Here is a 57671-nt window from a genome sequence, read left to right as displayed (position 1 = left end):
AGTCGGTAATGCATTATGTTATGGGTAAAAGATATCCCTATATCTTTCATTCTGGAATATGCGGTCTGACGTAGAAAAATCTGCCGGTCGTATACGTGGCGAAACGTAAGTTAAGGAGAGAGTGTGAAGCGAGGTATGATGAGGCTAAACGCGCTGGCGCTGGTTGCCGTGATGGGGCTTGGCGGGATGTCGATGGCCGCGCAGGCTGCGGAATTGCCGGATGGCCCGCACGTCGTGACGTCAGGAACATCCAGCGTTGATGCGACGCCGGATATTGCGCGTTTGGCGATTGAGGTCAATGTGTCATCGAAAGACGCGGCGGAAGCGAAAAAGCAGGTTGATGCTCGTGTTGCACAATACATTGATTTTCTTTATAAAAATGGCATTGAGAAAAAAGATATCGACGCCGCGAATTTACGTACGCAACCAGAATATGACTATCTGAAAACCGGCGGTTCGGTGTTGAAAGGCTATCGGGCGGTGCGTCAGGTGGAAGTGACGCTGCGTCAATTAGACAAACTGAATGAACTGCTGGATGGTGCGCTGAAATCGGGTCTGAATGAGATTCGCTCGGTGGAATTAGGCGTTGCCAACCCGGATGTCTACCGTGATGAAGCGCGCAAGAAAGCCATTGAACAAGCGACGCAACAGGCTGAGGCGTTGGCGCAGGGCTTTAAGGCAACGCTGGGGCCGATTTACAGCATTCGCTACCATGTCGCCAACTATCAGCCGATGCCTATCGCGCGGATGTTTAAAACGGCAGATGCAGCGACGCAAAACGAAGTGGCGCAAACCTACGAACAACAAACGATCCACTTCGACGATCAGGTTGATGTGGTATTTGAATTACAGCGCGCGCCGTGATGGCCGACTGAATGTGGTGATGATGTCAACGGGCCAGTCTGAACAGGCCCGTTGGCGTTATGACTGTCTCAATACCTGATGACCGTGTGTGAGCAGGGCATCCGTCACTTTCCTCATCATCCGGCTTTCCGGCGCGAATCGGTGCCAGTAGAGCATGCGACGCTGAAATAATCCCGGCGTTAAATCGATGAGCTCGTGATTAGCGAGCTCTTTCTCGATTTGTAAGTGTGGGATCATACAGCAGGTGGTGCCCTGACGCGCCAATTGCACAAAAGCTTCCGATGAATTCACAATGTGGCAAGGAACGCTGCCGGGGGATAAATCAAAATTCTGCTGTAAAAAAGCCTGATGCATATCATCCAGATGGTCGAACGCGACGGCAGGGGCGCGTAGCAGCGCCGAGCGGGTCACGCCATTGGGAAAGTAACGATCGGCGAAGGTAGGAGACGCCACAAACAGATAGTCCAGCGCGCCCAGCTTATCGACCAGACAACTGGGTAGCGGCTGAGGCTGAATACTCACCGCGCCGACCACTTCGCCCCGGCGCAGCCTCTCCTGCGTGCGTGTTTCATCTTCAACCTGTAAATTGAGACGAATAGGCGAATCCGCCAGTACCGGCTTTAGCGCCGGCAGCAGCCAGGTCGCCAGACTGTCGGCGTTGACCGCCAGCGATAGCAGCAGCGGAATGTCGCTGTTCGTTTCATTCCCTAACCATTCTTCTTCCAGCAATTCCACCTGATGAAGCAGCGCCAGCAGTTTCTGCCCTTGCTCCGTCGGACGAGGCGGGATCGTTCTGACGAGCAGCGGCTGGCCAAACAGATTTTCCAACTGTTTGATGCGCTGAGAAACGGCTGATTGAGTAATACATAACTTTTGGGCGGCGCGCTCAAAACCACGTTCACGGATGACGGCATCCAGAGCCTGAAGCGTGCGATAGTCCGGGCGTTTCATAAAAGTCAAAATCCCCTGAATGAGTCTGTTTTGTTTTCACTATGCCACATTTTTCGGGTTTATCTTGAAGAAATCTTATTCTGCGATGGTGCGCGGTTCCTTTTACTGGCGCGGGTGAAATTACGATTCAGAATGGCGAGACCGCTATCATACGGAGGACATTGAGTGAATTCGCACGATTTTTCCGGCGTGCCTGTTCTATAATACGCACACGTTTTCGTATCTCGATTTTACAGGCTTAAAGCAGACTATGACGCAAGATGAACTGAAAAAAGCAGTGGGATGGGCGGCGCTTGATTACGTTCGCCCGGACACCATTGTCGGCGTGGGTACCGGCTCGACGGCCGCCCACTTTATTGATGCATTGGGTTCAATAAAACACCAAATCAAAGGCGCGGTTTCCAGTTCGGACGCCTCAACGGAGAAACTGAAAAGCCTGGGTATCCCGGTTTTTGACGCCAACGAGGTTGATTCTCTGGATGTTTATGTGGACGGTGCGGATGAAATTAACGGGCATATGCAGATGATCAAAGGTGGAGGCGCGGCGCTGACCCGAGAGAAGATCATTTCGGCCATCTCGCGTCAGTTTATCTGTATTGTTGATGCCTCGAAGCTGGTCGATGTTCTGGGCAAATTTCCGCTGCCGGTTGAGGTGATCCCGATGGCGCGGGCTTATGTCGCCCGGGAATTGGTGAAGCTGGGCGGACAGCCGGTCTATCGTCAGGGCGTGGTGACGGATAACGGTAACGTCATTCTCGATGTGCACAACCTGAACATTATGGATGCGGTGGCGATTGAAAACCATATTAACGGTATTGCGGGCGTCGTGACCGTTGGGCTGTTCGCCAACCGCGGGGCTGATGTCGCGTTAGTCGGCACGGCTGATGGCGTAAAAACCATTGTTAAATGAGTGCATCTTCATTCCGGCGCGGTGACGCCGCGTCAAAAATTTTTTAGCTAAAAAACCATTTAGTTAACGGCTCATTTTTGGTACTTAATATCACATTTTCTTATTTTGTTTGTCGTCGATATGGCGATGTTCCTCTTTGGCAATATTTTTTGCCATAAATTAGTCGAGCTTCCCAGTGGGCTAATTGCGGCGAAGCAATCGTTTGTATTGCTGACGGCGTAATTTTTGTTATGTTGGCAAGAACTGTCTAGCACACTTTCGCATTTGAAGTCTGAAAATAAGGTCGGGAAATGGCAAAGGTATCATTGGAAAAAGATAAGATTAAATTTCTGTTAGTGGAAGGCGTACACCAGAGCGCGTTGGATAACCTGCGTGCAGCCGGTTACACCAATATCGAGTTCCACAAAGGCGCGCTGGATCCAGACGCGTTGAAAGCGTCTATCCGCGATGCGCATTTTGTGGGCATTCGCTCGCGTACCCATCTGACGGAAGAGATTTTTGCCGCGGCGGAAAAACTGATTGCCGTCGGCTGTTTCTGCATCGGGACGAATCAGGTTGAGCTGGCGTCGGCGACAAAACGTGGTATTCCGGTCTTTAATGCGCCTTTTTCCAATACCCGATCCGTGGCAGAAATGGTGATCGGCGAAATGTTGCTGATGCTGCGCGGTATCCCGGCGGCGAACGCCAAAGCTCACCTCGGCATTTGGCATAAACAGGCTGTCGGCTCGTTTGAGGCTCGCGGTAAAAAGCTGGGGATCATCGGTTACGGTCACATCGGTACGCAATTGGGTATTCTGGCTGAAAGCCTGGGTATGCACGTTTATTTCTATGATATTGAGAGCAAATTACCGTTGGGTAATGCCCAGCAGGTACGCCATCTGTCTGATTTGCTGAATATGAGCGATGTGGTGAGCCTGCACGTGCCGGAAAACGAGAGCACGCAGAATATGATTGGCACGGAAGAACTGGCGCTGATGAAACCGGGCTCTATTCTGATTAACGCCGCGCGTGGCACGGTGGTTGATATTCCCGCGTTATGTGACGCGTTGAGCCGCAAGCATCTGTCCGGGGCCGCCATCGACGTATTCCCACAGGAGCCGGCGACGAACACCGATCCGTTCCTTTCGCCGCTCTGCGAGTTTGACAACGTATTGCTCACGCCGCATATCGGCGGTTCCACGCAGGAAGCGCAGGAAAACATCGGTGATGAAGTGGCTGGAAAACTGGCTAAGTATTCAGACAACGGCTCTACGTTGTCTGCGGTAAACTTCCCGGAAGTTTCCCTGCCTGTTCATAGCGCACGCGCCAGTCGGCTGCTGCACATTCACGAAAATCGTCCGGGGATCATTACTCAGATTAACCAGATCTTTGCTGAACAGGGCATTAATATTGCCGCACAGTATTTGCAAACAACCCCTGAAATTGGCTACGTGGTGATTGACGTCGAAACCGACGGCGCGCAAACGGCACTGCAACTGATGAAAGCGATTCCCGGCACCATTCGTGCCCGTCTGTTGTTTTGATGTGGGATCATCAGCCAGCCCCGAAAGGGGCTGGCTGCGCCGTCAGAGCGCGATAACGACCTTGCCGCGCATATGTCCTTCCAGCACCTTATCATGAGCCTGTTTCAGCGTTTCCACCGTTAACCCGTGCAGCGTCGCGCTGGCGGTTCCCTGAAGTTTTCCTGCATCAACCAACTGTGCGATTTCGTGCAGAATGTCTCCCTGTACCGCGATGTCCGGTGTGGTGAACATGCTGCGGGTAAACATGAATTCCCAGTGCAGCGCTGCGCTTTTGAGTTTCAGCGCCGTTTGGTCAAGCGGTTTTTTGTTTTCCACGATGGTACAGATTTGCCCCAGCGGCGCGATCAGTTTGCTGATGGACTCCCAGTGCCCGTCGGTGTCGTTGAGGCAGAAAATATAATCGACCTGTCTGATGCCTTCTTTTTCCAGTTCCTCCACCAGATTGCGGTAATCCACAACCCGATGCGCGCCGCGCTGGCGGCACCATTCAGCCGACTCCGGCTGAGAGGCGGTCGCGATGATGTGAACCGGGCTGCGCAAGGCCGCTAATGAGATGGCGAGGGAACCAACGCCGCCTGCGCCGCCGATAATCAGTAACGTTTTTTCCTCACTGGCATGCTGTATTTTCAGATGTTCGAACAGGCCTTCCCATGCCGTCAATGCCGTCAACGGCAGCGCGGCGGCGGCGGCCCAATCTAAAGACACGGGTTTGCGTGCGACGATGCGTGAGTCAATCAACTGGTGTGTACTGTTGCTGCCGGCGCGCGTGATGTCGCCGGCGTACCAGACTTCATCGCCGACCTGAATGTTGTTAACGGCGCGGCCCGTTTTCAGCACGATGCCACTGGCATCCCAGCCGAGAATACGCGGCTGTTGCAACCCATTCTGACGCAGCCCGGCGTGGACCTTGGTATCGACCGGATTAACGGAAATGGCTTTCACCTCAACGAGCAGATCGTATTCGCCCGGTTCAGGGATGTCCTGTGAAATGGCGATGAAGTTCTCTGGAGAATGTGGGTCAACAGCGATGGCATGAGCGTTCATGGTTTGTTCCTTACTATTTCAGAATGCAGTTTTGTAAATAAGACACGGTTCCAGTGAATAGAACAAAGTGTAGAACACCGGGATAGGGCTGATAAGATGGACAATAAATAATTCAGTGTTCGTCTGAGGTGAACAATTATGTTTAAACAATGGCAGGATATGGCGCTGTTTGCGCTGGTGGCCGAGTGTGGCAGTTTCACACAGGCGGCGCGAAAAGCCGGGCTGGCAAAGTCCAGTCTGAGCCTGCGCATCAGCCAGCTTGAACAGCGGATCGGCCTGCGCTTGCTTAATCGCACCACGCGTCAGCTGAACCTGACGTTTGCCGGCGAGCGTTATCTGATCCACTGTCGCGAAATGCTGCAAGCCAGCGAGCGAGCCGATCTGGCCGTGCAGCATCTGCGCGACAGCCCCAGTGGACGGCTGCGCATCACCAGCCCAGCGGGATTGGGTGCCACGTTGCTGGCGCGACTGACCGCCGAGTTTCAGCAGCGTTTTCCAGCAGTATCGTTGGACGTTTTGATTTCAGACGACAGGGTCGATCTGGTTCAGGAGGGGTTTGATGTCGCTTTTCGTACCGGCAAACCTGACGACTCTTCGCTCGTTGGACGTGCGCTAGGGCTGACTCCCCGCTATTTGTTAGCCTCGCCGGATTATCTGGCCCGATACCCGGCGTTATGCCATCCTCAGCAGTTACAACAACACCGCTGTATTGCCCATCATGCCTGGACGGAGTGGCTACTACATCGCGGCTCGGCGCTGTACCGTTGGCTACTGCCCGAAGCGCACATCACCGATAATCTGCTTTATGCCCGCGAGTGCGCCATCGCGGGGGCAGGGATTACGCTATTGCCGGATTTTCTCTGTCAGGATGAGATGGTTTCTGGCGCATTGGTCCGGGTCTTACCGGAATGGCAAGCTGAAGCCAATGAGCTTTATCTGGTGTATCCCAGCCGCAAGCTCAATTCTCCCGCGCTGGCATGCTTCATCGATTTTGTTTTGCAGCATCTGGCGTCGAATAAAGATTCAACCCGTCTGAATAGGGAGAACGACGCTGGTGCTGCGCGCCATTAATTTCATTTATTTTTATTCTCGTTAAATTTTATTGAAACGTGATTTCTATCAGATTATTTTAAGTGTGTCTTGGATTGAACGTGCCGATAACCTTCTGGGTTCTTTTTGGCTTTTTATGAAAGAGATGTTCTGCGTGGCGCGGTTGTCACGTTGATATCGGGGCTCTGTCAACCGACAAGGACAGGGATAGTGTTATACCAGTGATGGTGAAAATAGGAATTCAATCGATGTTTGTTCATGAACGGAAACTTGGTTATATCCATAACATAAATCTTATTCCGTTATTTATTACTCTTTTTTCAGTTATCCTGATTTTATTCGCGCTTTCTATTGGTACCGCCAGTTATTTTTTAAAACAAAGTAATGATTCTCTCGATCGGGCTAACCAACTGTCTGATATTCGTGCTGGCATTAGCAGCAGCCTTGACCAACTACGGGTGGTCAGACTGCTGCTCATTCAGGCTGGCGCGGCGAGCCGTATTAACGATCGTGAGGTGTTCAACGCCGCTTACACGGAGGCGGCTACCCGCATCAACAGTTCACAAAAGCGTCTCGATGAATATCTCGCTCGCGCAGACAGGCGGGAGAGCGAAAATGCGCTGGATGAAGACATCCTCAAGGCTTATGTCAACTACCGCGATAACGCGATTCTTACCATGCAAAAAGCCGCGAAGGACGGTGGGTTTGAAGACATTATTACACTGGAAAACTCGCTGGCGCGCACGCTGGATGAAGCGTTCAGCATCCCTGTACGTAAGAAAGTCAGTGAATTGACAAAAGCCGCGCAGGCTATCAATCAGTGGGCGGAGGAGAACGCTAAGCTGGGTAACGGGATGATGGCGGGCTCGTTTGTCTTATCAATGATTATGGCATTGATGGCTTATATTATGGTGCGCAATGTCATTATCTCGCCCACCAACCAACTGGTTGAACGTATCCAGAAGATTGCGACGGGGGATCTGACGCCGCCCCCTATGCCGATGGGGCGCAATGAGATCGGTATTCTGGGCGCGAATATCCAGAATATGCAGGCAGAACTCACCAATACGGTCAGCATCGTGCGGGAAGGGGCGGACTCGATCTATCAGGGGGCGTCAGAAATTGCGGCGGGTAACGTCGATCTCTCTTCGCGCACCGAGCAACAGGCGAGTGCGCTGGAGGAAACGGCGGCGAGCATGGAACAACTAACCGCGACGGTGAAACAAAATTCAGACAATGCCCATCACGCCAGCCAGTTGGCGAAAAATGCCTCTGGTAAAGCCGAGAAAGGCGGGCAGATTGTGAAAAACGTGGTGGAGACTATGCGGGATATTTCCACCAGTTCACAACGCATTTCTGAGATCACCACCGTCATCAACAGCATTGCTTTCCAGACCAATATCCTGGCGCTTAACGCGGCGGTTGAAGCGGCGCGGGCAGGGGAGCAAGGGCGTGGTTTCGCCGTTGTCGCGGGCGAAGTTCGCAATCTGGCGCAGCGTAGTGCGCAGGCGGCGAAAGAGATCGAAACGCTGATTGGTGAATCCGGCAGGCTGGTCGATACCGGAGCAGGGCTGGTGTCACAGGCGGGGCTCACCATGGATGAAATTGTGCGGGCGGTGATTAGCGTCACCGACATTATGGGGGAAATTGACTCGGCCTCTGACGAACAGAGCCGGGGGATCGGGCAGGTGGGTCAGGCGGTATCCGAAATGGATAGCGCAACGCAGCAAAATGCGGCGCTGGTGCAGGAAGCCTCGGCAGCGGCTGTGTCACTTGAAGAGCAGGCGGCGCGTTTGACGCAGGCGGTCGCGGTATTTAAGTTGTCCGGCGCGGTTGAGCAACGAAATGTACAGCAGCGGAAAGTCATGCCGCAACCGTGTTTGGCCCCCGTGATGGCAGTTGCCGCCGTCGGCGGTAAAGGGCGCGACAATCAGAATTGGGAAACCTTCTGATTGCACTGACAAGCGTTATCGGAAAGAAAAATGGCCCGCGTTGCGGGCCATGCGTTGACAGGATGCGGCGATCGCTTATTTCGCGATCCTTTTGTATTTGATACGGTGCGGTTCCAGCGCTTCAGCACCCAGAGTGCGTTTCTTGTACTCTTCGTATTCGGTGAAGTTACCTTCGAAGAATTCCACTTTGCCTTCATCCTGATAATCCAGAATGTGCGTGGCGATGCGGTCAAGGAACCAGCGGTCATGCGAGATCACCATGGCGCAGCCTGGGAATTCCAACAGGGCGTTTTCCAGCGCGCGCAGGGTTTCAATATCCAAATCGTTGGTGGGTTCATCAAGCAGCAGCACGTTGCCGCCTACCTGTAACAGTTTTGCCAGATGCAGACGGCCACGTTCACCGCCGGATAGTTCACCAACGCGTTTGCCTTGATCAACCCCTTTGAAGTTGAAACGGCCAACGTAGGCGCGGCTCGGCATTTCAGTGTTGCCGATACGCATGATGTCCTGCCCGCCAGAGACTTCTTCCCAGACGGTTTTACTGTTGTCCATCGCGTCGCGGAACTGATCGACCGACGCCAGTTTTACGGTTTCTCCCAGCGCTATCGTCCCGCTATCTGGCTGTTCCTGACCGGATATCATACGGAACAGCGTCGATTTACCGGCGCCGTTCGGGCCGATAATGCCGACAATCGCTCCTTTGGGGATGGAGAAAGAGAGGCTGTCAATTAACTGGCGCTCGCCGTAGGCTTTACTGAGGTTGGTGACCTCCAGCACTTTATCCCCAAGGCGAGGTCCAGGCGGAATAAACAGCTCGTTGGTTTCGTTACGTTTCTGGTATTCCGTATTGTTCAGCTCTTCAAAGCGCGCCAGACGTGCCTTGCCTTTGGACTGACGGCCTTTAGTGCCCTGACGCACCCATTCCAGCTCTTTCTCAATGGACTTGCGGCGCGCGGCCTCCTGAGAGGCTTCCTGCGCCAGACGCTGATCTTTTTGCTCCAGCCAGGACGAGTAGTTGCCTTCCCAGGGAATACCTTCACCACGGTCCAGTTCCAGAATCCAGCCCGCGACGTTATCGAGGAAATACCGGTCGTGGGTGATCGCCACAACGGTTCCTTCGAAGTCGTGCAGGAAGCGTTCCAGCCAGGCTACCGATTCGGCGTCCAGGTGGTTGGTCGGCTCGTCGAGCAGTAGCATGTCGGGTTTTTCCAGCAGCAGGCGGCACAGCGCCACGCGGCGACGCTCACCCCCGGACAGGTTGGCGATCTTCGCGTCCCACTCAGGCAGACGCAGGGCATCCGCTGCGCGCTCCAACTGGTTATTGAGGTTGTGGCCGTCGTGCGCCTGAATGATCTCTTCCAGCTTACCTTGCTCTGCGGCCAGTTTATCAAAGTCCGCATCTGGGTCGGCATACAGCGCATAAACTTCATCAAGGCGCTTGAGCGCCGTCACGACGTCGGAAACCGCTTCTTCCACCGATTCACGCACGGTGTGTTCAGGATTTAATTGCGGCTCCTGCGGTAAATAGCCGATTTTGATGCCAGGCTGCGGGCGAGCTTCGCCTTCAATGTCCGTATCAATGCCAGCCATAATACGCAGCAGCGTCGATTTACCGGCTCCGTTCAGCCCCAGTACGCCGATCTTGGCTCCGGGGAAAAAACTGAGGGAGATGTTTTTCAGAATGTGACGCTTCGGCGGAACGACCTTACCGACGCGGTGCATGGTATAAACATATTGAGCCACGTTGCGACTTCGCCTCTCTCTTATTTGGTGTGATTTGCCACACTTGGGGGACCCTATGCAGCATTGTACTGTCAAGGAACCCCCTTGGCAGCGATAGACTATCCCGATCGCTGAGTGTAACGGGTTTCAGTCTGCGATCCCAGCTATCCGGCGATCCGCCGTCGCCAATCTGAGACGTCTGTCTGGCTGATGAATTCAGAATCGGTTTACGGATCCGCGTATCGTTGTTTGCCATGATATGCCACACTGGATCTTGCTAGTATAAAGGTATCGATACGATGAAGGATACCGATAGCAGGTTCGATAACGGATAGAGGTGCAGGCGATGAAAGCGGGTCATTGGTGGTACGCCGTTGCGGCGATATGTCTGGTCGGGGCTTCTGGCCACGTACTGGCGGATTCTCTGGATGAACAGCGCCAGCGTTATCAACAGGTCAGACAGGCGTGGGACAACAACCAGATGGACACGGTGGCGCAGCTAATGCCGACGCTACGCGGCTACCCGCTTTATCCTTATCTTGAATACCGCTCGCTCACGCAGGATCTGAGTCAGGTCAGCGCGACGCAGGTGAAGCGGTTTATTGAGACGCACCCGACCTTGCCCCCTGCCCGTAATCTTGCCAACAGTTTCGTCAATGAACTCGCCCGTCGTCAGGACTGGCGCGGATTGCTGGCATTTAGCCCGCAGCCGCCGAAGCCGGTCAGCGCCCGCTGTAACTTCTATTATGCTCAGTGGGCCACCGGGCAGCGTCAGGGCGTGTGGGAGGCGACTCGCGATATCTGGCTGACCGGGCGTTCGCTTCCCGCCGTGTGCGATAAGCTCTTTTCCGTCTGGCAGCAGGCGGGCGAGCAAACGCCGCTGACGACGCTGGAACGCGTTCGTCTGGCGATGGACGAAGGCAGCGGCAGTCTGGTGAGTTACCTGATAAAGCAATTGCCTGACGAGTATAAAACGATGGGCGATGCGCTGCTCAAATTACAGCGCGATCCGAACTCGCTGGAGAGCTTTGCCCGTACCGTTGGGCCAACGGATTTCACGCGTAAAATCACGCTATCGGCCTTTACCCGTGTGGCGCGTCAGGATGCCGACAATGCCCGCTCGATGCTGCCGGTTATCGTCCGCTTGCAGAAAATGAGTGCGGCGGAACGCCAGAGCATGGAAGAAACTATCGCCTGGCGTTTGATGGGCAATGACGCCACGCCAGAGCAGGCGCGGTGGCGGGACAGCGTGGTACAGCGGAGCGCGTCGACTACGTTACTGGAACGTCGGGTGCGTATGGCGCTGGGAACGGGCGATCGTCAGGGGCTGATAAGCTGGATGGCGCGTTTGCCGACGGAGACATTGCAAAAAGATGAATGGCGCTACTGGCGCGCGATCGTCCTGCTGGATCAAGGCAAACGTCAGGAAGGCGAGACATTATTACGTGGCCTGATGCAGGCGCGCGGGTTTTACCCGATGGTGGCGGCGCAGCGTCTTCATGAGCGTTACCCGATGACCATTATGACGGCGGTGAAGCCGGACCCTTCTTTATCTCAGCTACCGGAAGTCGCCCGCGTGCGGGAACTGATGTTTTGGCAGATGGATAATCTGGCGCGCAGCGAGTGGGTCGGTCTGGTGGCCAATCACAGCAGGCCACAGCAGGAAGCGCTGGCTCGCTATGCGTTTGAACAGCGCTGGGCTGATTTGAGCGTTCAGGCCACGATTGTTGCAAAGCTATGGGATCATCTGGAGGAGCGCTTCCCGCTGGCCTGGAACGATGTATTTCGTCGTGAAACTCAGGGCAAAGGGATTAGCCAGAGCTATGCGATGGCGATAGCCCGTCAGGAGAGCGCCTGGAACCCGAAAGCGCGCTCGCCTGTCGGCGCATCGGGGCTCATGCAGTTGATGCCGGCCACGGCGCAACATACCGCCAAAATGAGCGATATCACGTTCTACACGAACAGCAGCCAACTGTTCGACCCTGAGACCAATATTCTGCTGGGAACACGCTATCTGGAGTCGGTGTATCAGACATTCGGTCATAACCGCATTTTGTCTTCCGCGGCATACAATGCCGGGCCGTCGCGTGTGAACGCCTGGTTGAAAAACAGCGCTGGGCGTATCGATGTCATCGCGTTTGTCGAAAGTATCCCGTTTTCGGAAACGCGCGGTTATGTAAAAAATGTGCTGGCTTATGATGTTTTCTACCGTTATTTCCTGCATCAACCAGCGAATGTGCTGACGGAGGGGGAATGGCAGCGGCGTTATTAAGCCCCCTATTGCGATCGTTTCCAAAATGTATGTTATCATGTCGTACTAGTTAAATAGTATGGTAGCCCGTTATGACTCCACTATCGCTGAATGACCCGGCACTCTCTGAACAAGACAATGCGCATTGGCTACGCTTTGTGGCGTTATTGCAGCAGTCTATCGAACAAGATCTCCAGTTGCCGCTGCTGCAACTGCTGCTGACGCCGGATGAGCGCGCCGCATTGGGGACGCGGGTCAAAATTGTGCAGGAGCTGATGCGGGGGGAAATGAGCCAGCGTGAGCTGAAAAGTGAACTGGGTGCGGGGATCGCCACGATTACTCGCGGTTCAAACAGTTTGAAAGCCGCGCCCCCCGCCTTGAAAAGCTGGCTGGAAGCGCAGTTGCTGTCAGCAGATAAATCGTCGAATAACGGCTCCTAGTCGTTACGATTTGGCGGCCTGAACAGGAATCTGGTAGATAGGGTTGTGGAACGGCACCAACGCCAGCAGCAGCGCCTGATGGTACACGCTGGTGCGTGACAATTTGCCGTCGGTAAAGACGCCGATGGCCCCGCCCTTGTGTTTAATATTCTGAATGCCCGTCAGACGCTCCATTTCATCACCTAACTCCCGCCCCTCGCGGATGCCATGTAATATACTGGCTGGTAGAACCAGACTGGCGGAGCGCGATTCGCCGCGCAGGTTGGTGTTTTCGATGACCATCCAGGCGAAGGTCATACTTTCTTCAATGCCGGCTTCTACACCGACCCAAAAATCGGCTTCTGGTCGTACCTGACGAGCCATCATAACGCGGTTTCTGGCGCCGGTTCGGGTTTCGGTCGAGCCGAGAGGCTGACGCGGGACGCCGCTGTCGACGTCAACGCCCTCAATGCGACAGTTTTCTGCGCCGAAGACGTCGTTAAATGCCAGAGTAATAGCCTTAATTTTTGCCGGGTTGGTAGTTGCAGCCACAACGTGATACATAACAGTTTCGTACCTTTAGTTAATTTGACGCAGTATAACGGAAAATAACCATGTTACAGGTATATCTTGTTCGCCACGGCGAAACCGAGTGGAATGTGTCTCGACGTATTCAAGGTCAATCGGACAGTGCGCTGACGCCAAGAGGCGAGCAGCAGGCGCAGCAGGTTGCTCAACGAATCAGGACGTTAGGGATCACGCATATTCTTACCAGCGATCTTGGCCGGACATGCCAGACAACGGAAATCATCGCTAAATCTTGTGATGATTGCCAGATAATCCTGGAGCCTCGGTTGCGTGAACTGAATATGGGTGTATTGGAAGCACGCGATCTGGATGCGTTAACCGCAGAAGAAGAGGGGTGGCGCAGACAGCTGGTTGATGGTACGCCAGATGGTCGCATCCCGGAAGGCGAATCGATGGAGGAGGTGGCCGCGCGCATGCATCGGGTGCTGGATCGTTGTCTGGAATTGCCCGCGGGAAGTCGGCCGCTTTTGGTCAGTCACGGTATGGCGCTGGGGTGCCTGCTCAGTACAGTCCTGGGATTACCGGCATCGGCAGAGCGTCGCCTGCGCCTGCGCAACTGCTCCTTGTCGCGCATCGACTATCAGCAAAGTCCGTGGCTGGCGCCAGGCTGGGTGGTCGAAACAGCCGGGGATATCGCTCATTTGGATATCCCGGCACTGGATGAGCTACAGCGCTGATAAAAGTTCAGTGTGCTGGATGGGGATAAGATATTCGCAGCGGATGATTTCTGGGATCTCTTCATCGGGTTCGCGTTTGGTGTAAAAACGCTCGGCGTCAAAGCCTTTTCGGCGTGTGAGTTGGAAGGTCGGCAGACAGGTATCGTACAGCGTAATGATAAAATCCTGTAGTTCGTCTGTCGGCCCTTCAAAGACGAACAGCGCATAGTCGCCGCCCGGGAGCGTAATCGGTTCACCCGTATGGACATCGTCAGGCAGATACTTCGGTTCCAGTGCGGTGGTGTAGAGCACTTCCTGTTCGTCGTCTTTTTCTTTACTCGGCTGTGAATGATGTAATCCATAAAGGACGGGCGGAATGGTGCGGGTTTCCCCTAAAAACTGGCGCCAGTAGTGGACGCGAATTTCCGATCGGAAGTTACAGATTTGCTCAAGGCGGCAGTTATAGGTCTGCGTTATCCCGAGAAGTTTGGTTTCCGGGAGTGTGACAAATTGTGGCTGCGGCAGGGTAAATTCACCGAGCCGGATCGGCGGATGAATGCCGCGCGTATTCCAGTTATCGGAGCGACGATAAGAGGCGGGCGTTTGGGCAAACTGTTTTTTGAACGCGCGGGTAAAGGTTTGTTGTGAATCAAAACGGTACTGAAGGGCAATGTCGAGGATAGGGCGACTGGTCAGGCAAAGTGCAACCGCCGCTTTTGTTAGTCGTCGTGCACGAATATACGAACCAATGGCGTGGCCTGTTACATCTTTGAACATTCTTTGGAGATGCCACTTGGAATAACCTGCTTTTGCCGCCACATGATCAAGGGATAGCGGCTGATCGAGATGGCTTTCCAGCCAGTTAAGCAAATCACGAATGATACCGGCTTGATCCATAGTCTTCCTCATCAAACACATTGAACGCGAACTTATTGAGATTCCGCATCATAGCAATATTTTCACTTTGATACTGCCGAAGATTTTTGAAAATATACCGCAGGTAATTTGGATAAGGGGAGTAGTTATAGCGATTTATTTTGCATACTCCCTTTTTATTGTAGTTATTAATTGTCGATCATAAATTATCGTAGAGTCTGAAATATGAACATGAAACAAATCATAAGGTTGGGGTTGCTGTGTTCTGTCATTGGCGTGGCCCATGCAGAAGAGATTGGGTCTGTCGATACGACCTTTAAGTTACTGGGGCCGGATCATAAGATCGTGGTGGAGGCCTTTGACGATCCCGACGTTTCAAACGTGACCTGCTACATTAGCCGGGCTAAAACCGGCGGAATCAAAGGGGGATTAGGTCTGGCGGAGGATACGTCGGATGCTGCCATTTCCTGCCAGCAGGTTGGGCCGATTACCCTGTCCGATAAAATCCAAAACGGCGGCAATCGTGGCGTCGTGGTGTTCCAGAAAAGAACATCATTGGTGTTCAAGAAATTGCAGGTGGTTAGGTTTTACGATAAAAAGCGCAATGCGCTGGTTTATCTCACTTACTCCGATCGACTGGTTGAGGGGTCGCCAAAAAATGCGTTAAGCGCGGTGCCGGTGATGCCGTGGGGGAAGAGTGAGTAACGAACGATAAGAAGAGTGAAAACAGCCGGAACAGCGCCTGTTCCGGCTGAATGGGATTAGTTTTCCAGATCGCCGCAAAAACGGTAGCCTTCCCCGTGGATCGTGGCGATGATCTCCGGCGTATCTGCCGTGGACTCGAAATGCTTGCGAATGCGGCGGATCGTTACGTCAACGGTGCGATCATGCGGCTTGAGCTCGCGACCGGTCATTTTCTTCAGCAACTCGGCGCGAGACTGGATCTTGCCCGGGTTTTCACAGAAATGCAGCATGGCGCGGAATTCGCTACGCGGAAGCTTATATTGCTCGCCTGTCGGGCTAATCAGCGAGCGGCTGTTGATATCCAGCTCCCAACCGTTGAAACGATAGCTTTCCACCAGACGACGCTCTTCGGTGACGCTGCCCAGATTCATGGTGCGTGACAGAAGGTTACGTGCGCGGATCGTCAGCTCACGTGGGTTGAATGGCTTGGTGATGTAATCATCCGCACCGATTTCCAAACCGAGGATCTTGTCGACCTCATTATCACGACCGGTCAGGAACATTAAAGCGACCGCCGCCTGTTCACGCAGTTCACGCGCCAGCAACAGACCGTTTTTCCCCGGCAGGTTGATGTCCATGATCACCAGATTGATGTCATTTTCGGATAAAATGTGGTGCATTTCTGCGCCGTCAGTGGCCTCGTAAACAACGTATCCTTCCGCCTCAAAAATGCTTTTGAGGGTATTACGAGTTACCAACTCGTCTTCAACAATAAGAATGTGCGGCGTCTGCATGTTTGCTACCTAAAATTGCCAACTTAAATTATAGAAATCGGAAGTACAGAAGTCGCTGTCATACCCTGCTGGCTTCTGGTTACAAAACCAGTTATTCCGGGTATTTCCCTGGAGCTTTTCGAGGTAAATCTACACTCTCGCTCAACATCAGACTCAAGTACGTAAATTGCGTTACTGGTGTTCATTTTCTACCCGTTTAGATGTACGTCTAACGGGTGAGTGTGGCGCTAATTTCACTATGCGCCCAAAGTAGCGCACAGTTTAACCTCATTAACAGCAACATAACAGCAAGCACTGATTTTGCTTGTTGATAAATCTACGGTTCTGTTGACATATATCAAATTTCATTTTAGCACGTTAACTATTTTGTGATAAACACTTATAGGATTGCTAGTTTACGTCACAATTTAGCGCTTTTTATGAACGATTGCGCCCGGCAAATGCCAATGATGATGATTGAGGCAACCTGGTCGACGGAAGATTTAGCAATTCATTGAAATAATGAAACTTATCTTGTTTTCCCTTTGGTATTTCCCTCCGATCCCACCGTTTGGGCGTCATTGATGTATCCTACCGAAAGCCGCGTTGATGCCTGAAATTCTGTTGGGTTATTGTTAATTTTCCTGCGGCAACCGTTGTGTTCAAGATTGTTGATTGATGGCGGGCGGCGTAGCGGCAGTGTGTTTGTAATCCGTATTGGGGAGAATATGCAGTTTCATATTATTTTGGTTGAGCCCGCACGGGCAGAGAACGTAGGGGCGGCTGCCCGTGCGATGAAAACGATGGGATTTCGCAGCTTGCGTATTGTCGGCAGCGTTGCGCATCAGGATCCGGCGGCACGCTGGGTTGCGCATGGGTCGGGGGATATTCTGGATGGCGTACAGACATTTCCCTCGCTTGCCGCGGCGCTCAAGGATGTCGATTTTACGGTAGCCGCCACCGCGCGTAGCCGGGCCAAATTTCGCTATTACTGCACGCCAACTGAACTGACTGGCGTATTGCAAGAGAAGGCGGCGTGGATGGCTTCAGCGGCGCTGGTATTTGGCCGGGAAGATGTCGGCCTGACGAATGAAGAACTGGAACTGGCGGATGTGTTGACGGGCGTGCCGATGAATGCGGATTACCCCTCGCTGAATCTTGGTCAGGCGGTGATGGTGTATTGTTACCAACTGGCGGCGCTGATGCAGGTCGAACCGCAGAAGGCATGGATTCCGGACGCCGGTCAATTATTGGCGCTGCGCGATCGTCTGGATCGGCTACTGGTGAATTTGGCGGTAGCAGAGGATGAGAAACTACGTAACTGGCTGCATCAGCGTCTGGGTCGTTTAGAGCAACGAGATACGGCAATGCTCCATCGCTTGTTGCATGATATTGAAAAAAAGCTGTCAAAATAAGATAGCGGTAATGATTTTGTTTACAGTTGAACCTGTTGAAGGCGGTATTTCAGCAACAATTCATGCGGTTTATTCCTGTTTCGGCAGTGGCTTTAGCCGCAAGCAGATTGTGTCCGTTAAGAAGAAAAAAAAGAAATCCATTGACTTCAAAGGGCGATTGCCCTAACTAATAGGGCAGATAACATGACTTTTAATGAGACTCGATTTAGCATGCGCACTATCAGCCTGATCGCCACGATTATTATTACCATCACCGGTACAACCAGTAACGGTGCGGGCTGACGCATATAAAGAATCCAGAAAAAGCCCGCACCGAATAGTGCGGGCTTTTTTTTTACGGCAGGTTATCCCTCATTGCCGCTGTTTGCGGTTTATATAAAGACGCTTCCGGTGTTTAGGTTGGCAGAAATTCAGGAGAAGAAATAAAAATGCGAGTGTTGAAATTTGGCGGGACTTCAGTAGCGAATGCGGAGCGCTTTGCTCGCGTTGCCGATATTATCGAAAACAACGCGCGTCAGGGGCAGGTGGCGACCGTCTTGTCCGCACCGGCAAAAATTACCAACCATCTGGTGGCCATGATTGAGAAAACCGTCGCCGGGCTCGATATCCTGCCTCATTTGAACGACGCGGAAACGATCTTCTCTTCGCTGCTGCAAGGTCTGGCCGAATCTCAACCCGGTTTTGACTCCGCGCGCCTTAAGACGCTGGTGGAGCAGGAATTTGCACAGTTGAAGCATGTTCTGCATGGCATCGCGCTGTTAGGCCAGTGCCCTGACAGCGTGAACGCTTCGATTATCTGCCGGGGGGAAAAACTGTCTATCGCCATCATGGAAGCGGTCTTTCAGGCCCGCGGCTATGGCGTATCGGTGATCGATCCGGTTGAGAAGCTACTGGCGCAAGGACATTATCTGGAATCCGCCGTGGATATTGTCGAGTCGACTCGCCGTATCGCTGAGAGCGCGATTCCAAAAGATCATGTGATCCTGATGGCGGGCTTTACCGCTGGCAACGAAAAGGGCGAACTGGTGGTGCTGGGGCGTAACGGTTCGGATTACTCCGCCGCCGTCCTCGCCGCGTGTTTGCGGGCGGACTGCTGTGAAATCTGGACGGATGTCGACGGCGTTTATACCTGCGATCCGCGTCAGGTGCCGGATGCGCGGTTACTGAAGTCGATGTCCTATCAGGAGGCGATGGAGCTGTCCTATTTCGGCGCCAAAGTTCTCCACCCCCGTACCATCGCCCCCATTGCCCAGTTCCAGATCCCCTGCCTAATCAAAAACACCGAAAACCCTCAGGCTCCCGGCACGCTGATCGGCGTAGACTGCACCGACACGCAGTACCCGGTGAAAGGCATCACCAACCTGAATAATATGGCGATGATCAACGTATCGGGTCCCGGCATGAAAGGCATGATCGGGATGGCCGCGCGCGTGTTTGCTGCGATGTCGCGCGCAGGTATCTCGGTCGTGCTGATCACGCAGTCTTCCTCTGAATACAGCATTAGTTTTTGCGTATCGCAAAACGAACTGGCGCGCGCTCGAAAAACGCTGGAAGACGAATTCTATCTGGAACTGAAAGAAGGACTTTTGGAACCGCTGGATGTGATGGAGCGTCTGGCGATCCTCTCTGTCGTGGGGGACGGCATGCGCACGCTGCGTGGTTTGTCGGCCCGTCTGTTTTCTGCGTTGGCGACGGCGAATATCAATATCGTGGCTATCGCACAGGGATCGTCCGAGCGTTCTATCTCCGTTGTGGTGAACAACGATGTCGCCACCACCGGCGTGCGCGTCGCGCACCAGATGCTGTTTAACACCGATCAGGTGATCGACGTGTTTGTCATTGGGGTGGGGGGCGTGGGCGGGGCGCTGTTGGAACAGATCCACCGTCAGCAGCCATGGCTTAAGGATAAACATATCGACCTGCGCGTGTGTGGGATTGCCAACTCGAAAGCTTTGCTGACCAATATCAACGGCATTGCGATGGATAACTGGCGTGAAGAACTGGCTAAGGCCCGTGAACCGTTCAATCTGGGGCGTCTGATTCGTCTGGTCAAAGAGTATCATCTGCTCAACCCGGTGATTGTCGACTGTACGTCGAATCAGGCCGTAGCCGATCAGTACGTTGATTTTCTGGCCGATGGCTTCCACGTCGTCACGCCAAACAAGAAGGCTAACACCGGTTCGATGAATTATTATCATCAGCTACGTAGCGCGGCGGCAAAATCCCGCCGTCGTTTCCTGTATGACACCAACGTCGGTGCAGGTCTGCCGGTGATTGAGAACCTGCAAAATCTGTTGAATGCGGGGGATGAGCTGATTCGCTTTACCGGCATTCTTTCCGGTTCGCTGTCGTTCATTTTCGGCAAGCTGGATGAGGGCATGTCGCTGTCGGAAGCGACCCGGCTGGCGAAAGAGAAAGGCTATACCGAACCCGATCCGCGTGACGATCTCTCGGGGATGGACGTCGCGCGTAAACTGCTGATTCTGGCGCGTGAGGCCGGTTATCAACTGGAACTGAGCGACATTGACGTGGAATCTGTCCTGCCAGCCAGTTTCGATGCCTCCGGCGATGTCGACAGCTTCATGCAACGCCTGCCGGCGATAGACGACGAGTTCGCCAGCCGCGTTGCACAAGCGCGCGATGCAGGTAAAGTGTTGCGCTATGTCGGCGTCATTGAAGAAGGTCGCTGCAAGGTCGAGATCGGTGCCGTTGGCGGCAACGATCCGCTGTTTAAAGTCAAAGATGGCGAAAATGCGCTGGCATTCTACAGCCGTTATTATCAGCCACTGCCGCTCGTATTACGCGGTTATGGCGCGGGTAACGATGTTACCGCTGCCGGTGTGTTCGCAGATTTGCTGCGCACTTTGTCATGGAAGTTGGGAGCATAATTATGGTTAAGGTGTATGCACCTGCATCAATCGGTAACGTCAGCGTGGGGTTTGATGTGCTGGGGGCTGCCGTTTCGCCCGTAGACGGTTCGCTGCTGGGGGATTGCGTCTCTGTTGAAGCCGCCGAACTGTTCAGCCTGCGTAACGAAGGACGTTTTGTCAGCAAATTGCCGGACAATCCAAAAGAAAACATCGTGTACCAATGTTGGGAGCGTTTCTGTCAGGAAATCGGCAAAACCGTGCCGGTGGCGATGACGCTTGAAAAAAATATGCCGATTGGCTCAGGACTCGGTTCCAGCGCCTGTTCTGTTGTCGCCGGGCTAATGGTGATGAACGAATTTTGCGGCAAGCCGCTGGATGACACCCGTTTACTGGCGCTGATGGGCGAACTGGAAGGGCGGATTTCCGGCAGTGTCCATTATGATAACGTCGCTCCGTGTTTTCTCGGCGGCGTCCAACTGATGTTGGAAGAAAACGGAATTATCAGCCAGCCTGTGCCATCGTTCGATGACTGGCTGTGGGTAATGGCCTATCCGGGGATCAAAGTATCAACCGCTGAAGCGCGCGCCATTCTGCCTGCGCAGTATCGTCGTCAGGATTGCATCAGCCATGGCCGCTATCTGGCGGGCTTCATCCATGCTTGTCATACCGGGCAGGCGAGTCTGGCGGCGAAATTGATGAAGGATGTCATCGCGGAGCCTTATCGTACTAAATTACTGCCCGGCTTTGCTGCTGCTCGCCAGGCAGCGGAAGATATTGGGGCGCTGGCCTGCGGTATTTCCGGCTCTGGTCCGACATTATTTTCCGTTTGCAACGATGTGGCCAGCGCACAGCGTCTGGCTGACTGGCTACGGGATAATTATTTGCAGAATGATGAAGGTTTTGTTCATATTTGCCGTCTGGATACGACTGGCGCACGACAACTGGGATAACGCATGAAACTGTACAATCTTAAAGATCATAACGAGCAGGTCAGTTTTGCTCAGGCCATCAAGCAAGGGCTGGGGAGTCAGCAGGGATTATTTTTCCCGCAGGACCTGCCGGAATTTGATCGTAACGATATCGATGCGCTGCTGTCGCTGGATTTCGTGACGCGTAGCAGCCGTATTCTGTCTGCGTATATCGGCGATGAAATCGCGCCGGAAACGGTGTTCGAGCGTGTCAAAGCCGCCTTTGCGTTTCTGGCGCCCGTCGCGCCAGTGGCAGAAGATATCGCCACTCTGGAACTGTTCCACGGCCCGACGCTGGCGTTTAAAGACTTTGGCGGCCGTTTTATGGCGCAGATGCTGACTGAAGTCTCCGGTGATGAGAAAATCACCATTCTGACGGCCACCTCTGGCGATACCGGGGCGGCGGTTGCACATGCGTTTTACGGACTGGAAAACGTTCGCGTTGTCATCCTTTACCCGCGTGGCAAGATCAGCCCATTGCAGGAAAAACTGTTCTGTACGCTGGGGGGAAATATTCACACTGTCGCCATCGATGGCGATTTCGACGCCTGTCAGGCGCTGGTGAAAAAAGCCTTTGATGATGAAGCGTTGAAAAAGGCCATTGGCCTGAACTCCGCGAACTCGATCAATATCAGCCGCCTGCTGGCGCAAATTTGCTACTACTTCGAAGCGGTGGCGCAACTGCCGCAGGCGGCGCGTAATCAGCTGGTGGTTTCCGTGCCGAGCGGTAACTTTGGCGACCTGACCGCCGGGCTGCTGGCGAAATCCCTGGGACTGCCGATTAAGCGCTTCATCGCTGCGACTAATGCGAATGACACTGTTCCGCGCTTCCTGAGCAGCGGGAATTGGGAACCGAATAAAACGGTGGCAACGTTATCCAATGCGATGGATGTGAGCCAGCCGAACAACTGGCCGCGCGTGGAAGAGCTGTTCCGGCGTAAAAACTGGCAGTTAAACATGCTGGGCTTCGGCGCGGTGAGCGATGAGACCACGAAAGCCGCGATGCATGAGCTGGACGCCTTGGGTTACATCTCTGAACCCCATGCGGCGATTGCTTATCGCCTGCTGCGCGATCAACTGCAACCCGGTGAGTTCGGTCTGTTCCTGGGGACGGCGCACCCGGCAAAATTCAAGGAAAGCGTAGAAGCGATTCTGGGCAAAGAACTGGAATTGCCGGAGGCGCTGGCAGAGCGCGCCGGTCTGGATTTACTGTCGCATAACTTCCCGGATGATTTCGCGAAGCTGCGTGAGTTCCTGCTATCTCTGCCGGACTAAGTTGACGGCAAGGCGGCGTTTGCGCCGCCTTTCGCTTCAGGGCTATCTCACTGTTCGTGGCGTTTAAACACCAGCTCATCGGCAGACGACTCCGCCGCTTCAAAGGCGTAGCCTTCCAGATTAAAGGCCTGTAACTGCTCTGGTTGCGTCAGGCGGTTTTGAATAATAAAGCGACTCATCAGGCCGCGCGCTTTTTTGGCGTAAAAGCTGATCACTTTGAATTTGCCATTCTTCTCATCCAGAAATATGGGTTTGATCAAGCGGGCATTGAGCTTTTTCGGCTTCACGGCTTTGAAATACTCGTCCGAGGCCAGATTAATCAGTATATCGTCACCTTGCTCCCGCAGCGCCTGATTCAGCTTTTCAGTGATGATATCGCCCCAGAAACTGTAGAGATCGTTGCCGGATTTATTTTCCAGTTTGGTGCCCATTTCCAGTCTGTAAGGCTGCATCAAATCCAGCGGACGTAGCACGCCATACAGGCCTGACAGGATACGCAGATGCTGCTGTGCGAAATCGAAATCCTCTTCAGTGAAATTTTCTGCGGCTAATCCGGTGTAGACGTCACCCTTAAACGCCAATAGCGTCTGACGCGCATTCTCCGGCGTGAAGTTCGGTTGCCAATCATTAAAACGCCCGGCGTTCAGATCGGCCAGTTTATCGCTGATGCTCATCAGAGAGGCAATTTTTGCGGGCGTCAGAGTCTTACACTCGTCAATAAGCTGGCTGGAATAGTCGAGTAGCTCCGGCTGTGTGTAACGAGTGGTAGCCAACGGACTGGTATAGTCGAGCGTTTTTGCGGGTGAAAGAGTAATAAGCATGCGCCATATCCTGTCGGTCCGATTTTTGATTTTTCTACTATAGCAAGAACCCGATGAGAAAGTGGCGATAGCAACAATACGTTTCATCTTTCACGCGCCGTATTTTCTGTGGGGTGGGGCTGGAGGCGCCATTGCGGTAACGGTTTAGCAACGGATTAACGGCTGGCTTGCACGGTAAAGTGCGCGTGTTATTATCAGATTCTGGCAACACAGTCGGCCACCAGATTAGAGAATAAATCGATTATAATACGAGCTATTTTCATTCACGAGCACCATATACAAACAACGAGACATGCCAACATGACGGATAAATTGACCTCCCTACGCCAATTGACCACGGTTGTAGCTGATACCGGTGATATTGCGGCAATGAAACTGTACCAACCGCAAGATGCCACGACCAACCCTTCTCTGATTCTGAACGCTGCACAAATTCCTGAATACCGTAAGCTGATTGATGATGCTGTCGTTTGGGCGCGTGAGCAGAGCAGCGATCGCCAACAGCAGGTTGTGGATGCGACGGATAAGCTGGCGGTAAATATTGGTCTTGAAATTTTAAAATTGATCCCCGGCCGTATTTCCACCGAGGTGGATGCGCGTCTGTCTTATGACACCGAAGCCAGCGTGGCGAAGGCAAAGCGCCTGATCAAGTTGTACAACGATGCGGGCATTAGCAACGAGCGCATTCTGATTAAGCTGGCCTCAACCTGGCAGGGCATTCGTGCCGCTGAGCAACTGGAAAAAGAAGGTATTAACTGTAACCTGACGCTGCTGTTTTCCTTTGCCCAGGCGCGCGCCTGTGCGGAGGCGGGCGTGTTCCTGATTTCACCCTTCGTTGGCCGTATTCTTGACTGGTACAAAGCCAACGGCGACAAGAAAGCGTTCGAGCCGCATGAAGATCCGGGCGTGGTTTCCGTCAGCGAAATTTACAGCTATTACAAAGAACACGGTTATGAAACGGTGGTCATGGGCGCCAGCTTCCGTAACGTCGGTGAGATTCTGGAATTGGCAGGATGCGACCGCCTGACGATTGCTCCTGCGCTGTTAAAAGAACTGTCGGAAAGCGAAGGCGAAGTGGTGCGTAAACTTTCTTATACGGGAGACGTGAAGGTACGTCCGGCGAAAATGACGGAAGCGGAGTTCTACTGGCAGCATAATCAGGATCCGATGGCGGTTGATAAACTGGCCGATGGGATTCGTAAATTCGCCATCGACCAGGAAAAACTGGAAAAAATGATTGCGGATTTACTGTAAGTTTTCTGTTGATGAAAATAGCCGGAATACCGGCTATTTTTGTCTGTGCGCCGCGCCGGGGAGCTCTTAAATCTACCTTACCGTCGTATTACGTACTTTCTTCGCGATATAAAGCTTCTCATCCGCGCGTTTCATCACTTCACTCAGATCTTCCCCTGCAATATGGTACTCGACCAACCCGATACTGACCGCCAGCCAGATTTTTTCGTCTGCTGTTTCACAAGGGGTTGCGCTAATTCTTTCTCGCGCCCTTTCGACGATCTTATATGCATCCTCTAATTCAGTGTTCGGTAAAACGGCAGCAAATTCATCGCCGCCAATGCGGCCAAAAATATCTTCGCGCCGGAATGATTTTCTGAATGTATCGGCAACAAATTTCAAGGCATTGTCACCAGCGCAGTGACCAAAGTTATCGTTCACGAGTTTAAAATGATCAATATCAATGAGCATGACACAAACGGCGCGTCGGCTAAGTTTAGCAAGACTAAGGGCTTTATTGGCCGCCATAAAGAAAGCGTCTCGTCGCAGATAGCCGGTGAGATCGTCGTAACGCGCGAGGATGGGGAGTTCCACCAAATATTTCTTCGCCAGAAGCGACAACAGGCTACCTAACATGGCGCAAAGTAACACAATAATCAGGGTCGCAACGGCGGAGCCGGGGGACTCCATGTTTTCAAAAAATGAAGGCTGCTCTTCTACGGCTGAGGTTCTGATACGCACACCCAATAATTCATCAGTGGGGGAAAGCACGGGGAAAATTATAGTGAGTGTGTCTTTTCCTGCATATTCTCCAATCGATGGGAGTTTATTCTGGCAAATGCGGATAACTGCCATATCATTAAATGTCAGGTCGGATGAAGCTAAGCGATTAATACACTCGCTGCGCGTATCACGCGTATTAAATACAAATGTTCTCATGCGGGCTGAGACGTAGCTACCCGTTTTTCGGATGACATCATTCTCCGTAATTTCTCCTCCCGAATTATAGGATTCATACGTCTTGATGGTGGTATCCAGATTTTGTCGCTCGACCTTCCAAATGTTCTTATTGCCTTCATGCATAAGAAAAATAGTGATAAAAAAGGAAATAACCCCGAACAGAAAGAAGGCGGAGGTAGGATGTGAGAATAGTTTTAAGATCTTATACTTAAGGTCACTCATGGTTACTTCCTTGGTAAATACCTTAACTCATTCAAGATGCAGAAAAGCGGTAAGAGGAGGCGTCCCCGAACTTACGTCAGGTAAGTGATTCGTGAAGGAGGCACAGCCAATGCATATGCAACTTGAGGATGACAGGTATCGTTTTTTTCTACTTATAGTTGGCGATAAATAAGTGACTTAAGTTTACCATATTATCTGCTTTCCTGTGGGGTTCTATCACGCTCTGCGACCCGCTTCTCCGTTCCTGTGTTTATTTCGTAAAACCTAGTTTCCTGAGTGCCTATTTCTGTTGTTTGTTATTTCCATCACGTGAAATATTATCACCGGCTTATGCGGTTTTTTTGAAACGGCGTTTAATCGTTCTTATCAAATTGCGCATAATCCACCGTGTCACATTATCGGTGGTGCCGCGAGTACATTATCCGCGAAAATTCTGTACTGAACATATTGAATATCCTGATAAAATTGTTTCTCACTTCCCCAAATGACTCAAACTGAGGGAAAATCGGCGCTGATGCCGGTAAGGGATGAATAATCATTGACTTCGAGGTTTACTATGAACGTATTGCGTATTGGTTTGGTGTCGGTCTCCGATCGCGCATCCAGTGGGATTTATCAGGACAAAGGCATTCCTGAGCTTAAGGCATGGCTCAGCGCGGCCTTAAAGAGCCCTTTTGAGGTGGAAACGCGTCTGGTGCCGGATGAGCAACCGATGATCGAACAAACGCTGTGTGAACTGGTCGACGAGCGTGGCTGTCACTTGGTGCTGACAACCGGAGGAACCGGACCGGCGCGGCGCGATGTCACGCCCGACGCTACGTTGGCTGTTGCCGATCGGGAGATGCCGGGGTTTGGCGAACAAATGCGGCAGATCGGTCTGCGTTTCGTCCCGACCGCCATTCTCTCTCGTCAGGTTGGCGTGCTGCGTAAACAGGCGCTGATCCTAAACCTGCCGGGCCAACCGAAGTCGATTAAGGAAACGCTGGAAGGGTTAAAAGATGATAAGGGCACGGTGCTGGTGGCCGGGATTTTTGCCAGCATCCCGTATTGTATCCAACTGCTGGAAGGGCCTTACATTGAAACCCATGAGGATATCGTCGTCGCTTTTCGTCCTAAAAATGCCGTTCGCGAAATAAAAAACTGAAATCAGGCGATGTGAAACAAAGGGTTCAGTTTTGTTGCTGTAGCATAATTTTGCCAATATAGTAATTTTTACTTTACACTTCGCGGCGAAATTAACTCACACGCGGGCAATGCACGGTAACTTATGAATCAGGAACAACACGCCTACCACCGCCGGTTGAATCGGCAGGACTATAAAACGCTGTCTCTGGCTGCGCTGGGCGGCGCGTTAGAGTTTTACGATTTTATTATTTTTGTCTTCTTTGCCGCCGTTATTGGCGATCTCTTTTTCCCGCCGGATATCCCTGAGTGGCTGCGGCAGGTTCAGACTTTTGGTATTTTCGCCGCAGGCTATCTGGCCCGTCCCCTTGGGGGCATCATCATGGCGCACTTTGGCGATAAACGCGGGCGCAAGAAAATGTTCAGCCTGAGCATTTTAATGATGGCACTGCCGACATTGGCAATGGGGCTGTTGCCAACCTATGCCGCCATCGGTATTGCCGCGCCGTTATTATTGTTGTTGCTGCGCGTGCTGCAAGGGGCGGCGATCGGCGGTGAAGTCCCCGGTGCGTGGGTCTTCGTTGCCGAGCATGTGCCTCGTGCCCGTATTGGCTTTGCCTGCGGGACGCTGACTGCCGGGCTGACGATGGGGATTCTGCTGGGCTCGCTGGTCGCAACGCTACTGAATACGGTGTTTACGCCGGCGCAGATGTCGGACGGCGGCTGGCGCGTGCCGTTCTTTCTCGGCGGGGTATTTGGCCTTATTGCGATGTATCTGCGTCGCTGGCTACAGGAAACGCCCATTTTCATGGCAATGCAGGCGCAGAAAATGCTGGCGGAGGAGCTGCCGTTGAAGTCAGTCGTCTTAAACCACAAGCGTGCGGTTGTGGTTTCCATGTTGCTGACCTGGCTACTCTCTGCGTGCATTGTTGTCGCGATTTTGATGGCGCCGACCTACCTGCAAAAAGTGCACGGCATTCCTGCTGCGCTGGCACTACAGGCAAACTGTCTGGCGACCATTACGTTGATGGTCGGCTGCATCGGTTCGGGGCTGTTGGTTGATCGCTTCGGGGTCAGCAGCGTGTTTATCCCTGGGAGTGTGTTGTTGGCCGCATGCAACTGGTTTTTTTACAGTTCGGCGGCCAACAGTACGCTGTTACTCTTTGTCAGCTATGGCGCTGTGGGACTCAGCGTTGGCGTTGTTGGCATCGTGCCTTATGTCATGGTGCGGGCATTTCCGGCTGCCGTGCGGTTTTCAGGGATCTCGTTTTCCTACAATGTTTCCTATGCCATTTTTGGCGGCCTGACGCCCGTTTTTGTGACGTTAATCATGAAGGCGACGCCGCTGGCCCCGGCATTCTATGTGCTGGCGCTGGCCGCCGTGGGACTGCTGCTGGGGATTTACTTGCGACGCGACCTGAATGCCGATGCGGGATCTTTGGCCGACAGGGGCGAACATGGCCGTTCGCCCGTTGATGTGTGAACATATTTCCGTGAACGAAATACAATCGGGCTTTGCGTTGGCAAGGCCCGATTGCCGGGAATAGCGGGGAACTTAGTGGGATGCGCCACACGCGCCAATCGGCAGGACAGAGCGGCCAAACTTCTCGTTCAGCACTTCTGCCATTGCCAGATAAATGGCGCTGGCGCCACAGAGGATACCTTCGTAACCCGCGAAAGTGAGCAGCGCGTGGTTGCCGGTGAAGTTACCTACGGCCAGCAGAGCAAACAGTACGGTCAGGCTGCCGAAGACGAATTGCAGCATGCGGTTGCTGCCGAATGTGGCGAAAAACATAAACAGCGTGAAAACACCCCACAGGCCAAGGAAAACGCCAAGGAACTGAGCATCGCTGGCTTCCGCCAGACCCATTTTAGGCAGGACGAGAATGGCCACCAGCGTCAGCCAGAATGCGCCATAAGATGTAAACGCCGTCACGCCAAACGTATTCCCTTTTTTGTACTCCAGCAGGCCGGCCAGGATCTGGGCAATACCGCCGTAGAAGATACCCATGCTGAGAATAATGGAAGAAAGCGGGAAAAAGCCTGCGTTATGCAGGTTCAGAAGGATAGTGGTCATCCCGAAGCCCATCAGCCCTAATGGACCAGGATTCGCCAACGTGTTTGTGCTCATAAATCCTCTGCAATAACAGATTATTAATAGTCCCTTCGCGTTGGGCTCGTCAGTCTGGCGGTTGCCTTAAGCACGTTGGGATAGGTGTCGTTTAAGGTGTTATTACCCGCCATTTGTGTCGGGGTAACCCCTTGTTTCTACGGCGAGCGCGGCATCATATCGGGCGTTTGGAATGGATACAACATGAGTAAGACTGAATAGTTTGATCGCACGAGGGATAAAGGTCACTTTTTTTGTCTTCCCCCCCTTGATGATAGAAATGTTGGCCCCATCTTATCTTCAACCGAAACAGTTAGACTTGCCGTAAAGGCGTGTGTCGGGCCGTTAGATCGGTGGTTGGCATTGAATAAATACGCTGCTGGTGAAAAACGAGGGGGGTTGTTGAAAAATAACATTTCGCCCGCACAGTAGAGTTAACCACCACACCGAATATGACTTTTTAGTGGAGATGTTTAGATGGGTAAGATTATTGGTATCGACCTGGGTACAACCAACTCTTGTGTTGCGATTATGGACGGTGCGCAGGTAAAAGTACTGGAAAATAGCGAAGGCGATCGTACAACACCTTCAATCATTGCTTATACGCAAGACGGTGAAACTCTGGTTGGCCAACCGGCTAAACGTCAGGCGGTGACTAACCCGAAAAATACGCTGTTTGCTATCAAGCGTTTGATTGGTCGTCGTTTTAAAGATGAAGAAGTTCAGCGTGATGCCAACATCATGCCGTACAAAATTATTGCGGCAGATAATGGCGATGCATGGCTGGAAGTGAAAGACCAGAAAATGGCGCCGCCGCAGATTTCAGCCGAAGTGCTGAAAAAAATGAAGAAAACTGCGGAAGATTATCTGGGTGAAACGATTACCGAAGCGGTTATCACGGTACCGGCTTACTTCAACGATGCGCAGCGTCAGGCAACGAAAGATGCCGGTCGTATCGCCGGTTTGGAAGTAAAACGTATCATCAACGAACCGACAGCGGCAGCGCTGGCATACGGCCTGGATAAAGAAGTCGGCAACCGGACTATCGCGGTTTACGATTTAGGCGGCGGTACGTTCGATATTTCCATCATCGAAATTGATGAAGTTGATGGCGAAAAAACCTTCGAGGTTCTGGCAACCAACGGTGATACTCACCTGGGTGGTGAAGATTTCGATAGCCGCCTGATCAACTATCTGGTTGATGAATTTAAGAAAGAGCAAGGTTTCGACCTGCGCAACGATCCGCTGGCAATGCAACGCCTGAAAGAAGCAGCTGAAAAAGCCAAGATCGAGCTGTCTTCCGCTCAGCAGACCGATGTTAACCTGCCGTACATCACGGCGGATGCGAGCGGTCCTAAGCACCTGAATATTAAAGTTACCCGTGCGAAACTGGAATCACTGGTCGAAGATCTGGTCAGCCGTTCTCTGGAGCCGCTGAAAGTGGCATTGCAGGATGCAGGCCTGTCTGTTTCTGAAGTTCAGGACGTGATTCTGGTGGGCGGTCAGACACGTATGCCGCTGGTACAGAAGAAAGTGGCTGACTTCTTCGGTAAGGAACCGCGTAAAGACGTCAACCCGGACGAAGCGGTCGCTATTGGTGCGGCGGTTCAGGGTGGGGTATTGTCTGGTGATGTGAAAGACGTTCTGCTGCTGGATGTGACTCCGCTGTCTCTGGGTATTGAAACGATGGGGGGCGTAATGACCCCGCTGATTGCCAAGAACACCACCATCCCGACGAAACATAGTCAGGTGTTCTCAACGGCGGAAGATAACCAGTCCGCGGTAACGATTCACGTCCTACAAGGTGAACGTAAGCGTGCGAACGACAACAAGTCTCTGGGCCAGTTTAACCTGGATGGTATTCAGCCTGCGCCGCGCGGTATGCCGCAGATCGAAGTGACTTTCGACATCGATGCTGACGGTATCCTGCACGTTTCTGCGAAAGATAAAAACAGCGGTCGCGAGCAGAAAATCACCATCAAGGCTTCTTCCGGTCTGAACGAGGACGAGATCCAGAAGATGGTACGCGACGCGGAAGCGAACGCTGAAGCCGACCGTAAGTTTGAAGAGTTGGTACAGACGCGTAATCAGGGCGATCATCTGCTACACAGCACGCGTAAGCAGTTGGAAGAGGTGGGCGACAAGCTGGCCGCCGATGACAAAACCGCCATTGAAGATGCGCTGAAAGCGTTGGAAAGCGTGCTGAAAGGCGAAGATAAAGCGGAAATCGAGGCGAAGATTCAGGCTTTGGTACAGGTTTCCGGCAAACTGCTCGAAGCTTCTCAGCCGCAACCGGGTGCTGAAAGCGGCGCTGATGACGCTTCTGCACGTCGTGATGACGATGTTGTTGATGCCGAATTTGAAGAAGTAAAAGATAAAAAGTAATCGCCCTTGAGCGGGCGCAGTAGCAGTCAGAAAGCTGTTGCTGGCAACCAGCACGGGCGTCGGGGAAACTCTGCGCCCGTGCACGCATGTTGAGGGCAGGAAAAAGAATGGCGAAGCAAGATTATTACGAAACACTGGGCGTGGCTAAAAACGCGGATGAGCGTGAAATAAAGAAAGCGTATAAGCGCCTGGCGATGAAATATCACCCGGACCGTAATCCCGGTGATAGTGCGGCGGAAGCCAAATTTAAGGAGATCAAAGAAGCCTACGAGATCCTCACCGATGCACAGAAACGTGCAGCCTACGATCAGTATGGCCATGCGGCCTTTGAACAAGGTGGTATGGGCGGTGGCGGCGGTGGCTTTGGCGGCGGTGCTGATTTTAGTGATATTTTTGGCGACGTGTTCGGTGATATTTTTGGCGGTGGTCGTCGTCAGCGCGCAAGCCGTGGATCCGATTTACGCTACAACATGGAACTGACGCTGGAAGAAGCGGTACGTGGCGTCACCAAAGAGATCCGTATTCCTGCGCTGGAAGAGTGTGATGTGTGTCATGGGAGTGGCGCGAAGCCCGGTAGTTCTCCGGTTACCTGTCCGACCTGTCATGGTAACGGTCAGGTCCAAATGCGTCAGGGATTTTTTACCGTACAGCAAGCGTGTCCGCACTGCCACGGTCGCGGCAAGATCATCAAAGATCCCTGCAATAAATGTCACGGTCATGGCCGCGTAGAGAAGAGCAAAACGCTGTCGGTCAAGATCCCGGCTGGCGTGGATACCGGCGATCGCATCCGTTTGTCCGGTGAGGGTGAAGCGGGTGAGCACGGTGCGCAGCCAGGTGATTTGTACGTGCAGGTGCAGGTAAAAGCGCATCCAATCTTCCAGCGCGAAGAGAACAATCTCTATTGTGAAGTGCCAATCAACTTCGCTATGGCGGCATTAGGTGGTGAAATTGAAGTGCCGACGCTGGATGGCCGAGTGAAGCTGAAAGTACCGGCGGAAACGCAAACCGGGAAACTATTCCGTATGCGCGGAAAAGGGGTGAAGTCGGTACGTGGAGGAGCGCAGGGCGACCTGTTGTGCCGCGTGGTGGTAGAAACGCCGGTGAATTTGAATGAGCGACAGAAACAGCTGCTGCAAGAGCTTGAAGAGAGTTTCGGTGGCCCATCAGGCGAAAGAAACAGCCCTCGCTCGAAAAGCTTTTTCGATGGTGTGAAGAAGTTTTTTGACGATTTGACGCGTTAATGGCTTGCTGTTAACGGGGACAGGAAGACCGGTAGGGTAAACCCTGCCGGTTTTTTTCGTTATATACCTGTCCTTCCTTCTGAACCACTGTCGCTAATGGCGCGCTTTTCGGTCTGTCAGCCCGGATAATCTGCTTTTAACGCAGTATCAGATTGCGTAATCTTGCCTGTAAGAGAACGGGCTTGCAGTGTTTATATCTGTTCCTGAATGGGAGAGGAATTAATGATAACAATGATTCGCCGCTTTACTGGATTAGATGCGGCGGCCGGCATCATGCTGATGATCGCGACGGTTTTGGCGATGGTATTCGCCAACTGGTCAGTTACCGCCGCTGGCTATCAGCAGTTACTCATGATGCCGGTAGAGGTGCGGTTTGGTCATTTGGAAATCAATAAGAACCTGTTGTTGTGGATTAACGACGGCTTGATGGCGATTTTCTTTCTGCTGATTGGTCTGGAAGTGAAACGCGAATTGCTGGAAGGGACGTTAGCCAGCCGCCGTCAGGCCATGTTGCCGCTGGCAGCCGCAGTGGGCGGCATGATCTTTCCTGCGCTGATCTTTCTGCTGTTCAATGTGAATGATGAAGTCACCCGTGCCGGCTGGGCGATCCCTACCGCGACGGATATCGCGTTCGCGGTCGGCGTGCTGACCTTACTGGGCAAGCGAGTCCCCACAGGGCTGAAGGTTTTCTTACTCGCCCTGGCGATTATTGACGATCTCGGCGCTATCCTGATTATTGCTCTGTTTTATACGCAGCAGATCGTATGGTCTGCACTTGGCTGCGCACTGCTGGCGGTGGCGGTACTGGCGTATATGAATTGGCAGGATGTCAGAAAAACGTCGGTCTATTTGCTGGTCGGGAGCGTTTTGTGGGTTTTTATCCTGAAATGTGGCGTTCACGCGACGCTGGCAGGGGTGATCGTCGGTTTCTTTATTCCCTTGCGCTCGCCTGAGGGACAGCCTTCTCCAGCCACCACGCTTGAACATGGCCTGCAAACATGGGTCGCGTTCCTGATTATTCCGCTGTTTGCGTTTGCCAATGCGGGGATTGTTTTAACGGGGATTGAAGTCGATAAATTGTTTTCTCCGTTGAGTCTGGGAATTGCGGCAGGGCTGTTGATAGGGAAACCGCTGGGGGTGAGCCTGTTCAGTTGGCTGACGATAAAACGAGGTTATGCTCACCTGCCCGTTGGCGTTTGTTTTCGTCAGATTGTGGCGGTGTCGGTGCTGTGCGGCATTGGTTTTACCATGTCGATATTCATTACGCTATTGGCGTTTTCTCACGGCGCGGAATTCATTATCTACGCCAAGCTCGGCATTTTGTTGGCATCCGGGGTAGTGGCACTGCTTGGCTATCTGATTTTGCATAGAATATTACCGAAACGGAATCAGATCGCCCCGCATTGTCAACTCTGAGACAAGACCGGTGGTAAATAAAAGCGTCAGGAAGCGCCCGGTTCCGCCATCTGTCGCTGCGTGATGAATGTATTGTTCAATATTCGGCGCATGCGGGGGCCCCGGTGCGCTTTAGCGGCAGAACAGCGACCGCTATGGCGTGAATGACAAACACAAAAAAACCGGCCTGAGCCGGTTTTTTTAGCAACAGCACTTAGCGGTGCGATTACTGCATGGCGTTGATGCGCGCAACCAGATTGGATTTATGACGCGCAGCTTTATTTTTGTGGATCAAGCCTTTACTAGCTTGACGATCCACGATCGGTTGCATGTCACTAAACGCTTTCTGAGCCGCTTCTTTATCGCCAGTCGCGATCGCCGCGTATACTTTCTTGATGAAAGTACGCATCATAGAGCGACGGCTTGCGTTATGCTTGCGGCGCTTCTCGGATTGTACGGCGCGTTTCTTAGCTGATTTGATATTAGCCAAGGTCCAACTCCCAAATATATTCTATCGAGGACAATTCAAAGGCCGAGGAATATGCCCGTTTAGCCTTCGTTTGTCAATGGATTTGTGCAAATAAGCGCCGTTTGTACGTCGACGCTTGTTACGTTGTGATGGCGCAGGATTTTAACAGCTTCACGCGGTGGAATACAGCTTTTCGCATCATAAATTCGTCCTGAATTTGATAATACTCTGTCTGTTCTCGGTAAAGTCGGACTGTGTACGTTATCTGCCATCTGGATATTCTGTCCCTGGCGGTCATTTACCGATGATTCAGCTAAAAAATGAGCGAATCCCGAGACGATTTAGAGGGCGGCGGCAAAAGGCGCGAATCGCAGGTTAACCTTACTCGCTGTACAAGGTATAATCCGCCGATTTCCATAATATTAACCCTTTGTTCCGGGCCAGCCATGCAGCTAATTCGCGGTATACACAATCTTAGGGCGCACCATTACGGCTGTGTGATCACTATTGGGAATTTTGACGGTGTACACCTCGGTCATCAAATGCTGCTTGAACGACTGAAGCAGGAGGGACGCGCGCGCGGGTTGCCGGTGATGGTGATGATTTTTGAGCCGCAACCGCTGGAGCTCTTCGCCGCAGAAAAGGCCCCTGCGCGCCTGACGCGCCTGCGTGACAAGGTGAAATATCTGGCGCAGGCCGGCATTGACTACCTGTTGTGTGTCAGGTTTGACGCGCGTTTTGCCGCCATAGATGCACAGACGTTCGTTTCTTCCCTGTTGGTAAAGAAACTGGGCGTGAAGTTTCTGGTGGTGGGAGATGACTTCCGCTTCGGGGCTGGTCGTCAGGGAGATTTCCTGTTATTACAGAAGGCTGGGAATGAAGCGGGTTTTGATGTTATCAGCACCGATTCATTCTGTAACGGCGGTCGGCGGGTCAGTAGTACCGCCGTACGCGAGGCCCTCCGCCATGATCAATTAGCGCTGGCGGAAAGTTTGCTGGGGCACCCTTATAGCATTTCCGGGCGTGTGGAACATGGCAAAGCACTGGGACGAACCATTGGGTTCCCCACCGCCAACCTGCCGTTGAAACGTCAGGTTTCCCCGGTTAGCGGCGTGTATGCCGTCAGCGTTTATGGGCTGGGGCCAGAACCGCTACCGGGCGTCGCCAATATTGGTACGCGCCCGACCGTCACCGGGGACAAACGCCAGCAGCTTGAAGTGCATTTGCTGGACGTGACGATGGATCTCTATGGTCGTCACATTGAAGTGGTACTGCGTAAAAAGATCCGTAATGAACAGCGCTTTGCGTCGCTTGACGCGTTAAAACAGCAAATCGCTGATGATGTGGTGACAGCCCGGAGCTTTTTCGGGTTACAGACACCGGTTTAATTTTTCTAGCCGAAACGAAATCGAGAATCTAATGAGTGACTATAAGACTACCCTGAACTTGCCGGAAACAGGGTTCCCGATGCGTGGCGATCTGGCCAAGCGCGAACCTGACATGCTGAAACGTTGGTATGAACAGGATCTGTACGGGATTATTCGTAATGCGAAGAAGGGGAAAAAAACCTTCATTCTGCATGATGGCCCTCCCTACGCGAACGGCAGCATTCATATTGGTCACTCGGTTAACAAGATTCTGAAAGACATTATCGTTAAATCGAAAGGACTGTCTGGTTACGATTCACCCTATGTGCCGGGTTGGGACTGCCACGGTCTGCCAATTGAACTGAAAGTGGAACAGCTGGTCGGTAAGCCGGGCGAGAAAGTCAGCGCCGCGGAATTCCGCGCCGAGTGCCGTAAATACGCGGCGGAGCAGGTTGCCGGCCAGAAAGCCGACTTCATCCGTCTCGGGGTGCTGGGCGATTGGGATCGTCCTTACCTGACGATGGATTTCAAAACCGAAGCGAACATTATCCGCGCGCTGGGCCGTATCATTGAGAACGGCCACCTGCACAAAGGCGCCAAGCCGGTTCACTGGTGTGCGGACTGCGGTTCCGCGCTGGCGGAAGCGGAAGTGGAATATTACGACAAAACCTCTCCATCCATTGATGTCGCGTTTAACGCCAGCGACGTCGCGGCGGTCATCGCCAAATTCGGCGTGCGTCATGTCGACGGCCCCGTCTCACTGGTGATCTGGACGACGACACCGTGGACGCTGCCGGCAAACCGCGCGATCTCACTGAATGCGGAGTTCGATTATCAACTGGTGCAGATTGACGGACAGGCGCTGATTCTGGCGGCCGATCTGGTTGAAAGCGTGATGAAACGCATCGGCGTGACCCAGTGGATCGTGTTGGGCGACTGTAAAGGCGCCGATCTTGAGCTGCTGCGCTTCAAACATCCATTCCTGAGCTTTGATGTACCGGCGATTCTGGGCGACCACGTCACGCTGGACGCGGGTACGGGTGCGGTACACACCGCCGGTGGACACGGTCCTGACGACTATGTGATCAGCCAGAAGTACAATCTGGAAATCGCCAACCCGGTTGGGCCGAACGGCTGTTACCTCAGCGGCACCTATCCTGAACTGGATGGCAAATTTGTTTTCAAAGCCAATGATGTGGTCGTTGACATCCTGCGTGAAAAGGGCATGTTGCTGCACGTAGAGAAATTACAGCACAGCTACCCGTGCTGCTGGCGTCATAAGTCGCCGATCATTTTCCGCGCGACGCCGCAATGGTTTGTCAGTATGGATCAAAAGGGCCTGCGTAAACAGTCTCTGGCTGAAATCAAAGGCGTGCAGTGGATCCCGGATTGGGGGCAGGCGCGTATTGAATCGATGGTCGCCAACCGTCCTGACTGGTGTATCTCCCGTCAGCGTACCTGGGGTGTCCCCATGTCGCTATTTGTTCATAAAGAGACGGAAGAGCTGCACCCGCGTACCGCTGAGCTGATTGAAGCCGTGGCGCAGCGTGTTGAGGTGGACGGCATTCAGGCATGGTGGGATCTCGATCCGGCTGAGGTGCTGGGCGCAGATGCCGATAGCTACGTCAAAGTGCCGGATACGCTGGATGTGTGGTTCGATTCCGGGTCCACCCATGCATCGGTCGTGGATGTGCGTCCTGAATTTAACGGCCACGCGGCGGATATGTATCTGGAAGGTTCTGACCAACATCGCGGCTGGTTCATGTCTTCTCTGATGATTTCCACCGCGATCAAAGGCAAAGCGCCTTACCGTCAGGTGCTGACCCACGGGTTTACCGTGGATGGTCAGGGGCGCAAGATGTCCAAGTCGATCGGGAATACCGTTAGCCCGCAGGACGTGATGAATAAGCTGGGCGCCGACATTCTGCGTCTGTGGATCGGTTCAACGGATTACTCCGGTGAAATTGCGGTATCTGATGAAATTCTGAAGCGTTCCGCCGATGCTTACCGTCGTATTCGCAACACGGCGCGCTTCCTGCTCGCAAACCTGAATGGGTTCGATCCGCAGCAACATAAGGTGAAACCGGAAGACATGGTGGTGCTGGATCGCTGGGCGGTGGGCTGTGCGAAAGCCGCACAGGAAGAGATTATCGATGCGTATGAAAGCTATGATTTCCACCGCGTAGTACAGCGTCTGATGCAGTTCTGCTCGATCGAGATGGGTTCGTTCTATCTGGATATTATTAAAGATCGTCAGTACACGGCCAAAAGCGATAGCGTCGCACGCCGTAGCTGTCAGACGGCGCTGTATCATATCTCGGAAGCGCTGGTACGCTGGATGGCGCCGATTATGTCCTTCACGGCGGATGAAATCTGGAATTATCTGCCGGGCGAGCGTGCGCAGTACGTCTTTACCGAAGAGTGGTATGACGGTTTGTTCGGGCTGGATGCCGCGGAAACCATGAACGATGCGTTCTGGACAGATATTCTGAAAGTACGTAGTGAAGTGAACAAAGTCATTGAGCAGGCTCGTAATGACAAGCGCATCGGTGGTTCGCTGGAAGCCGCCGTCACGTTGTATGCCGATGCCAATCTGGCAGGTAAATTGAATCAGCTGCGTCAGGAACTGCACTTTGCGCTCCTGACGTCGAAAGCGCGGGTGGAACGTTATGAAAATGCACCGGAAAGCGCGCAGGAAACGGAACTCACCGGACTGAAAATTGCCTTAAGTGAGGCAGAAGGGCACAAGTGTCCACGCTGCTGGCATTACGAGACGGATATCGGTAGCAACGCCGATCATCCTGAAGTCTGTGGTCGCTGTGCGACTAACGTGGGCGGCAACGGCGAAGAGCGTAAATTTGTCTGATGAATAAAATCTGTTCGAGTGGACTCTGCTGGCTCTGGCTGGCGTTACTGGTTTTAGTTGTCGATCTGGGCAGCAAGCAGTGGATTCTTGCCCATTTTTCACTGGGTGAGACGGTGCCGGTGCTGCCTTCTCTGAATCTGCACTATGCCCGTAACTACGGCGCGGCCTTTAGCTTTCTGGCGGACAAAGGAGGCTGGCAACGCTGGTTCTTTGCCGGTATCGCGATTGCGATCGTCATTGCGCTGCTAGTGATGATGTACCGTGGTAGCGTCAAGCAGAAGCTGAACAATGTTGCGTATTCGCTGATTATCGGCGGCGCGCTGGGCAATCTGTTCGATCGGACATGGCACGGATTTGTTGTCGATTTCATCGACTTCTATGTGGGTGACTGGCATTTCGCCACGTTTAATCTGGCCGATACCGCGATTTGTATCGGTGCGGCGCTCATCGTACTGGAAGGTTTTTTTAGTACGCATGACGATACTGATACCGTTAAGCAAAAGGGTCGTTGATGTCTGAGACAGTGCAGCACAACAGCGCGGTGCTGGTGCATTTTATTCTGACGCTGGAAGATGGCGCGGTGGCTGAATCCACGCGAGAACGTGGCAAACCCGCGCTGTTCCGACTGGGTGACGGCAGCCTGTCTGACGCGCTGGAACACAACCTGTTAGGGTTGAAACGTGGCGATAGGCGTGAGTTTACGCTGCCGCCGGAGTCGGCCTTTGGGCCGACCAACCCTAACCTGATTCAATATTTCTTACGTCGTGACTTCGCTCAGACCGGCGTGCCGGATGTCGGCACAATTATGCTATTCAGCGGTGTTGGCGGGAACGACATGCCGGGTATTATCCGTGATGTGACTGAAGAGTCGATCACCGTGGATTTCAACCACCCGTTATCCGGCCAGACGATTACCTTCGATCTTGAAATATTGGATATCGACCCCGAACAACAGGAGGTAGTGCATGCAGATCCTGCTGGCTAATCCGCGCGGTTTTTGTGCCGGAGTCGATCGTGCCATCAGTATTGTTGAGCGTGCTCTGGCGCTTTTTGGTACGCCGATCTACGTGCGCCATGAAGTGGTTCACAACCGCTATGTCGTGAATGGCCTGCGCGAGCGCGGCGCCATTTTTATTGAGCAAATTGAAGAGGTGCCGGACGGCGCGATTCTGATCTTCTCCGCGCACGGCGTCTCTCAGGCGGTGCGCGCCGAGGCAAAAAGCCGCGACCTGACGGTGTTCGATGCGACCTGCCCGCTGGTGACGAAAGTCCATATGGAAGTGGCCAGAGCCAGTAAGAAAGGCATAGAAGCGATTCTTATCGGGCATGCCGGACACCCTGAAGTTGAAGGGACGATGGGGCAGTACAGCAATGCGGATGGTGGCATGTATCTGGTGGAATCCCCCGAAGATGTCTGGCAACTACAGGTAAAAGATGAAAGCAACCTGTGCTTTATGACGCAAACCACGCTGTCTGTTGATGACACCTCTGCGGTGATTGATGCGCTACGTGAGCGTTTCCCGCAGATTGTTGGTCCGCGTAAAGATGATATCTGTTATGCCACGACCAACCGTCAGGAAGCCGTTCGCCATTTGTCGGATAAGGCAGATGTTGTGTTCGTTGTGGGCTCTAAAAATTCCTCAAACTCCAACCGTCTTGCTGAATTGGCACAGAGAGCAGGGAAAGCGGCTTACCTGATTGATTCAGCGGAAGACATCCAAGAGTCATGGGTAGATGGCGCTTCGCATGTTGGAGTAACCGCAGGCGCATCCGCACCGGATATTCTGGTACAACAGGTGATCCAGCGGCTGAAAGCATTAGGCGGCAAGGTTGCTGTTGAAATGCAGGGGCGTGAAGAAAATATCGTCTTTGAAGTGCCAAAAGAGCTACGTGTCGACGTCAGGCTGGTCGACTAAATATGCTTCTTGCGACAGGGCCGGCGCCCTGTCGTTTTACGCCTTTCCGCTGTTCTGCTACTTATGACGCATAAAGTGAATTTTTATGCGCTCTGTGGTTGTCTTGTTTTTGATCCGCGCCATTATTCGCTTGCTTCAGCATTTCCGACCAGCCGCGCCTATTTGAGGGGCCGCTGGACAGTTTTGCTGATTGACGGCAGCATCAAACAGTATTTTCTAATCAGGTCGTAAATCCGCTGGCGATAGTGCGCATGTCCCGTTAACCTGATGATATTTTTCATGTCGTCAGTAGCAAAAAGAGAGAGACATAATGAAGGATTCACCCATTCGTATTGCAGTTGTAGGGGCGGGCGGCCGTATGGGGCGTCAGCTGATTCAGGCTATCGAGCAAATGGATGGCGTAGTATTGGGCGCGGCGCTGGAGCGTTCTGGTTCATCCCTGATCGGGAGCGACGCGGGAGAGCTGGCCGGGCTCGGTAACAATGGCGTGACGGTAAATGAACATCTGGATGCTGTGCGGGATGATTTCGATATTTTGATCGACTTTACCCGCCCGGAAGGCACATTGGCGCATCTGGCATTTTGCCGCCAGCATCATAAGGGCATGATTATTGGGACAACCGGCTTTGATGAGGCGGGAAAGGCGGCGATTAAGCAGGCTGCACAAGATATCGGCATTGTGTTTGCGGCCAACTTCAGCGTTGGTGTCAATGTCATGTTGAAACTGCTGGAAAAAGCCGCCAGCGTGATGGGCGATTATACCGATATCGAAATCATTGAAGCGCACCACCGTCATAAAGTCGATGCGCCGTCTGGCACCGCGCTGGCGATGGGGGAAGCGATTGCTGGCGCGCTGGGGCGTGACCTGAAATCCTGTGCGGTGTACACACGTGAAGGTCATACCGGTGAACGCGATCCGAAAAGTATTGGTTTTGCTACTGTACGAGCCGGCGATATCGTTGGTGAACATACGGCGATGTTTGCTGATATTGGTGAGCGCGTTGAGATTACCCATAAGGCATCCAGCCGCATGACATTTGCTAATGGTGCGGTAAGGGCTGCTATCTGGGTTAGTTCGAAACAAAGCGGTCTTTTTGATATGAGAGATGTGCTTTCTCTGGATGATTTGTAATTTTTTATTTTATTTATGTGATTTTATCTTATTGATAAAGGTGGTTATTTTTGTAACCACCTTTTATTTTGTCTTTCTTGGGTTGATTTTTCTTTCTGATGCCTTTTTAATTGTGTTTTATCCGGTTTTTGAGGCGGTGTCGACCTGTATTATTCCTGAAACCCGCGATGCTGGCGATTTGTTACCCTGATTTTAATGATGTTGTCTCGCAACCGTTTACTTGTCAGAGTTGATATGGTTTTTTACGTCGATGGACGGCTATTCATCCCGGAGAGCGTAAAAATAAGGGAAAAAAAACGGTTTGAGTGGACAATCATGAAGACCCTCATTAAAATGCGCGCAATTTGCCAAAAATTAACCTTACAGGTCGTTTTTGCATTGATTTAGTGGCTCGAATCTGAATTAATATGCAAATAATGTGATTGTTTATTCCTTGGAGGGTGTTTTGATTAAGTCAGCGCTATTGGTTCTGGAAGACGGAACCCAATTCCACGGTCGGGCCATTGGGGCAGAAGGTGCGGCAGTGGGGGAAGTGGTCTTCAATACGTCGATGACCGGTTATCAAGAAATCCTCACTGATCCTTCCTATTCCCGCCAGATTGTCACTCTCACTTATCCCCATATTGGTAATGTCGGCGCTAATGAAGCCGATGAAGAATCTCCCGCTGTACAGGCTCAGGGACTGGTCATCCGCGATTTACCGCTGATTGCCAGTAACTACCGTAGTGAAGAAAGCCTGTCTGAATACCTCAAGCGCAACAATATCGTTGCCATTGCCGATATCGATACCCGTAAACTGACCCGCCTGCTGCGTGAAAAAGGCGCACAGAATGGCTGCATCATTGCCGGTGATAAGCCGGATGCGGCCGTCGCGCTGGAGAAAGCGAAGGCCTTCCCGGGATTGAAAGGGATGGATTTGGCGAAAGAAGTCACGACGGCGGAAAAGTACAGTTGGTTACAGGGAAGCTGGACGCTGGACGGAGAGTTGCCCGCAGCGAAGCATGAAAGCGAACTGCCTTACCATGTTGTGGCCTATGACTATGGCGTGAAGCGCAATATTCTGCGTATGCTGGTCGATCGCGGCTGTCGGCTGACGGTTGTGCCGGCGCAAACGCCAGCCGAAGAGGTGCTGAAGCTGAACCCCGACGGCATTTTCCTCTCTAACGGTCCGGGCGACCCGGAGCCGTGCGACTATGCGATTCGCGCGATCAAAACCTTTCTGGAAACCGATATTCCGGTATTCGGTATCTGTCTGGGCCACCAGTTGCTGGCGCTGGCGAGTGGCGCCAGGACCATCAAAATGAAGCTGGGTCACCACGGCGGCAACCATCCAGTCAAAGATTTGGATAACAACTGCGTGATGATCACCGCGCAGAACCATGGCTTCGCGGTTGATGAAGATAATCTGCCTGACACGCTGCGCGTCACGCATAAATCCTTGTTTGACCATACGGTTCAGGGGATCCACCGCACGGATAAGCCGGCGTTCAGCTTTCAGGGGCACCCGGAAGCGAGTCCGGGCCCGCACGATGCCGCGCCGCTGTTCGACCACTTTATTGACTTGATTCAGACTTACCGTTCTTCGGCTAAATAATCAGGAGCGAAAAAATGCCAAAACGTACAGATATTAAAAGCATCCTGATTCTGGGCGCAGGTCCGATTGTTATCGGTCAGGCGTGTGAGTTTGACTACTCTGGCGCACAGGCGTGTAAAGCGCTGCGTGAAGAGGGTTACCGCGTCATTCTGGTGAACTCCAACCCGGCAACGATCATGACAGACCCGGAAATGGCCGATGCGACCTACATTGAGCCGATTCATTGGGAAGTGGTGCGTAAAATTATTGAAAAAGAGCGTCCGGATGCCATTTTACCGACGATGGGCGGTCAGACGGCGCTGAACTGCGCGCTGGAACTTGAACGTCAGGGCGTGCTGAGCGAATTCGGCGTGACCATGATTGGGGCAACGGCGGATGCGATTGATAAAGCAGAAGATCGCCAACGCTTTGATAAAGCGATGAAGAAGATCGGTCTGGATACGGCCCGTTCCGGTATTGCGCATAATATGGAAGAAGCGCTGGCCGTGGCGGCTGATGTCGGCTTCCCATGCATTATCCGTCCTTCTTTTACGATGGGAGGCACCGGCGGCGGGATCGCTTACAACCGTGAAGAGTTCGAAGAGATCTGTGAACGCGGGCTGGATCTGTCTCCGACCAAAGAGCTGCTGATCGATGAATCGCTGATCGGTTGGAAAGAGTATGAAATGGAAGTGGTGCGCGATAAGAACGACAACTGCATCATCGTCTGCTCAATCGAAAACCTGGATGCCATGGGGATCCACACCGGTGACTCTATTACCGTGGCGCCAGCCCAAACGCTGACTGATAAAGAATATCAAATCATGCGTAACGCCTCGATGGCGGTGCTGCGTGAAATCGGCGTGGAGACCGGCGGTTCCAATGTGCAATTCTCCGTCAACCCGAAAACGGGGCGCCTGATTGTTATTGAAATGAACCCGCGCGTATCCCGCTCTTCCGCATTGGCGTCTAAAGCGACGGGCTTCCCGATTGCCAAAGTCGCGGCCAAACTGGCCGTAGGATACACCCTTGATGAGTTGATGAACGACATCACCGGTGGTCGTACGCCGGCGTCCTTTGAACCGGCCATTGACTACGTCGTCACCAAGATCCCGCGCTTTAACTTTGAAAAATTCGCCGGTTCTAATGACCGCCTGACCACGCAGATGAAATCGGTGGGCGAAGTGATGGCCATTGGCCGCACGCAGCAGGAGTCTTTGCAGAAAGCTCTGCGCGGTCTGGAAGTGGGAGCTACCGGTTTCGATCCGAAAGTGGATCTGGATGACCCTGAGGCACTGACAAAAATCCGCCGCGAACTGAAAGATGCCGGCGCCGAGCGCATCTGGTATATCGCGGATGCGTTCCGTGCCGGGATGTCGGTTGACGGCGTGTTCAACCTGACCAATATCGATCGCTGGTTCCTGGTGCAGATTGAGGAACTGGTGCGTTTGGAAGAGCAGGTTAAGGAAAAAGGCGTGACCGCGCTGACTGCCGATGTCCTGCGTATGTTGAAGCGTAAAGGCTTTGCCGATGCGCGTCTGGCGACGCTGGCCGGCGTGGCGGAAAGTGAAATCCGTAAGCTGCGTGACAAGTTTGACCTGCATCCGGTGTATAAGCGCGTGGATACCTGTGCGGCAGAGTTCGCGACCGATACGGCTTATATGTATTCCACGTATGAAGATGAGTGCGAAGCCAATCCGAGTTCGGGTCGTGACAAGATTATGGTATTAGGCGGTGGCCCGAACCGTATCGGTCAGGGGATCGAATTTGACTACTGCTGCGTTCATGCCTCTCTGGCGCTGCGTGAAGATGGCTATGAAACCATCATGGTTAACTGCAACCCGGAAACGGTGTCAACCGACTACGATACCTCTGACCGTTTGTACTTTGAACCGGTAACGCTGGAAGATGTACTGGAGATTGTCCGTATCGAGAAGCCGAAAGGCGTTATCGTGCAGTACGGTGGGCAAACGCCGCTGAAACTGGCGCGTGCGCTTGAAGCCGCAGGCGTACCGGTTATCGGCACCAGCCCGGATGCGATCGACCGTGCGGAAGACCGCGAGCGTTTCCAGCAGGCGGTTAATCGTCTGGGGCTGAAGCAACCCGCTAACGCCACGGTCGCGACGATTGAACTGGCGGTAGAAAAAGCGCGCGGCATTGGCTACCCGCTGGTTGTCCGCCCCTCTTATGTGCTGGGCGGTCGGGCGATGGAGATCGTGTATGACGAAGCCGATCTGCGTCGTTACTTCCAGACTGCCGTCAGCGTGTCTAACGACGCGCCTGTTCTGTTAGACCGCTTCCTGGACGATGCGATTGAAGTCGATGTTGATGCGATTTGTGACGGCGAGCGCGTACTGATTGGCGGGATTATGGAGCACATCGAACAAGCGGGCGTTCACTCCGGTGACTCAGCGTGTTCGCTGCCGGCTTATACGCTGAGCAAAGAGATTCAGGACGTGATGCGCCAGCAGGTGGAAAAACTGGCGTTCGAACTCTGCGTTCGTGGACTGATGAACGTGCAGTTTGCGGTGAAGGATAACGAAGTTTATCTGATTGAAGTGAACCCGCGTGCGGCGCGCACCGTCCCGTTTGTGTCGAAAGCCACGGGTGTTCCGTTAGCGAAAGTCGCGGCGCGTGTGATGGCAGGACAAACGCTGGCTGAGCAGGGCGTCACCCACGAAATTATCCCGCCGTACTACTCGGTGAAGGAAGTGGTGCTGCCGTTCAACAAGTTCCCCGGCGTTGACCCGATTCTGGGGCCGGAAATGCGTTCGACCGGTGAAGTGATGGGCGTGGGCCGTACGTTTGCCGAAGCGTTTGCCAAAGCGATGCTGGGCAGTAACTCGCACATGAAGAAAACCGGGCGTGCACTGCTGTCGGTACGTGAAGGCGATAAAGCCCGCGTGGTGGATCTGGCGGCCAAACTGCTGAAACAAGGGTTTGAGCTGGATGCGACGCACGGCACGGCGATTGAACTGGGTGAGGCAGGCATTAATCCGCGTCTGGTGAACAAGGTTCATGAAGGTCGTCCGCATATTCAGGACCGCATCAAGAACGGCGAGTATACCTATATCGTCAATACTACCGCTGGGCGTCAGGCGATTGAAGATTCCAAGCTGATTCGCCGCAGCGCGCTGCAATACAAGGTGCACTATGACACGACGCTGAACGGTGGTTTCGCCACGACGATGTCGTTAACCGCCGACCCGACGGAGAAGGTGACATCCGTACAGGAAATGCATGCGATGATTAAAGGCTGATTGACCGGCTTCGGCAGGCGATAAGCTCATGGCAAAAGTCAGCGTTGGTGACAGCGCTGACTTTTTTGTCTTTTTGTTTAGCCTGAAATCCTCTTTCCTGCCGCTCAGTTTTTCAGGCGGGTATTGAGCGGGGTTCCTATACCTGAAACCTGGGGACGGTGATGACCAGAACACAGCGTTTACTTGAGCTTTTACAACTATTACGCCACCACCGCTTCCCCGTAACGGGTGCCTATTTGGCGGAAAAATTAGGTGTAAGCCAGAGAACCGTCTACCGTGATATTGCCACGCTACAGTTGCAGGGCGCGCGCATTGAGGGAGAGGCGGGATTAGGTTATATCCTGCGTCCGGGGTTCATTTTGCCTCCCTTGATGTTTTCAGAAGAGGAAATCGAAGCCTTGGTGTTGGGCTCGCGTTGGGTCGCCCGAAGAACCGATGAGCGTCTGGCGGGCGCCACCCGGAACGCGTTGATGAAGATTGCGGCGGTATTGCCACCAGAATTGCGCAATGCGCTCGATTCTTCAGGACTATTGGTCGGTAAGGCAGAAGTGACTCCCGCCGTTGTTATCGACTTGTCGGCCTTGCGTCACGCGATTCGGGCTGAGCGCCGTACGGCGATCGCTTATTGCGACCTTCAGGGCAATGAGTCTCTCCGCGTTATCTGGCCGTTCGCATTAGGATTCTTCGATCAAACGCACATCATTGCCGCATGGTGCGAACGTCGTCAGCAGTTTCGGCATTTCAGGGCTGAACGTATCCGTAGCATGACGGTGTTGGGGCAACGTTATCCTCGTCGTCGCCAAGTGTTATTAAAAGAATGGTATGAAAAAGAGGACATTCCCCAGCAGTAATGGCTACTGACAAAAATTGACATCGGTGCGTACTACGATGCATTCAGGCAAGCAGAACGTTTCTGCTTATTACTCACCTGATTACAGGGGATCCCTGATGGACGCACCAAATCTTATTATTTTATATGTAGAAGATGCCGTTACCAGCGAACGTTTCTATCGTGAACTGTTTGATTTTGAGCCTATTGAGAAGTCGGAAAACTTTGCCATGTTTGCCTTTGACTCTGGATTGCTATTGGGGTTGTGGTCTAAACATGATGTTAAACCGGTGACCCAACTAACGGGCGGTGGTAGCGAATTAGCCATTCGTGTCGAGAGTGAGGTCGCGCTGAACGCAATTTATGAACGCTGGAAGGCACGTGATATGACTATCGCTCAGGACATCACTCAAATGGATTTTGGCCTGACGTTCGTGGCACTCGATCCCGATCACCATCGGTTACGTGTGTATTATGCCAGCTATTAAGCTAGCTTGAGGATAAGACCATAAACACCTCCCGGTAAAAATCGGGGGTGTTTTACATCAATCACCGATGGTGACTGGCGAGCAAGCCCGGTGACGATTTCACCCCAGCGCGACCTTGATACCGAGCGCGATCAGGACGGTACCCAGCAGCTTATCCACCCATTTTTGCACTTTAGCCAACCCGCGCCGTACCGGTGTGCTTTGGAAAAGCACCACTAACAGCGGCCACCAGACGGCAGATAACAGCAAGATGATCATGGCATACCACAGCTTTTCACCGATTCCGGAATGAATATTCAAAACCTGAGTGAACATCGCCAGAAAGAAAAGCGTAGCCTTTGGATTAAGCAGGTTGCATAGGTAACCTTGCAGGAACGCTTTTTTCAGGCTGACGCTTTGCTGCGCCAGGTTTGATACGTCCATCTTGCTTCCACCGCGTGCGAATAACGCCTGAATACCGACCCAAATCAGATAGGCGGCACCTGCATATTTCAGTACATTAAACAGCCATGGTGTCGTGGTGATGACAACGGCGAGCCCAGCGACGCAGTACGCCATATGGGTTGCCACACCGCAGACTACACCGAACGCGGTCATTAGCGCAGCGATGCGCGGGTAACGTGCGGCATTCCTGATGACGAGGAAAAAGTCGGGACCGGGAGAGATCATTCCCAGCGTGGCGATGGTGGCGACAAACAGCGATGTTTCCAACATGGACGTTCCAGAGGGTAAAACAGAGAAATTAGCTAAGATGATAGCGTCAGCGTCATGAATTCGCATCACAATTATTGGTTATTCGGGGGGGATATGTTAACAATTAACCTTTGGCTATTTGTGGTTAACGGCAGGGCGAGTTTGGGATAGCAACATGGTCAGTGAATGCGAAAACCGTGAACAATTCAGTGGTGCAGTACCGGTAGAAGAACAATGCTCCCGACAGCGGGAGATAACCCGGCTGTGTATTGAGTGCGCGTTGTTGCTGTTACAGCATGGCGCCGAAAGTATGATTGTGGAGCAACTGTCGTCGCGACTGGGAATGGCGCTAGGCGCCGATAGCGTAGAGAGCTCCATTTCGGCGAATGCGGTTGTCCTGACGACCATCATGCAGGGGCGCTGCCTGACGTCGACACGAAAGAATATCGATCGCGGTATTAACATGCATGTCGTCATTGAGGTTCAGCACGTGGTCATTATGGCCGAGCATAAGCTGCTGGATGTGTCAGGCGTGGAGAAGCGGCTGGCACATATTAAGCCACTGCGCTACCCGCGCTGGCTGATGGTTTCTGTTGTCGCCCTCTCTTGCGGTTGTTTCAGTCGCCTGAACGGTGGCGGCTGGGATGCCTTTTTCGTCACGCTGATTGCCAGCGGTCTGGCGATGTATGTCCGACAGGTTTTCACGGCGCGGCATCTTAATCCGTTAATTAATTTCTGTATTACGGCATTTGTCGCGACATCGGCCTCCGGGCTGCTGATGCGTTTGTCCATATTTGAGCAGACGTCGACGGTAGCGATGGCCGCGAGCGTATTGCTGTTGGTGCCCGGTTTCCCGCTGATTAACGCCGTGGCGGATATGTTCAAAGGCCATGTGAATACCGGTCTGGCACGCTGGACGGTGGCAAGTTTACTGACGCTGGCAACCTGTATTGGGGTGGTAATGGCGATGTCGCTATGGGGACTACGCGGATGGGCTTAAGTTTGTTGTGGGCGCTGTTACAAGATATGGTGCTGGCTGCTGTTCCCGCATTAGGGTTTGCAATGGTCTTTAACGTACCGTTAAAAGCGTTGCCTTACTGCGCGCTGTTGGGGGGCATCGGTCACGGCGTGCGGTTTATGGCGATGCACTTTGGCATGCATATCGAGTGGGCGTCGTTTCTGGCGGCAATCCTTATTGGCATCATCGGCATCCGCTGGTCGCGCTGGCTGCTGGCGCATCCCAAAGTATTTACCGTGGCAGCCGTGATCCCCATGTTTCCCGGTATTTCTGCTTATACGGCAATGATTTCGGTAGTGGAAATTTCGCATCTTGGCTATAACGAAGCGCTGATGAACCTCATGGTGACGAATTTCCTCAAAGCCAGTTTCATCGTGGGCGCGCTTTCTATCGGTCTTTCTCTACCGGGAATTTGGCTTTATCGTAAACGACCGGGCGTGTAACAGGTCAGAGCACTCTTATATTACACTTCGGTTTCGTCTCTATGTCGACGAGTGAAAGGGCTTTACGTATAGTGTCAGCAATTTTCTGACCTACAGGGTTTTTTCACCATGGTTATTAGTTTGATTGCTGCGTTGGCAGTGGAACGTGTGATCGGCATGGAAAATGCCATGCCGTGGCATTTGCCCGCCGATCTGGCCTGGTTTAAGCGTAATACGCTCAATAAACCGATTATTATGGGGCGCAATACGTTCCGCTCCATCGGTCAGCCGCTACCCGGCAGGCTGAACATTGTTGTCAGTAAGCATCCTGGCAGTGACGAACGGGTGACCTGGGTTTCCTCGCTTGAGGCTGCGCTGGCGGTGGCCGGTGACGTTGAGGAAGTGATGGTGATCGGCGGCGGGAGTATTTATCAGCAGATGTTGCCGCTGGCTCATCGTCTCTATCTGACGCACATTGATGCCGAAGTGGAAGGCGATACGCACTTCCCTGACTATGAACCGGATGAATGGCAGTCTGTTTTCAGCGAATTTCATGATGCCGACGAACGAAATTCGCACAGCTATTGTTTTGAAATCCTGGAACGTCGCTAACGCCGGTTATCCACCATACTCACTGCCCGCCCTGTTGCGGGCTTTTTTGTTTCACATTTTCGTCATCTGTCGCCGCTAGGATAAAAGCGGAAAGGGGTTTATGTCGTGAGCGAGGAATGCGCCATTAAACCGCTGTGTTTGATCACCGAGGAGACAGAACCAATGACGAACAGAATCCGCAACCTGAATACCGATCGTCTGAACGATCCACGCCGCCGCGAATTGCCGACTGGCGGAGTGGTGGCGGTGGGTTTGTCCGGGTTCTTGGGCGGCTGCGTGTGGTCGCTTCCCATCGAGGAAGGGGAGCGACCTTCATCCGAAACCGGGCAGCCTCAGAGGCGGTTGTCGGCGGAAATATGACGCAGGACGGCGAGTCTGTCGCCTTCAGCGTGTGGTCTCGCCAGAGAGGACGGTGTTGGACGAAAGTGATGGTTGCGTAAAGTAACGCTTATCATCCCAACGCAGCATCGTGAGTGTCCCCCCCCAGCAGCATCCGGTATCCAGCGCATATATGTTTTCCGGCGTGCCTTTCCCTTCCAACGATGCCCAGTGGCCGAACGCAATGGCGTATTCATCGGCGATTTGGCCTGGCAGTGCAAACCACGGTTTTAATAAAGAAGGGGCCTGATGAGGGGGTTCTTTGCAAAGCATATCCAACTGCCCGCCGGAAAAACAGTAGCGCATACGGGTAAAGACGTTGGTGCTAAAACGCAAACGCGCCAGACCGCTGAGCGCCGGGCTCCAGTGGTTTGGCATGTCGCCGTACATAGCATCAAGGAAAAGTGGGTAGCTATCGCTGCTCAGGATCGATTCGACTTCGCGTGCGCACATCATCGCTGTCGCCAGATCCCACTGCGGGGTAATACCGGCGTGCGCCATGACGAGTTTTCGATCTTCATCGACCTGTAGGATAGGCTGGCGGCGCAACCAGTTGAGCAGATCGTCTGCGTCCGGCGCGGCGAGGAGGTCGCCGAGGCGATCTTTCGGTTTATTGCGACTGATTCCGGCATAAACGGCCAGTAGATGCAGGTCGTGATTACCAAGCACCATACGGACAGAGGAGCCGAGAGAACGAACGAAGCGCAGAACCTGAAGCGAGTCCGGCCCGCGAGCGACCAGATCGCCGGTTAACCAGAGCGTATCATGCTCAGGATTAAAGGAAACTTGCGCCAATAGCGCTTTGAGTTCAACGAAACAGCCGTGAACATCGCCAACTAAGTAGGTAGACATAATTAATGTATCAGTGAAGGGATAGCCAGACGGAAAACGGGGATTGAGATCTGAAACGCTTTGCCCTGATGATCAACCATATGGTAGTGGCCTTCCATTGTGCCAAGAGGCGTCTCCATGACCGTGCCGCTGGTATATTGAAACTCGCCGCCGGGGCGGATAATCGGTTGTTCGCCGACCACGCCCTCGCCCTGAACCTCTGTCTGGCGACCGTTACCGTTAGTGATCAGCCAATAGCGTCCCAGTAGCTGGACTTCATGACGCCCCAGATTGCGAACCGTAATCGTATAAGCAAACACGAAACGTTCTTCATCAGGCTCCGATTGTGATTCCACGTAAAAGCTCTGAACCTGTACACAAACGCGGGGCGCATTGATCATGATGAACTCCAGTTATTCCTGTTTTGCAAGGTGCTCGCTTAACCAATTGGCTAATCGGCAATATTGCTCAACGGTCACATTCTCCGCACGGCTGGTGGCATCAATGCCCAGCTCGGCGAGTCTCTCCGGGGTGAACAGGTTGCCCAGACTGTTACGCAATGTCTTGCGGCGCTGATTAAACGCTTCCGTGGTGATACGGCTCAGCATGCGAATATCGCTGACCGGGTAGGGGAGCTCGGCATGAGGGACGAGCCGCACTACAGCAGAATCCACCTTCGGTGCCGGTTTAAACGCCTCCGGCGGCACTTCAAGTACCGGGATCACCTGACAATAATATTGCGCCATCACGCTCAGGCGACCATAGGCCTTACTGTTTGGCCCCGCGACCAGCCGGTTAACGACTTCTTTCTGCAACATAAAGTGCATGTCACGGATAGACTGAGTATAGCTGAACAAGTGGAACATCAGCGGTGTCGAAATATTGTACGGCAGGTTGCCAAAAACGCGCAGAGATTGTCCGGCTTGCTCTGCGAGCGCAGCGAAATCGATCGTCATGGCGTCTTGCTGAATGATCGTCAGCTTATCTTTCAGCGTCGGATGCGTTTCCAACCGTGCGGCAAGATCCCGATCCAGTTCAATCACGGTAAAACGATCCATGCGCTCGCCGACAGGGGCGGTTAGTGCGCCGAGACCCGGGCCGATCTCGACTATCGCTTGACCGGGCTGAGGATGAATTGCCGAAACAATGCTGTCGATCACGAAACGATCGTTTAAGAAGTTTTGCCCAAAACGTTTACGGGCGAAGTGACCTTGGTGTACGCGATTATTCATTACTGTGTTTTATCATTTTAATGGCAAGATTTAATGCCGTGATGAAGCTGCCGGGATCGGCGCCACCCGTTGCGGCCAGCTCAAGCGCTGTACCGTGGTCAACGGATGTGCGGATAAAAGGTAACCCCAGCGTGATATTAACGGCGCGCCCGAAGCCCTGATATTTCAGAACCGGGAGCCCTTGATCGTGGTACATCGCCAAAACGGCGTCAGTGTGTTGCAGATATTTGGGCTGGAAGAGGGTGTCGGCAGGCAGCGGGCCGACCAGTGTGATGCCCTGTTGCCGCAGTTCGTCCAGTGCCGGATTAATGACATCCAGCTCTTCACGTCCCATATGGCCGCCTTCGCCAGCATGGGGATTCAGCCCACAGACCGTGATCCGGGGTTGAACGATACCGAATTTCGTCTGCAAATCATGATGCAAGATCGTGATGACTTCGTGCAGGCTTTGGCGGGTAATTGCCGCAGAAACGGCCGCCAGCGGCAGATGCGTTGTCGCCAGAGCGACACGCAGTTCTTCCGTCGCCAGCATCATGACGACACGGTCACAGCCGCTACGTTCGGCGAAAAATTCGGTGTGCCCGCTGAACGGGACGCCGGCATCGTTGATGATGCCTTTATGAACCGGCCCGGTAACCAGCGCGGCAAACTCGCCGTTCAGGCAACCATCGCAAGCACGGGTTAATGTTTCAACGACATAAGCGCTGTTACTGACGTTTAATTGACCTGCGAGTGTGGTGGTCGGCGCGACAACCGGCAGAATGGTAAGGCTCCCTGCCTGCTGCGGCAGCGCAGGCTGATTGGGTTGGTAATCGCGCAGCGTCAGCGGCATCGACAGTTGCAATGCGCGGCTGAATAACAACTCAGGATCCGCGCAGCAAACCAGCTCCACTGGCCAGTTCTGCTGCGCCAGAGCAATCACCAGATCGGGGCCAATCCCGGCAGGCTCGCCGGGGGTGATCGCAACGCGTGGCGTATTGCTTTCCGTCTGCATTAGGGATTAGCGCCATTTATCACTTTGACGTAAGCCGCTGCGCGCTGTTCCTGCATCCAGGTTTGCGCTTCCTCAGCGAATTTACGATTAAAGATCATACGATACGCCTGCTCTTTTTGCGCCGCGTCGGTTTTATCCACCCGACGGGTATCCAGTAGCTGGATCAGGTGCCAACCGAAAGAGGAGTGAACCGGCTGACTGATTTCGCCTTTCTTCAGTTTCAACAGCGCATCGCGGAACGCCGGATCGTACATATCCGGAGAAGCCCAGCCAAGGTCGCCGCCCTGATTCGCCGAACCCGGATCCTGAGACAGCAGCTTCGCTTGTGTTGCGAAATCGGTACTGCCGTTCTTGATCTGCTGTGCCACCTCGGCCAGTTTGGCCTGAGCCTGACTGTCCGTCATAACCACAGAAGGCCTGAGCAGAATGTGGCGCGCATGAGTTTCAGTGACCGATATGCTCTTGTTCCCGCCACGAATGTCGTTCACCTTCAAAATGTGGAACCCCACGCCGGAACGGATCGGGCCGACGACTTGACCTTTCTTCGCCTGCGTTAAGCGCTCGGCGAACAGCGTCGGGATTTCCTGCAATTTGCCCCAGCCCATTTGCCCACCTTTTAGCGCCTGAGGGTCAGCCGAGTAAGTGGCGGCCAGTTTGCCGAAATCCGCGCCTTCACTAATTTGCTTAACTAAAGCGGTCGCCAGATTTTCTGCGCCATCGACCTGCTGCTGGGTGGGATTTTCCGGCAGAGGGATCAGAATATGACTCAGATTGAGTTCATCATTCTCACCGGTCTGGTTGGCGATCTGCTGAGCCAACGTGTCGACCTCCTGCGGGAGCACAGTGACGCGACGGCGAACCTCGTTGTTGCGTACTTCCGCAATCAGCATCTCCTTACGGATTTGGCTGCGATAGGTGCTGTAATTTAAACCTTCATAGGCCAGTTGGCTTTTTAGCTGGTCTACGGACATCCGGTTCTGGGCGGCAATATTGGCAATGGCCTGATCCAGTTGTTCATCCGTCACCTGGATCCCCATCTTCTGCGCTATTTGCAGGATAATGTTGTCCATGATCAGGCGATCGGTAATTTGATGACGCAGCGTGGCATCATCCGGTAGTTGTTGTCCGGCCTGCTGGGCGTTCAGTTTTACCGATTGCAAAAGACTGTTTACATCACTTTCTAACACGACGCTGTTATCAACCACCGCTGCGACTTTATCAACCACTTGTGGTGCTGCGAACGCGGTAGAGGCACTCAGTGCCAATCCGAGAATAAGCGTTCTCCAGTTCTTCATACCTTTCCCATTATCTCATCCGCAAGGCGGGTTAAAAGTTTCAACGTTTCATTGAGGAAGCCTGTCAGCGACATCTTTACCGGCTCAGCATGCTGAATCAGACGGCATCAAAATGCGCGCTGGTAAGGCAAAATGCCCGAGCGCAGCATTTTTTCGGAACCCAGGCTGTAGTTACTGCTTAAACCACGCAACTCAATATTAAACGACACTTTGTTGTCGTAGTCGCTGCTGCGACTGGCGCTGTTCCAGTCGGTAATTTTACGTTCATAACCGACACTCACAGCCCAACAGCAGGTGTTGTACTGTACGCCAATTAACTGATTGGCCGACTGATTGGCCTTGGCATCGTAATAATAGGCGCCGACAACGGCCCAGCGATCGGCAATCGGCCAGCTTGCCGTGATGCCAACCTGAGAGATGCCCTGCTGCGAGCCCTGGTTTGTCAGGTTCGGCAGCATATCGCGAATATATTCAGGACTGGCGTAACGGTAGTTTAGCTGTACCAGCCGTTCCGCATCCTGACGATATTCTAACACGGCATCGCCCAGCGCGACTTCGTTCAGGCGGTTGTCATATTGCAGACCACCGCGTACTCCCCACCGGTCATCGATTCTCAGGAACGTGTCGCCAGCCCATACCTGACTGCCGTTGCTATCACTTTTATCAAGCGATGTGTTGCGGTCACCGGTGCGAGGACGGTTGAAGTAATAGATTTGACCTATGGAGGCGTTAAAACGTTCAACCAATTCATCATCATAAATACGCGTGGTGACGCCGGTCGCAATCTGATTGGCGGAGGCGATACGATCCAGGCCGCTGTAGCTGCGATCGCGGAACAGGCCGGAATAGTCGGTCTGTAGCAACGTCGAGTCATAAGTATGAATGTTGTTCTGATTGCGGTAAGGCACGTACAAGTATTGTGCGCGAGGCTCCAGCGTCTGAGTATAGGCCTGCGACCAGTCCATCTCGCGTTCGAAGACCATCTTGCCATCGACCTTGTATTGCGACATGACGCGGTTGACGGAGCTTTCCAGCGCATTTTTATTAATGTCGCTGACGCTGGGATCGGCACGGTAGCGTTCCAGATTATCCTGCTGATAGTGCGTCGCTAAGAGTTTGGCCTCGGTATTCAGGCTGGCCCAGCTGTTGGCCAGCGGGAGATTCAGGGTGGGTTCGATATGCAGGCGCGTGGCTTCCGGCCGGTTGTTGTTGACGTTGGTAAATTTTACCGCCTGACCATAAAGATGCATATCAAACGGGCCGATATCATTCTGGTAATAATTAATATCGAGCTGAGGTTCAGCGCGGTAGACATCGCGGTTGTTGGCATTGGAAAAGACCTGGAACTGCCGGGTCGACAGCGTGGTATTCCAGTTTTGGTTCGCATAGCCCACACTCAGTTTTTGGGTGACGTACCCATCGGTGGTCGAGCCGTATAACGAGTCCAGATCGGTAAAGTAGCGGTCATCACTGACTTTCGTATAGTCCGCGTTAAAACGCCAGACCTGATCCATGACGCCATTGTGGCCCCAATGGAACAGCCAGCGGGTATCGTTATCATCCTGAGGGACCGTCTTGGCGTACTCATTGTCGCTGGGCAGCCAGTCAAACTGAATCACCCCGAGGCCCGGCGTCGTCAGGTAGCGGAACTCATTCTGCCACTGCAAGCCGCGTTTGGTTTGCAGGTGCGGCGTGATCGTCGCGTCAAAGTTGGGCGCGATATTCCAGTAATAGGGCGTCAGCAATTCAAAACCGTTGCTGCTGCCATATTTTGCGTTAGGGATCAGGAAGCCTGAGCGTCGTTTATCACCGATAGGAAGCTGCAAATACGGGCTGTAGAATACGGGCACGTTGCCAATCTTGAAACGCGCGTTCCAGATTTCAGCAACTTGCTCTTCTCTGTCCTGAATGACTTCCGAACCGACGACGCTCCAGCTATTATCTCCCGGCAGACAAGAGGTAAAGGAACCGTTTTCCAGAATAGTGTAGCGATTGCCGTCACGCATTTTCATTTTA

The 57671-nt window shown here is 53.1% G+C and carries 51 protein-coding genes and 1 other annotated feature (1 of these 52 running past the window's edge); of the genes, 34 read left to right on the top strand and 17 right to left on the bottom strand.

What is annotated here, in order from left to right:
* Window positions 1-138: 138 nt before the first annotated feature.
* Complete coding sequence (locus EDC54_RS11770; protein WP_132456419.1) at window positions 139-864, top strand: oxidative stress defense protein; 726 nt, start codon at window positions 139-141, stop codon at window positions 862-864.
* Between the two features lie 57 nt (window positions 865-921).
* Here the strand turns inward: EDC54_RS11770 and EDC54_RS11765 are convergent, their stop codons facing one another.
* Window positions 922-1815: a LysR family transcriptional regulator ArgP gene (locus EDC54_RS11765; protein ID WP_132456382.1), complete on the bottom strand. Its 894-nt coding sequence runs from the start codon at window positions 1813-1815 to the stop codon at window positions 922-924.
* 250 nt (window positions 1816-2065) lie between these two features.
* On the opposite strand from EDC54_RS11765, the gene rpiA reads away from it, so the two are divergent.
* Both rpiA and serA read left to right on the top strand, forming a co-directional pair.
* On the top strand, window positions 2066-2725 hold the full coding sequence (gene rpiA / locus EDC54_RS11760; RefSeq protein WP_132456380.1) for a ribose-5-phosphate isomerase RpiA: 660 nt from the start codon (window positions 2066-2068) through the stop codon (window positions 2723-2725).
* A gap of 290 nt (window positions 2726-3015) precedes the next feature.
* A complete protein-coding gene (gene serA / locus EDC54_RS11755) occupies window positions 3016-4248 on the top strand; it encodes a phosphoglycerate dehydrogenase (RefSeq protein ID WP_132456378.1) in 1233 nt (410 codons plus the stop codon).
* A gap of 42 nt (window positions 4249-4290) precedes the next feature.
* On the opposite strand, the gene EDC54_RS11750 is transcribed toward serA, so the two are convergent.
* Complete coding sequence (locus EDC54_RS11750) at window positions 4291-5292, bottom strand: zinc-binding alcohol dehydrogenase family protein (protein WP_132456376.1); 1002 nt, start codon at window positions 5290-5292, stop codon at window positions 4291-4293.
* A 138-nt stretch (window positions 5293-5430) separates the two neighbouring features.
* Here EDC54_RS11750 and EDC54_RS11745 point away from each other — a divergent pair, with 138 nt between their 5' ends.
* Window positions 5431-6363, top strand: a complete 933-nt coding sequence (locus tag EDC54_RS11745; protein ID WP_132456374.1) for a LysR family transcriptional regulator — start codon at window positions 5431-5433, stop codon at window positions 6361-6363.
* Between the two features lie 227 nt (window positions 6364-6590).
* On the top strand, window positions 6591-8294 hold the full coding sequence (locus tag EDC54_RS11740; RefSeq protein WP_132456372.1) for a methyl-accepting chemotaxis protein: 1704 nt from the start codon (window positions 6591-6593) through the stop codon (window positions 8292-8294).
* Window positions 8295-8369: 75 nt separating this feature from the next.
* Here EDC54_RS11740 and ettA read toward each other — a convergent pair whose 3' ends face one another.
* Window positions 8370-10037, bottom strand: a complete 1668-nt coding sequence (gene ettA / locus EDC54_RS11735) for an energy-dependent translational throttle protein EttA (RefSeq protein WP_132456370.1) — start codon at window positions 10035-10037, stop codon at window positions 8370-8372.
* A 325-nt stretch (window positions 10038-10362) separates the two neighbouring features.
* Here ettA and sltY point away from each other — a divergent pair, with 325 nt between their 5' ends.
* Both sltY and trpR read left to right on the top strand, forming a co-directional pair.
* Window positions 10363-12288 carry a murein transglycosylase gene (gene sltY / locus EDC54_RS11725; protein WP_165904298.1) on the top strand — a complete coding sequence of 642 codons (1926 nt, stop codon included), beginning with the start codon at window positions 10363-10365 and terminating at the stop codon, window positions 12286-12288.
* Window positions 12289-12359: 71 nt separating this feature from the next.
* Window positions 12360-12707 carry a trp operon repressor gene (trpR, locus tag EDC54_RS11720; protein ID WP_132456364.1) on the top strand — a complete coding sequence of 116 codons (348 nt, stop codon included), beginning with the start codon at window positions 12360-12362 and terminating at the stop codon, window positions 12705-12707.
* 3 nt (window positions 12708-12710) lie between these two features.
* On the opposite strand, the gene yjjX is transcribed toward trpR, so the two are convergent.
* On the bottom strand, window positions 12711-13250 hold the full coding sequence (gene yjjX / locus EDC54_RS11715) for an inosine/xanthosine triphosphatase (RefSeq protein ID WP_132456362.1): 540 nt from the start codon (window positions 13248-13250) through the stop codon (window positions 12711-12713).
* A gap of 50 nt (window positions 13251-13300) precedes the next feature.
* Here yjjX and gpmB point away from each other — a divergent pair, with 50 nt between their 5' ends.
* The gene (gene gpmB, locus EDC54_RS11710; RefSeq protein ID WP_132456360.1) at window positions 13301-13951 is read left to right on the top strand and encodes a 2,3-diphosphoglycerate-dependent phosphoglycerate mutase GpmB; all 651 of its coding nucleotides are present in this window, start codon (window positions 13301-13303) and stop codon (window positions 13949-13951) included.
* Here gpmB and robA read toward each other — a convergent pair.
* Complete coding sequence (robA, locus tag EDC54_RS11705) at window positions 13940-14827, bottom strand: MDR efflux pump AcrAB transcriptional activator RobA (protein WP_132456358.1); 888 nt, start codon at window positions 14825-14827, stop codon at window positions 13940-13942. The genes gpmB and robA overlap by 12 nt on opposite strands.
* 204 nt (window positions 14828-15031) lie before the next feature.
* Between robA and creA the strand changes: the two genes are divergently transcribed.
* On the top strand, window positions 15032-15511 hold the full coding sequence (gene creA, locus EDC54_RS11700; RefSeq protein WP_132456356.1) for a protein CreA: 480 nt from the start codon (window positions 15032-15034) through the stop codon (window positions 15509-15511).
* Between the two features lie 56 nt (window positions 15512-15567).
* On the opposite strand, the gene arcA is transcribed toward creA, so the two are convergent.
* Window positions 15568-16284 (bottom strand): two-component system response regulator ArcA, encoded by a 717-nt coding sequence (gene arcA / locus EDC54_RS11695; RefSeq protein ID WP_132456354.1) that lies wholly within the window; start codon window positions 16282-16284, stop codon window positions 15568-15570.
* A 707-nt stretch (window positions 16285-16991) separates the two neighbouring features.
* Between arcA and EDC54_RS11690 the strand changes: the two genes are divergently transcribed.
* From EDC54_RS11690 to thrC, 5 genes are all read left to right on the top strand, one after another.
* Complete coding sequence (locus tag EDC54_RS11690) at window positions 16992-17678, top strand: tRNA/rRNA methyltransferase (RefSeq protein ID WP_132456352.1); 687 nt, start codon at window positions 16992-16994, stop codon at window positions 17676-17678.
* A gap of 183 nt (window positions 17679-17861) precedes the next feature.
* On the top strand, window positions 17862-17960 hold the full coding sequence (thrL, locus tag EDC54_RS18255) for a thr operon leader peptide (protein ID WP_132456350.1): 99 nt from the start codon (window positions 17862-17864) through the stop codon (window positions 17958-17960).
* Window positions 17896-18014, top strand: a sequence feature (Thr leader region). It overlaps the preceding gene by 65 nt.
* Before the next feature lie 92 nt (window positions 18015-18106).
* Window positions 18107-20566: a bifunctional aspartate kinase/homoserine dehydrogenase I gene (gene thrA, locus EDC54_RS11680; RefSeq protein ID WP_132456348.1), complete on the top strand. Its 2460-nt coding sequence runs from the start codon at window positions 18107-18109 to the stop codon at window positions 20564-20566.
* 2 nt (window positions 20567-20568) lie between these two features.
* Complete coding sequence (gene thrB, locus EDC54_RS11675) at window positions 20569-21498, top strand: homoserine kinase (RefSeq protein ID WP_132456346.1); 930 nt, start codon at window positions 20569-20571, stop codon at window positions 21496-21498.
* Window positions 21499-21501: 3 nt separating this feature from the next.
* A complete protein-coding gene (gene thrC, locus EDC54_RS11670; RefSeq protein WP_132456344.1) occupies window positions 21502-22791 on the top strand; it encodes a threonine synthase in 1290 nt (429 codons plus the stop codon).
* A gap of 47 nt (window positions 22792-22838) precedes the next feature.
* Here thrC and yaaA read toward each other — a convergent pair whose 3' ends face one another.
* Window positions 22839-23612 (bottom strand): peroxide stress protein YaaA, encoded by a 774-nt coding sequence (yaaA, locus tag EDC54_RS11665; RefSeq protein ID WP_132456342.1) that lies wholly within the window; start codon window positions 23610-23612, stop codon window positions 22839-22841.
* A 300-nt stretch (window positions 23613-23912) separates the two neighbouring features.
* Here yaaA and tal point away from each other — a divergent pair, with 300 nt between their 5' ends.
* The gene (tal, locus tag EDC54_RS11660; RefSeq protein ID WP_132456340.1) at window positions 23913-24866 is read left to right on the top strand and encodes a transaldolase; all 954 of its coding nucleotides are present in this window, start codon (window positions 23913-23915) and stop codon (window positions 24864-24866) included.
* A gap of 72 nt (window positions 24867-24938) precedes the next feature.
* Here tal and EDC54_RS11655 read toward each other — a convergent pair whose 3' ends face one another.
* Window positions 24939-26027: a GGDEF domain-containing protein gene (locus tag EDC54_RS11655; protein ID WP_132456338.1), complete on the bottom strand. Its 1089-nt coding sequence runs from the start codon at window positions 26025-26027 to the stop codon at window positions 24939-24941.
* 556 nt (window positions 26028-26583) lie between these two features.
* Here EDC54_RS11655 and mog point away from each other — a divergent pair.
* Window positions 26584-27171, top strand: coding sequence for a molybdopterin adenylyltransferase (gene mog / locus EDC54_RS11650; RefSeq protein ID WP_132456336.1), 588 nt, complete (start codon window positions 26584-26586; stop codon window positions 27169-27171).
* A gap of 123 nt (window positions 27172-27294) precedes the next feature.
* Entirely contained in the window at window positions 27295-28632 is a 1338-nt protein-coding gene (locus EDC54_RS11645; protein ID WP_132456334.1) for an MFS transporter, read from the top strand.
* A 72-nt stretch (window positions 28633-28704) separates the two neighbouring features.
* Here EDC54_RS11645 and satP read toward each other — a convergent pair whose 3' ends face one another.
* The gene (satP, locus tag EDC54_RS11640; RefSeq protein WP_132456332.1) at window positions 28705-29280 is read right to left on the bottom strand and encodes an acetate uptake transporter; all 576 of its coding nucleotides are present in this window, start codon (window positions 29278-29280) and stop codon (window positions 28705-28707) included.
* 456 nt (window positions 29281-29736) lie between these two features.
* On the opposite strand from satP, the gene dnaK reads away from it, so the two are divergent.
* The 3 genes from dnaK (at window position 29737) to nhaA (ending at window position 34301) form a co-directional block, all read left to right on the top strand.
* Window positions 29737-31644, top strand: coding sequence for a molecular chaperone DnaK (gene dnaK, locus EDC54_RS11635; protein WP_132456330.1), 1908 nt, complete (start codon window positions 29737-29739; stop codon window positions 31642-31644).
* 107 nt (window positions 31645-31751) lie between these two features.
* Window positions 31752-32885 (top strand): molecular chaperone DnaJ, encoded by a 1134-nt coding sequence (dnaJ, locus tag EDC54_RS11630; protein WP_132456328.1) that lies wholly within the window; start codon window positions 31752-31754, stop codon window positions 32883-32885.
* A gap of 222 nt (window positions 32886-33107) precedes the next feature.
* Window positions 33108-34301, top strand: a complete 1194-nt coding sequence (gene nhaA, locus EDC54_RS11625) for a Na+/H+ antiporter NhaA (RefSeq protein WP_132456326.1) — start codon at window positions 33108-33110, stop codon at window positions 34299-34301.
* Between the two features lie 205 nt (window positions 34302-34506).
* On the opposite strand, the gene rpsT is transcribed toward nhaA, so the two are convergent.
* Window positions 34507-34770, bottom strand: a complete 264-nt coding sequence (rpsT, locus tag EDC54_RS11620) for a 30S ribosomal protein S20 (protein ID WP_132456324.1) — start codon at window positions 34768-34770, stop codon at window positions 34507-34509.
* Between the two features lie 425 nt (window positions 34771-35195).
* Between rpsT and ribF the strand changes: the two genes are divergently transcribed.
* The 10 genes from ribF to EDC54_RS11570 all read left to right on the top strand — a co-directional run bounded on the left by ribF (window position 35196) and on the right by EDC54_RS11570 (window position 48180).
* On the top strand, window positions 35196-36137 hold the full coding sequence (gene ribF, locus EDC54_RS11615; RefSeq protein WP_132456322.1) for a bifunctional riboflavin kinase/FAD synthetase: 942 nt from the start codon (window positions 35196-35198) through the stop codon (window positions 36135-36137).
* 31 nt (window positions 36138-36168) lie between these two features.
* A complete protein-coding gene (gene ileS, locus EDC54_RS11610; protein ID WP_132456320.1) occupies window positions 36169-38982 on the top strand; it encodes an isoleucine--tRNA ligase in 2814 nt (937 codons plus the stop codon).
* Window positions 38979-39494: a signal peptidase II gene (gene lspA / locus EDC54_RS11605; protein WP_165904302.1), complete on the top strand. Its 516-nt coding sequence runs from the start codon at window positions 38979-38981 to the stop codon at window positions 39492-39494. The genes ileS and lspA overlap by 4 nt, the downstream gene beginning before the upstream one ends.
* Complete coding sequence (gene fkpB / locus EDC54_RS11600; RefSeq protein WP_132456316.1) at window positions 39494-39967, top strand: FKBP-type peptidyl-prolyl cis-trans isomerase; 474 nt, start codon at window positions 39494-39496, stop codon at window positions 39965-39967. The genes lspA and fkpB overlap by 1 nt, the downstream gene beginning before the upstream one ends.
* Entirely contained in the window at window positions 39948-40898 is a 951-nt protein-coding gene (gene ispH, locus EDC54_RS11595) for a 4-hydroxy-3-methylbut-2-enyl diphosphate reductase (protein WP_132456314.1), read from the top strand. The genes fkpB and ispH overlap by 20 nt, the downstream gene beginning before the upstream one ends.
* Before the next feature lie 310 nt (window positions 40899-41208).
* A complete protein-coding gene (dapB, locus tag EDC54_RS11590) occupies window positions 41209-42030 on the top strand; it encodes a 4-hydroxy-tetrahydrodipicolinate reductase (RefSeq protein ID WP_132456312.1) in 822 nt (273 codons plus the stop codon).
* Window positions 42031-42475: 445 nt separating this feature from the next.
* Entirely contained in the window at window positions 42476-43624 is a 1149-nt protein-coding gene (gene carA, locus EDC54_RS11585) for a glutamine-hydrolyzing carbamoyl-phosphate synthase small subunit (protein WP_132456310.1), read from the top strand.
* A gap of 14 nt (window positions 43625-43638) precedes the next feature.
* Window positions 43639-46863: a carbamoyl-phosphate synthase large subunit gene (gene carB, locus EDC54_RS11580; protein WP_132456308.1), complete on the top strand. Its 3225-nt coding sequence runs from the start codon at window positions 43639-43641 to the stop codon at window positions 46861-46863.
* Window positions 46864-47024: 161 nt separating this feature from the next.
* Entirely contained in the window at window positions 47025-47714 is a 690-nt protein-coding gene (locus tag EDC54_RS11575) for a helix-turn-helix transcriptional regulator (protein ID WP_132456306.1), read from the top strand.
* Window positions 47715-47811: 97 nt separating this feature from the next.
* Complete coding sequence (locus tag EDC54_RS11570; protein WP_132456304.1) at window positions 47812-48180, top strand: VOC family protein; 369 nt, start codon at window positions 47812-47814, stop codon at window positions 48178-48180.
* A 99-nt stretch (window positions 48181-48279) separates the two neighbouring features.
* Here EDC54_RS11570 and EDC54_RS11565 read toward each other — a convergent pair whose 3' ends face one another.
* Window positions 48280-48894, bottom strand: coding sequence for a LysE family transporter (locus tag EDC54_RS11565; RefSeq protein ID WP_132456302.1), 615 nt, complete (start codon window positions 48892-48894; stop codon window positions 48280-48282).
* Between the two features lie 154 nt (window positions 48895-49048).
* On the opposite strand from EDC54_RS11565, the gene EDC54_RS11560 reads away from it, so the two are divergent.
* The 4 genes from EDC54_RS11560 (at window position 49049) to EDC54_RS11545 (ending at window position 51285) form a co-directional block, all read left to right on the top strand.
* Window positions 49049-49873 carry a threonine/serine exporter family protein gene (locus EDC54_RS11560; protein WP_132456300.1) on the top strand — a complete coding sequence of 275 codons (825 nt, stop codon included), beginning with the start codon at window positions 49049-49051 and terminating at the stop codon, window positions 49871-49873.
* On the top strand, window positions 49864-50334 hold the full coding sequence (locus EDC54_RS11555; protein WP_132456298.1) for a threonine/serine exporter: 471 nt from the start codon (window positions 49864-49866) through the stop codon (window positions 50332-50334). Before EDC54_RS11560 ends, EDC54_RS11555 begins: the two co-directional genes overlap by 10 nt.
* Window positions 50335-50442: 108 nt before the next feature.
* Window positions 50443-50925: a type 3 dihydrofolate reductase gene (gene folA, locus EDC54_RS11550; RefSeq protein ID WP_132456296.1), complete on the top strand. Its 483-nt coding sequence runs from the start codon at window positions 50443-50445 to the stop codon at window positions 50923-50925.
* A 162-nt stretch (window positions 50926-51087) separates the two neighbouring features.
* Entirely contained in the window at window positions 51088-51285 is a 198-nt protein-coding gene (locus EDC54_RS11545) for a hypothetical protein (RefSeq protein ID WP_132456294.1), read from the top strand.
* A gap of 24 nt (window positions 51286-51309) precedes the next feature.
* On the opposite strand, the gene apaH is transcribed toward EDC54_RS11545, so the two are convergent.
* From apaH to lptD, 6 genes are all read right to left on the bottom strand, one after another.
* Window positions 51310-52155, bottom strand: a complete 846-nt coding sequence (gene apaH / locus EDC54_RS11540; RefSeq protein WP_132456292.1) for a bis(5'-nucleosyl)-tetraphosphatase (symmetrical) ApaH — start codon at window positions 52153-52155, stop codon at window positions 51310-51312.
* A 2-nt stretch (window positions 52156-52157) separates the two neighbouring features.
* On the bottom strand, window positions 52158-52535 hold the full coding sequence (gene apaG / locus EDC54_RS11535; protein WP_132456290.1) for a Co2+/Mg2+ efflux protein ApaG: 378 nt from the start codon (window positions 52533-52535) through the stop codon (window positions 52158-52160).
* Window positions 52536-52547: 12 nt separating this feature from the next.
* Window positions 52548-53366 carry a 16S rRNA (adenine(1518)-N(6)/adenine(1519)-N(6))-dimethyltransferase RsmA gene (gene rsmA, locus EDC54_RS11530; protein ID WP_132456288.1) on the bottom strand — a complete coding sequence of 273 codons (819 nt, stop codon included), beginning with the start codon at window positions 53364-53366 and terminating at the stop codon, window positions 52548-52550.
* Entirely contained in the window at window positions 53359-54360 is a 1002-nt protein-coding gene (gene pdxA / locus EDC54_RS11525; protein WP_132456286.1) for a 4-hydroxythreonine-4-phosphate dehydrogenase PdxA, read from the bottom strand. Before pdxA ends, rsmA begins: the two co-directional genes overlap by 8 nt.
* Window positions 54360-55655, bottom strand: a complete 1296-nt coding sequence (gene surA / locus EDC54_RS11520) for a peptidylprolyl isomerase SurA (protein WP_132456284.1) — start codon at window positions 55653-55655, stop codon at window positions 54360-54362. The genes pdxA and surA overlap by 1 nt, the downstream gene beginning before the upstream one ends.
* Before the next feature lie 107 nt (window positions 55656-55762).
* On the bottom strand, window positions 55763-57671 hold the 3' portion of the coding sequence (lptD, locus tag EDC54_RS11515; protein ID WP_132456282.1) for an LPS assembly protein LptD. The gene runs 455 nt beyond the window's last position; 1909 of the gene's 2364 nt are visible here — the last part of the coding sequence; its start codon lies off the right edge, out of view — the gene reads right to left on this strand; the stop codon is at window positions 55763-55765.

This window comes from Samsonia erythrinae (assembly GCF_004342665.1).
GTDB classification, from domain to species: Bacteria; Pseudomonadota; Gammaproteobacteria; order Enterobacterales; family Enterobacteriaceae; genus Samsonia; species Samsonia erythrinae.
The sequence above is the reverse complement of the archived record's forward strand: the minus strand, read 5'-3'. Positions and strand labels throughout refer to the sequence as shown.

Excerpts from the sequence above, each read along its gene's own strand:
- thrL (WP_132456350.1), top strand. The coding sequence starts at position 17,862 with ATGACTTTTAATGAGACTCGATTTAGCATGCGCACTATCAGCCTGATC.
- EDC54_RS11690 (WP_132456352.1), top strand. The coding sequence starts at position 16,992 with ATGCAGTTTCATATTATTTTGGTTGAGCCCGCACGGGCAGAGAACGTA.
- EDC54_RS11555 (WP_132456298.1), top strand. The coding sequence starts at position 49,864 with ATGGGCTTAAGTTTGTTGTGGGCGCTGTTACAAGATATGGTGCTGGCT.
- EDC54_RS11770 (WP_132456419.1), top strand. The coding sequence starts at position 139 with ATGAGGCTAAACGCGCTGGCGCTGGTTGCCGTGATGGGGCTTGGCGGG.
- EDC54_RS11565 (WP_132456302.1), bottom strand. The coding sequence starts at position 48,894 with ATGTTGGAAACATCGCTGTTTGTCGCCACCATCGCCACGCTGGGAATG.
- apaG (WP_132456290.1), bottom strand. The coding sequence starts at position 52,535 with ATGATCAATGCGCCCCGCGTTTGTGTACAGGTTCAGAGCTTTTACGTG.
- carB (WP_132456308.1), top strand. The coding sequence starts at position 43,639 with ATGCCAAAACGTACAGATATTAAAAGCATCCTGATTCTGGGCGCAGGT.
- dnaJ (WP_132456328.1), top strand. The coding sequence starts at position 31,752 with ATGGCGAAGCAAGATTATTACGAAACACTGGGCGTGGCTAAAAACGCG.
- serA (WP_132456378.1), top strand. The coding sequence starts at position 3,016 with ATGGCAAAGGTATCATTGGAAAAAGATAAGATTAAATTTCTGTTAGTG.
- tal (WP_132456340.1), top strand. The coding sequence starts at position 23,913 with ATGACGGATAAATTGACCTCCCTACGCCAATTGACCACGGTTGTAGCT.
- dnaK (WP_132456330.1), top strand. The coding sequence starts at position 29,737 with ATGGGTAAGATTATTGGTATCGACCTGGGTACAACCAACTCTTGTGTT.
- apaH (WP_132456292.1), bottom strand. The coding sequence starts at position 52,155 with ATGTCTACCTACTTAGTTGGCGATGTTCACGGCTGTTTCGTTGAACTC.
- trpR (WP_132456364.1), top strand. The coding sequence starts at position 12,360 with ATGACTCCACTATCGCTGAATGACCCGGCACTCTCTGAACAAGACAAT.
- robA (WP_132456358.1), bottom strand. The coding sequence starts at position 14,827 with ATGGATCAAGCCGGTATCATTCGTGATTTGCTTAACTGGCTGGAAAGC.
- rpiA (WP_132456380.1), top strand. The coding sequence starts at position 2,066 with ATGACGCAAGATGAACTGAAAAAAGCAGTGGGATGGGCGGCGCTTGAT.
- folA (WP_132456296.1), top strand. The coding sequence starts at position 50,443 with ATGGTTATTAGTTTGATTGCTGCGTTGGCAGTGGAACGTGTGATCGGC.
- thrB (WP_132456346.1), top strand. The coding sequence starts at position 20,569 with ATGGTTAAGGTGTATGCACCTGCATCAATCGGTAACGTCAGCGTGGGG.
- EDC54_RS11570 (WP_132456304.1), top strand. The coding sequence starts at position 47,812 with ATGGACGCACCAAATCTTATTATTTTATATGTAGAAGATGCCGTTACC.
- yjjX (WP_132456362.1), bottom strand. The coding sequence starts at position 13,250 with ATGTATCACGTTGTGGCTGCAACTACCAACCCGGCAAAAATTAAGGCT.
- fkpB (WP_132456316.1), top strand. The coding sequence starts at position 39,494 with ATGTCTGAGACAGTGCAGCACAACAGCGCGGTGCTGGTGCATTTTATT.
- mog (WP_132456336.1), top strand. The coding sequence starts at position 26,584 with ATGAACGTATTGCGTATTGGTTTGGTGTCGGTCTCCGATCGCGCATCC.
- EDC54_RS11545 (WP_132456294.1), top strand. The coding sequence starts at position 51,088 with ATGACGAACAGAATCCGCAACCTGAATACCGATCGTCTGAACGATCCA.
- sltY (WP_165904298.1), top strand. The coding sequence starts at position 10,363 with ATGAAAGCGGGTCATTGGTGGTACGCCGTTGCGGCGATATGTCTGGTC.
- yaaA (WP_132456342.1), bottom strand. The coding sequence starts at position 23,612 with ATGCTTATTACTCTTTCACCCGCAAAAACGCTCGACTATACCAGTCCG.
- gpmB (WP_132456360.1), top strand. The coding sequence starts at position 13,301 with ATGTTACAGGTATATCTTGTTCGCCACGGCGAAACCGAGTGGAATGTG.
- ribF (WP_132456322.1), top strand. The coding sequence starts at position 35,196 with ATGCAGCTAATTCGCGGTATACACAATCTTAGGGCGCACCATTACGGC.
- EDC54_RS11740 (WP_132456372.1), top strand. The coding sequence starts at position 6,591 with ATGTTTGTTCATGAACGGAAACTTGGTTATATCCATAACATAAATCTT.
- EDC54_RS11655 (WP_132456338.1), bottom strand. The coding sequence starts at position 26,027 with ATGAGTGACCTTAAGTATAAGATCTTAAAACTATTCTCACATCCTACC.
- arcA (WP_132456354.1), bottom strand. The coding sequence starts at position 16,284 with ATGCAGACGCCGCACATTCTTATTGTTGAAGACGAGTTGGTAACTCGT.
- ileS (WP_132456320.1), top strand. The coding sequence starts at position 36,169 with ATGAGTGACTATAAGACTACCCTGAACTTGCCGGAAACAGGGTTCCCG.
- creA (WP_132456356.1), top strand. The coding sequence starts at position 15,032 with ATGAACATGAAACAAATCATAAGGTTGGGGTTGCTGTGTTCTGTCATT.
- EDC54_RS11645 (WP_132456334.1), top strand. The coding sequence starts at position 27,295 with ATGAATCAGGAACAACACGCCTACCACCGCCGGTTGAATCGGCAGGAC.
- EDC54_RS11745 (WP_132456374.1), top strand. The coding sequence starts at position 5,431 with ATGTTTAAACAATGGCAGGATATGGCGCTGTTTGCGCTGGTGGCCGAG.
- nhaA (WP_132456326.1), top strand. The coding sequence starts at position 33,108 with ATGATAACAATGATTCGCCGCTTTACTGGATTAGATGCGGCGGCCGGC.
- pdxA (WP_132456286.1), bottom strand. The coding sequence starts at position 54,360 with ATGCAGACGGAAAGCAATACGCCACGCGTTGCGATCACCCCCGGCGAG.
- surA (WP_132456284.1), bottom strand. The coding sequence starts at position 55,655 with ATGAAGAACTGGAGAACGCTTATTCTCGGATTGGCACTGAGTGCCTCT.
- EDC54_RS11575 (WP_132456306.1), top strand. The coding sequence starts at position 47,025 with ATGACCAGAACACAGCGTTTACTTGAGCTTTTACAACTATTACGCCAC.
- thrC (WP_132456344.1), top strand. The coding sequence starts at position 21,502 with ATGAAACTGTACAATCTTAAAGATCATAACGAGCAGGTCAGTTTTGCT.
- dapB (WP_132456312.1), top strand. The coding sequence starts at position 41,209 with ATGAAGGATTCACCCATTCGTATTGCAGTTGTAGGGGCGGGCGGCCGT.
- EDC54_RS11560 (WP_132456300.1), top strand. The coding sequence starts at position 49,049 with ATGGTCAGTGAATGCGAAAACCGTGAACAATTCAGTGGTGCAGTACCG.
- EDC54_RS11765 (WP_132456382.1), bottom strand. The coding sequence starts at position 1,815 with ATGAAACGCCCGGACTATCGCACGCTTCAGGCTCTGGATGCCGTCATC.
- thrA (WP_132456348.1), top strand. The coding sequence starts at position 18,107 with ATGCGAGTGTTGAAATTTGGCGGGACTTCAGTAGCGAATGCGGAGCGC.
- rsmA (WP_132456288.1), bottom strand. The coding sequence starts at position 53,366 with ATGAATAATCGCGTACACCAAGGTCACTTCGCCCGTAAACGTTTTGGG.
- satP (WP_132456332.1), bottom strand. The coding sequence starts at position 29,280 with ATGAGCACAAACACGTTGGCGAATCCTGGTCCATTAGGGCTGATGGGC.
- ispH (WP_132456314.1), top strand. The coding sequence starts at position 39,948 with ATGCAGATCCTGCTGGCTAATCCGCGCGGTTTTTGTGCCGGAGTCGAT.
- EDC54_RS11750 (WP_132456376.1), bottom strand. The coding sequence starts at position 5,292 with ATGAACGCTCATGCCATCGCTGTTGACCCACATTCTCCAGAGAACTTC.